Annotated in this window: 44 protein-coding genes and 2 pseudogenes; 15 read left to right on the top strand and 31 right to left on the bottom strand. The window is 72.2% G+C overall.

Features of this window, described 5'->3' with window-relative positions:
• Positions 1 to 72: 72 nt before the first annotated feature.
• Both AB0G13_RS07445 and AB0G13_RS07450 read right to left on the bottom strand, forming a co-directional pair.
• Positions 73 to 1,482: an endo-1,4-beta-xylanase gene (locus AB0G13_RS07445; protein ID WP_357870297.1), complete on the bottom strand. Its 1,410-nt coding sequence runs from the start codon at positions 1,480 to 1,482 to the stop codon at positions 73 to 75.
• A 288-nt stretch (positions 1,483 to 1,770) separates the two neighbouring features.
• Positions 1,771 to 2,619, bottom strand: coding sequence for an ATP-grasp domain-containing protein (locus AB0G13_RS07450; RefSeq protein ID WP_357870299.1), 849 nt, complete (start codon positions 2,617 to 2,619; stop codon positions 1,771 to 1,773).
• Between the two features lie 162 nt (positions 2,620 to 2,781).
• On the opposite strand from AB0G13_RS07450, the gene AB0G13_RS07455 reads away from it, so the two are divergent.
• The 3 genes from AB0G13_RS07455 (at position 2,782) to AB0G13_RS07465 (ending at position 7,200) form a co-directional block, all read left to right on the top strand.
• Positions 2,782 to 3,069: a DUF1905 domain-containing protein gene (locus tag AB0G13_RS07455; RefSeq protein ID WP_357870302.1), complete on the top strand. Its 288-nt coding sequence runs from the start codon at positions 2,782 to 2,784 to the stop codon at positions 3,067 to 3,069.
• 92 nt (positions 3,070 to 3,161) lie between these two features.
• Entirely contained in the window at positions 3,162 to 5,027 is a 1,866-nt protein-coding gene (locus tag AB0G13_RS07460) for a hypothetical protein (RefSeq protein ID WP_357870304.1), read from the top strand.
• Between the two features lie 298 nt (positions 5,028 to 5,325).
• Positions 5,326 to 7,200 carry an adenylyl cyclase gene (locus AB0G13_RS07465; RefSeq protein WP_357870306.1) on the top strand — a complete coding sequence of 625 codons (1,875 nt, stop codon included), beginning with the start codon at positions 5,326 to 5,328 and terminating at the stop codon, positions 7,198 to 7,200.
• A 58-nt stretch (positions 7,201 to 7,258) separates the two neighbouring features.
• On the opposite strand, the gene AB0G13_RS07470 is transcribed toward AB0G13_RS07465, so the two are convergent.
• Positions 7,259 to 7,618: a hypothetical protein gene (locus AB0G13_RS07470; protein ID WP_357870308.1), complete on the bottom strand. Its 360-nt coding sequence runs from the start codon at positions 7,616 to 7,618 to the stop codon at positions 7,259 to 7,261.
• Positions 7,619 to 7,887: 269 nt separating this feature from the next.
• Between AB0G13_RS07470 and AB0G13_RS07475 the strand changes: the two genes are divergently transcribed.
• Complete coding sequence (locus AB0G13_RS07475) at positions 7,888 to 9,240, top strand: glycosyl hydrolase family 18 protein (RefSeq protein ID WP_357870310.1); 1,353 nt, start codon at positions 7,888 to 7,890, stop codon at positions 9,238 to 9,240.
• A gap of 107 nt (positions 9,241 to 9,347) precedes the next feature.
• Here the strand turns inward: AB0G13_RS07475 and AB0G13_RS07480 are convergent, their stop codons facing one another.
• The 8 genes from AB0G13_RS07480 to AB0G13_RS07515 all read right to left on the bottom strand — a co-directional run bounded on the left by AB0G13_RS07480 (position 9,348) and on the right by AB0G13_RS07515 (position 20,777).
• Complete coding sequence (locus tag AB0G13_RS07480) at positions 9,348 to 10,031, bottom strand: response regulator (protein WP_357870312.1); 684 nt, start codon at positions 10,029 to 10,031, stop codon at positions 9,348 to 9,350.
• The gene (locus tag AB0G13_RS07485; protein ID WP_357870315.1) at positions 10,028 to 12,580 is read right to left on the bottom strand and encodes a DUF4118 domain-containing protein; all 2,553 of its coding nucleotides are present in this window, start codon (positions 12,578 to 12,580) and stop codon (positions 10,028 to 10,030) included. The genes AB0G13_RS07480 and AB0G13_RS07485 overlap by 4 nt, the downstream gene beginning before the upstream one ends.
• A gap of 92 nt (positions 12,581 to 12,672) precedes the next feature.
• Positions 12,673 to 13,554 carry a potassium-transporting ATPase subunit C gene (locus AB0G13_RS07490; RefSeq protein WP_357870317.1) on the bottom strand — a complete coding sequence of 294 codons (882 nt, stop codon included), beginning with the start codon at positions 13,552 to 13,554 and terminating at the stop codon, positions 12,673 to 12,675.
• On the bottom strand, positions 13,554 to 15,740 hold the full coding sequence (gene kdpB, locus AB0G13_RS07495; RefSeq protein WP_357870319.1) for a potassium-transporting ATPase subunit KdpB: 2,187 nt from the start codon (positions 15,738 to 15,740) through the stop codon (positions 13,554 to 13,556). Before kdpB ends, AB0G13_RS07490 begins: the two co-directional genes overlap by 1 nt.
• 19 nt (positions 15,741 to 15,759) lie before the next feature.
• On the bottom strand, positions 15,760 to 17,415 hold the full coding sequence (gene kdpA, locus AB0G13_RS07500) for a potassium-transporting ATPase subunit KdpA (protein WP_357870321.1): 1,656 nt from the start codon (positions 17,413 to 17,415) through the stop codon (positions 15,760 to 15,762).
• The gene (gene kdpF / locus AB0G13_RS07505; protein WP_151452733.1) at positions 17,415 to 17,504 is read right to left on the bottom strand and encodes a K(+)-transporting ATPase subunit F; all 90 of its coding nucleotides are present in this window, start codon (positions 17,502 to 17,504) and stop codon (positions 17,415 to 17,417) included. The genes kdpA and kdpF overlap by 1 nt, the downstream gene beginning before the upstream one ends.
• Before the next feature lie 348 nt (positions 17,505 to 17,852).
• Entirely contained in the window at positions 17,853 to 18,989 is a 1,137-nt protein-coding gene (locus AB0G13_RS07510) for a CoA transferase (RefSeq protein WP_357870324.1), read from the bottom strand.
• A 189-nt stretch (positions 18,990 to 19,178) separates the two neighbouring features.
• On the bottom strand, positions 19,179 to 20,777 hold the full coding sequence (locus AB0G13_RS07515) for a beta-1,3-glucanase family protein (RefSeq protein ID WP_357870424.1): 1,599 nt from the start codon (positions 20,775 to 20,777) through the stop codon (positions 19,179 to 19,181).
• Between the two features lie 225 nt (positions 20,778 to 21,002).
• Here AB0G13_RS07515 and AB0G13_RS07520 point away from each other — a divergent pair, with 225 nt between their 5' ends.
• A complete protein-coding gene (locus AB0G13_RS07520) occupies positions 21,003 to 21,461 on the top strand; it encodes an HAD hydrolase-like protein (RefSeq protein WP_357870326.1) in 459 nt (152 codons plus the stop codon).
• Here the strand turns inward: AB0G13_RS07520 and AB0G13_RS07525 are convergent.
• On the bottom strand, positions 21,427 to 21,819 hold the full coding sequence (locus AB0G13_RS07525) for a hypothetical protein (protein WP_357870329.1): 393 nt from the start codon (positions 21,817 to 21,819) through the stop codon (positions 21,427 to 21,429). The genes AB0G13_RS07520 and AB0G13_RS07525 overlap by 35 nt on opposite strands.
• Positions 21,820 to 21,928: 109 nt before the next feature.
• Positions 21,929 to 22,453: an HAD domain-containing protein gene (locus AB0G13_RS07530; protein ID WP_357870427.1), complete on the bottom strand. Its 525-nt coding sequence runs from the start codon at positions 22,451 to 22,453 to the stop codon at positions 21,929 to 21,931.
• 76 nt (positions 22,454 to 22,529) lie between these two features.
• On the opposite strand from AB0G13_RS07530, the gene AB0G13_RS07535 reads away from it, so the two are divergent.
• The gene (locus AB0G13_RS07535; RefSeq protein ID WP_357870333.1) at positions 22,530 to 23,009 is read left to right on the top strand and encodes a barstar family protein; all 480 of its coding nucleotides are present in this window, start codon (positions 22,530 to 22,532) and stop codon (positions 23,007 to 23,009) included.
• Positions 23,010 to 23,272: 263 nt separating this feature from the next.
• On the opposite strand, the gene AB0G13_RS07540 is transcribed toward AB0G13_RS07535, so the two are convergent.
• The 6 genes and pseudogenes from AB0G13_RS07540 to AB0G13_RS07565 form a co-directional block, all read right to left on the bottom strand.
• Positions 23,273 to 23,848 carry a hypothetical protein gene (locus AB0G13_RS07540; RefSeq protein ID WP_357870336.1) on the bottom strand — a complete coding sequence of 192 codons (576 nt, stop codon included), beginning with the start codon at positions 23,846 to 23,848 and terminating at the stop codon, positions 23,273 to 23,275.
• Between the two features lie 163 nt (positions 23,849 to 24,011).
• Complete coding sequence (locus tag AB0G13_RS07545) at positions 24,012 to 24,509, bottom strand: DinB family protein (protein WP_357870338.1); 498 nt, start codon at positions 24,507 to 24,509, stop codon at positions 24,012 to 24,014.
• Positions 24,510 to 24,625: 116 nt separating this feature from the next.
• Complete coding sequence (locus tag AB0G13_RS07550; RefSeq protein WP_357870340.1) at positions 24,626 to 24,859, bottom strand: hypothetical protein; 234 nt, start codon at positions 24,857 to 24,859, stop codon at positions 24,626 to 24,628.
• A gap of 643 nt (positions 24,860 to 25,502) precedes the next feature.
• Positions 25,503 to 25,628, bottom strand: a pseudogene (locus AB0G13_RS07555) (YdeI/OmpD-associated family protein); the annotation flags it as partial.
• A gap of 112 nt (positions 25,629 to 25,740) precedes the next feature.
• A complete protein-coding gene (locus AB0G13_RS07560) occupies positions 25,741 to 27,288 on the bottom strand; it encodes a hypothetical protein (protein ID WP_357870343.1) in 1,548 nt (515 codons plus the stop codon).
• 203 nt (positions 27,289 to 27,491) lie between these two features.
• Positions 27,492 to 28,190 (bottom strand): TetR/AcrR family transcriptional regulator, encoded by a 699-nt coding sequence (locus tag AB0G13_RS07565; protein WP_357870345.1) that lies wholly within the window; start codon positions 28,188 to 28,190, stop codon positions 27,492 to 27,494.
• A gap of 51 nt (positions 28,191 to 28,241) precedes the next feature.
• Between AB0G13_RS07565 and AB0G13_RS07570 the strand changes: the two genes are divergently transcribed.
• Positions 28,242 to 29,372, top strand: coding sequence for an FAD-dependent monooxygenase (locus tag AB0G13_RS07570; protein WP_357870348.1), 1,131 nt, complete (start codon positions 28,242 to 28,244; stop codon positions 29,370 to 29,372).
• A gap of 255 nt (positions 29,373 to 29,627) precedes the next feature.
• On the opposite strand, the gene AB0G13_RS07575 is transcribed toward AB0G13_RS07570, so the two are convergent.
• Positions 29,628 to 30,062, bottom strand: coding sequence for a VOC family protein (locus tag AB0G13_RS07575; protein ID WP_357870351.1), 435 nt, complete (start codon positions 30,060 to 30,062; stop codon positions 29,628 to 29,630).
• A gap of 253 nt (positions 30,063 to 30,315) precedes the next feature.
• Here AB0G13_RS07575 and AB0G13_RS07580 point away from each other — a divergent pair, with 253 nt between their 5' ends.
• Positions 30,316 to 31,266: a tetratricopeptide repeat protein gene (locus AB0G13_RS07580; RefSeq protein WP_357870354.1), complete on the top strand. Its 951-nt coding sequence runs from the start codon at positions 30,316 to 30,318 to the stop codon at positions 31,264 to 31,266.
• A gap of 47 nt (positions 31,267 to 31,313) precedes the next feature.
• On the opposite strand, the gene AB0G13_RS07585 is transcribed toward AB0G13_RS07580, so the two are convergent.
• Together AB0G13_RS07585 and AB0G13_RS07590 are read right to left on the bottom strand one after the other, a co-directional pair.
• A complete protein-coding gene (locus AB0G13_RS07585; protein ID WP_357870357.1) occupies positions 31,314 to 32,093 on the bottom strand; it encodes an NAD-dependent deacylase in 780 nt (259 codons plus the stop codon).
• Positions 32,094 to 32,232: 139 nt separating this feature from the next.
• A pseudogene (locus AB0G13_RS07590) lies at positions 32,233 to 32,640 on the bottom strand (alpha/beta fold hydrolase); the annotation flags it as partial.
• Positions 32,641 to 33,052: 412 nt separating this feature from the next.
• On the opposite strand from AB0G13_RS07590, the gene AB0G13_RS07595 reads away from it, so the two are divergent.
• The gene (locus tag AB0G13_RS07595; RefSeq protein ID WP_357870360.1) at positions 33,053 to 33,787 is read left to right on the top strand and encodes a DUF899 domain-containing protein; all 735 of its coding nucleotides are present in this window, start codon (positions 33,053 to 33,055) and stop codon (positions 33,785 to 33,787) included.
• 27 nt (positions 33,788 to 33,814) lie between these two features.
• On the opposite strand, the gene AB0G13_RS07600 is transcribed toward AB0G13_RS07595, so the two are convergent.
• Positions 33,815 to 34,483, bottom strand: coding sequence for a M23 family metallopeptidase (locus AB0G13_RS07600; RefSeq protein WP_357870363.1), 669 nt, complete (start codon positions 34,481 to 34,483; stop codon positions 33,815 to 33,817).
• Positions 34,484 to 34,634: 151 nt separating this feature from the next.
• Here AB0G13_RS07600 and AB0G13_RS07605 point away from each other — a divergent pair, with 151 nt between their 5' ends.
• From AB0G13_RS07605 to AB0G13_RS07615, 3 genes are all read left to right on the top strand, one after another.
• The gene (locus AB0G13_RS07605) at positions 34,635 to 37,058 is read left to right on the top strand and encodes a low temperature requirement protein A (protein WP_357870430.1); all 2,424 of its coding nucleotides are present in this window, start codon (positions 34,635 to 34,637) and stop codon (positions 37,056 to 37,058) included.
• Between the two features lie 57 nt (positions 37,059 to 37,115).
• Positions 37,116 to 40,466 carry a hypothetical protein gene (locus tag AB0G13_RS07610; RefSeq protein ID WP_357870366.1) on the top strand — a complete coding sequence of 1,117 codons (3,351 nt, stop codon included), beginning with the start codon at positions 37,116 to 37,118 and terminating at the stop codon, positions 40,464 to 40,466.
• Between the two features lie 121 nt (positions 40,467 to 40,587).
• Positions 40,588 to 41,061, top strand: a complete 474-nt coding sequence (locus AB0G13_RS07615; protein WP_357870369.1) for a hypothetical protein — start codon at positions 40,588 to 40,590, stop codon at positions 41,059 to 41,061.
• Positions 41,062 to 41,195: 134 nt separating this feature from the next.
• Here AB0G13_RS07615 and AB0G13_RS07620 read toward each other — a convergent pair whose 3' ends face one another.
• Positions 41,196 to 42,260 (bottom strand): N-acetylmuramoyl-L-alanine amidase, encoded by a 1,065-nt coding sequence (locus AB0G13_RS07620; protein ID WP_357870372.1) that lies wholly within the window; start codon positions 42,258 to 42,260, stop codon positions 41,196 to 41,198.
• A 345-nt stretch (positions 42,261 to 42,605) separates the two neighbouring features.
• On the opposite strand from AB0G13_RS07620, the gene AB0G13_RS07625 reads away from it, so the two are divergent.
• Entirely contained in the window at positions 42,606 to 43,040 is a 435-nt protein-coding gene (locus AB0G13_RS07625) for a GNAT family N-acetyltransferase (RefSeq protein ID WP_357870374.1), read from the top strand.
• A gap of 260 nt (positions 43,041 to 43,300) precedes the next feature.
• On the opposite strand, the gene AB0G13_RS07630 is transcribed toward AB0G13_RS07625, so the two are convergent.
• Genes AB0G13_RS07630 through AB0G13_RS07655 form a run of 6 tightly spaced genes read right to left on the bottom strand, consistent with a single transcriptional unit; the run spans position 43,301 to position 49,313 of the window.
• Positions 43,301 to 44,050, bottom strand: coding sequence for an SIS domain-containing protein (locus AB0G13_RS07630; RefSeq protein WP_357870377.1), 750 nt, complete (start codon positions 44,048 to 44,050; stop codon positions 43,301 to 43,303).
• Positions 44,043 to 45,287 carry a hypothetical protein gene (locus AB0G13_RS07635; protein ID WP_357870380.1) on the bottom strand — a complete coding sequence of 415 codons (1,245 nt, stop codon included), beginning with the start codon at positions 45,285 to 45,287 and terminating at the stop codon, positions 44,043 to 44,045. The genes AB0G13_RS07630 and AB0G13_RS07635 overlap by 8 nt, the downstream gene beginning before the upstream one ends.
• Entirely contained in the window at positions 45,284 to 46,213 is a 930-nt protein-coding gene (locus AB0G13_RS07640; protein WP_357870382.1) for a BadF/BadG/BcrA/BcrD ATPase family protein, read from the bottom strand. The genes AB0G13_RS07635 and AB0G13_RS07640 overlap by 4 nt, the downstream gene beginning before the upstream one ends.
• A gap of 2 nt (positions 46,214 to 46,215) precedes the next feature.
• A complete protein-coding gene (locus tag AB0G13_RS07645; RefSeq protein ID WP_357870385.1) occupies positions 46,216 to 47,112 on the bottom strand; it encodes a carbohydrate ABC transporter permease in 897 nt (298 codons plus the stop codon).
• The gene (locus tag AB0G13_RS07650; protein WP_357870387.1) at positions 47,113 to 48,063 is read right to left on the bottom strand and encodes a sugar ABC transporter permease; all 951 of its coding nucleotides are present in this window, start codon (positions 48,061 to 48,063) and stop codon (positions 47,113 to 47,115) included.
• Positions 48,042 to 49,313 carry an extracellular solute-binding protein gene (locus AB0G13_RS07655; RefSeq protein WP_357870390.1) on the bottom strand — a complete coding sequence of 424 codons (1,272 nt, stop codon included), beginning with the start codon at positions 49,311 to 49,313 and terminating at the stop codon, positions 48,042 to 48,044. The genes AB0G13_RS07650 and AB0G13_RS07655 overlap by 22 nt, the downstream gene beginning before the upstream one ends.
• A 158-nt stretch (positions 49,314 to 49,471) precedes the next feature.
• On the opposite strand from AB0G13_RS07655, the gene AB0G13_RS07660 reads away from it, so the two are divergent.
• Positions 49,472 to 50,245, top strand: coding sequence for a GntR family transcriptional regulator (locus AB0G13_RS07660; protein ID WP_357870393.1), 774 nt, complete (start codon positions 49,472 to 49,474; stop codon positions 50,243 to 50,245).
• 19 nt (positions 50,246 to 50,264) lie between these two features.
• Here the strand turns inward: AB0G13_RS07660 and AB0G13_RS07665 are convergent, their stop codons facing one another.
• A complete protein-coding gene (locus AB0G13_RS07665; RefSeq protein ID WP_357870396.1) occupies positions 50,265 to 53,459 on the bottom strand; it encodes a beta-N-acetylglucosaminidase domain-containing protein in 3,195 nt (1,064 codons plus the stop codon).
• Positions 53,460 to 54,008: 549 nt separating this feature from the next.
• Between AB0G13_RS07665 and AB0G13_RS07670 the strand changes: the two genes are divergently transcribed.
• On the top strand, positions 54,009 to 55,424 hold a 1,416-nt coding region (locus AB0G13_RS07670), incomplete at its 3' end, for a family 43 glycosylhydrolase (protein ID WP_357870399.1).

The following is a 55,424-nucleotide window of genomic DNA, read 5'->3' on the forward strand; positions in this document are numbered from 1 at the left end:
GGGTGTGGGGGGTTCCCGGCCCGGGGCGGGGGGGGGGGGGGGGCCCCCCCCCCCCCCCCCCCGCCGGACAGGTCAGCTCGCGGTGCAGGTGGGCGTGCCGGTCGGGCCGGTTCCGGTGCCCTGGAAGCCGAACTCGGTGACGGCGCCGGCGGAGAGCCGGCCGTTGTAGTCGACGTTGCGGAACGTCACGGCACCGCTGGCGCCGCTGGCGACGCTGCCGCGCGCGTTCCACGTGTTGGTGACCGTCGTGCCGCCTGGCAGGGTGATGGCGACCGCCCAGCCGTCGATCGCCGCGGCTCCGGCGGTGACGCGTACCGTCGCGACGAAGCCGCCGGTCCACGAGTTCAGCGACACCGCCGCGGCGCAGTCGCCGGACGGCGGCGGGGTGGTGGGCGGCGGGGTCGTCGGGGGCGCGGTGGTCGGGGGCGGCGTGGTGGTGCCGCTGTTGAGGGCGTCGAGCGTGGCGGTGTACGCCGGCTTCTTGTTGCCGCTTCCGTCGAAGAGCAGCGGGGTGCCGCTGGCCCGCCAGGAGTCGGTGTCCCGGATGCCCCACACGGTGATGCCCGTGCAGCGGGTCACGGCGAGGCAGGCGCGCACCACCCGGCCGTAGTTGTCGGCCTGCGTCTGACCCGAGCCCTCGATGTCCAGCTCGGTGATCTGCACGTCCACCCCGAGGTTGGCGAAGCGTTGCAGGTTGGCCTGGTAGTCGGCGGGCACCGGCGAGGCGCTGTTGAAGTGCGACTGGAAGCCGACGCAGTCGAGGGGCACGCCCCGGGCCTTGAAGTCCTGCACCATGGCGTACACCGCGTTGCTCTTGGCGTTCTGCCCGTCGGTGTTGTAGTCGTTGTAGCACAGCTTCGCGGTCGGGTCGGCGGCGCGCGCGGCGCGGAACGCCACCTCGATCCAGTCGTCGCCGGTGCGTTGCAGGTTCGAGTCGCGGCGGGTTCCGCTGCCGCCGTCGGCGAACGCCTCGTTCACCACGTCCCAGGAGTGGATCTTGCCGCGGTAGTAGGCCGCCACCTGCGTGACGTGGTTGACCATCGCCTGGCGCAGTGCGCTGCCGTTGAGGTTCTGCACCCACCCCGGCTGCTGGGAGTGCCAGGCCAGGGCGTGCCCGCGCACCTGCATCCCGTTGGCTCGGGCATGGTTGACGATCCGGTCGGCGTTGGCGAACGTGAACTGGCCCTGGGACGGCTCGGTCGCGTCCCACTTCATCTCGTTCTCCGGGGTGACCGAGGTGAACTCCCGGTTGAGGATCCCGACGTACGTGGTGTCGGAGAGCTTGTTGGCGGCCACCGCGGCGCCGAAGTAGCGCCCCTTCTCGGCGGCGGACGCCCCCAGGGTCGTCCCGGCGTTGGCGCCGGACGCCATCGCCATCGTCGCGGCGGCGACGGAGAGACCGACCACGACCGACGCCAGCGCGACGCGCGGCCGCCGGCGGGCCACCGGGCGTCCGCTGGCACGGGCGAGCATGTTGTCCATGGCAGAGCCTTTCGATGAGCCGAATGGATGAGGAAGGCCGCCTCGACAACCGCCCGCCACGGCGTGGGGCCGGTGGAGTGGTCGCCCGGAGACCACGCCGCCGTCAGCACTCGACACCGTGAGTTGATCGAAGCCCTTCCATCGGACCGTATCGGAACATGTCCGGAAGCTCAACGCCCGATTATCGGATTCTTTCGATGTCCTGGCTTCGTACCGCCCCCTCAGTCGCGGAACCCACCTGCCCGCCGGCCAGCCAGACACCAACCACGGGATCGGAAGTTTCGGAACTCAAGCCCCGCCGAACAGGGCATCGACCAGAGCGGTCGGTTCGATGGTGGACGGCCGGTCGCTGACCTGCCCGTCACCGAGCTCGACGATCCGCCAGACGCCGTCGGCGCGCAGCGCCAGGTCCACGGTCACGAACGGCAGCCCCAGCGCCGCCACCGACCCACTCACCGGACGCGGGTCGAACGCCTCGGGCGGCGCGTCGTGCGGGCTGTCGGGATGCGCGCCGACCAGGACGCAGACGCCGTCGACCCACCACGTGCGGACCTCGGCGCCGGTGAACCGCTCGAACCGGCGCAGGACCAGGCCGCCGACGAGGTCGTCCCCGCGCAGCTCGAGGAAGCGGCTCGCGACCCGCCAGGCAGCCTCGCCGTCATCGAGATCCGGAATGAACGCCGCCTCGTGCCAGTGGTGCTTCATCGACTTGGCGAAGTCGCGCAGCACCGCCGCCCCACCGCCGAGCGCACGCCTCGCCCGGTCGAAGTCGGCGCGCCGCGTACCGGCCGTCCACGCCGAGCCCGGCGTCAGCTCGGCCAGGTCCGGATACCAGCCCGGCAGCTCGTGGGCGCGCCGGTACTGCTCGCCGCTCGTACGCAGGGTGACACCCCGGCGGGCCAGCGCCTCCGCGAAGGCGGCGTACCGCTCGCTGCGCAGCATCCAGCCGCGGTAGACCGCCACGCCCTCGACCGCCACCCGCGCCACCGCCCGTGGCAGGTCGTCGCCACGGACCAACTCGTCGTGGTCGACGACGGCGACGTCGACGCCGACGTCCTGGGCGGCGCGCGCCTCCGGCGCGAAGTGGGCATCCGGGCGACGCGGTCGCAACGGGTCCGCGGGAACGATCAACAGCACGGGTGAATGCTCCCCCATGGGTGCTGACGCCGCGAGTGCCGCCGGCCCGACGCGGGCGCGGGCCACCGCGAACCCGGTCTCCGGCTGCCCGGCCAGGTCGCCGGCGTCGCGGGCGGCGCCTCACCCGTCCGAAGAGTCGGTCCCCGTTCCTATGCTGGGCCGATGGACCTGGAGTTGAGCGGCGAGCTGTGGTTCTGGCGAGGCCCCGCGCCATGGCACTTCGTCACCGTCCCGGAAGAGGGCTGCCAGGAGTTGGCCGCGAGGTCCGCGGGGGTGAGCTACGGCTGGGGCATGATCCCCGTCGCGGCGCGGATCGGGAAGACCGGCTGGAGCACGTCACTGTTTCCCAAGGACGGGCGATACATCGTGCCGGTGAAGGCGGCCGTGCGACGGGCCGAAGGGCTGGCGGTGGGCGACACCGTGACGGTCCGCCTGGTCGTCGACGGGTGAGCGGCCGGTTCCGCTACCCGACCGGATCACGGACGCGACAGAACGTCGGAGGCGGTCGGTAGCGTGCCGAAGCGCGACGGGGAGGAATGACAGTGGCACTGTTACGGGCCTTCGAGGACCGCGAATACTGGCCGGAGTACCGCACGTTCCTGCTGCGCGAGGCGGACCCGTGGGGTCCCGCGCGGGTGCGGGTCGACGAGCTGCTGCGCGAGTACGCGGTGAAGACGCAGCCGTGCGGCTCGATCGCCCGCGCCGGGGACGGCTGGGTCGACGGCCGCGCGTCGGACCGCTACCACGAGGTGCGGCTCGAAAGCCACGACGCCCCTCCGCCCGAGGACGACGACTGGGCCGACGTGATCGAGACGCCCTTCGCCACCGGCGGGACGGTCGGCCTGGCGATGGTGACCGGCGGGTCCCCCCGCGACTCGTTCCGCCTGGGGGAACCGGGCCTGTACCGGTTGCGGTTCTGCCGGCGCCCGGCCGACGAGGGCGACAGCTACCTGCTGCGGTTCTGGCCCGTGTCCGCCAGCCCGGAGCCACCTCGGTGGATCGTGCGCAGCAGCCCGCTGCTCAGCGAGGACGACCTCGCCCAGCCGGCCCTGCGCACCCGCGGCGGCGGTCCCTCCGCACACGTCCGGTACGCCACCTCCGACCTGCTGTCGTTGCTGCTGTGGGCGCGCGAGGGCGCGGCGACCGTCACCGTCGACTGGCTCGCCGACCGGCTGCTCAGCACACCGGACGCCGTCCGGGCGATCCTGCGCCACGCCGTCGACGACGGGCTGCTCGCCCCCTTCGACAGCACCGACGGGCCGTTGGCACTGGTCGTCCAGCCGACCCCGCGCGCGCCCCGGCAACCACCGCCGCAGCCGGCGGGACGACCGGCCGGCCCCGGGCGGCTACTCGGCACCGTCGCCGTCGCCCCGAGTGCCGCCGGGGCCGGCCCGCACGCCGGCCCCGGCGGCACTGTCCGGCCACCCCAGGCCGGCGGTCCGACCATGGCGTGGGTGGGGACGGAGATCCGACAGCCACTGGACCGGGAAAGCCGGTCGTCGGTGCCGCCCTCCGGTCCGCCGCCCCGCGCCGGATTCGTCGGCTCCGGCGGCGAGCTGGTCGTGTGGCGCGACGACACCCCGGTGGTGCTGGCGCGCTGGCCGGGGGCCCAGGTGGCGCAGGCCATGCAGAGCCGACACGGCACCGTGCTGCTCGCCAGCACCCAGACCGCGCTGGTGCGCCCCGACGGCGAGTTCGTGCTGCTCGGCACGAGCATGGGCTGGCGGGCCGTCCTGGACGCGGCCGGCGAGCGGCTGGCCGTCGTGGAGTTCCACGTCGGCCGACGCTCCCGGAACCGGCTGCACCTCGTCGACCTCGCCGACGGTTCCCGGCAGAGCATGCCGTGGGACGAGGCCGACAACGTTTCCGCCGTCGGGATCCACGACGGGGCCGTGTACGCCAGCGTCGACGGCGGCGTGGCCTCGGTGCGCTGGGTGCCGGGCGAGGAGCCGGAGCCGCTGCCGCACGCGCTGCGCCAGGTCGACCCGTACAGCGGGGTCGCGCTGGCCCGGGACCGGAGCCACCCGGTGCTGCTCATCCGGCCCGACGGCGAGGTCGTCCCGCTGCCCGTGGACCCGGCCGCCGCGCTCGTGCCCGGCGGCCGGCAGTTGTACTCCTGGGTGTACGCGCCGCCGAGCCTGCGTCTGTACGACCCGGCGCACCCCGACCGGCCCCGGGTGCTGCCGCTGCCCGGTGGCAGCACGACCAGCCCGGTCCCGGGCGGGCCGGTCTGGGAGAGCCCGGAGCACGTGCTCGTCCCGGCCGACCACGGACGCAACGAGTTCGGTCTGCCCCTGGTCCGGCTGCACCTCCGCAGCGGCCTGGTGGAGGGCGTGGCGTTGCCGCCCGAGGCCGGGTACCGACCGGTCCTCGTGCGGCCGCTCCACCGGCCGGCCGGGAACGGCTAGCCCGCCACCGGCCTGTCGGCTCCGCGCCGCGACGGGCGTGGGATCCGTCAGGGCGCAGCGGTAGCGCCGGGCCGGTTCACAGGGTAAAAACATGCCAACCCTTCTTTCACGGCGTAATGCAAGTCGCGGCGACGAGAGAGCGCTCTCACGGGTGCGCTGTCCCCCACCGCCGCCCCACGAGGCAGGTCGACGACGACCGCAAGCCGGCACCGGCGCACCCACCCGTGCCCGCCCCGGACCGCCTCCCCACCGCGTCGCCGTGCCCGGCGCCTGTTCCGGCCGGCGGAGAGGAAGAACGATGAGAGAGCAGTCCCCCGACACGCGACGGCGACTCCGCCGGACGCTCGCGCTCGGCCTGGTGCTCACGGCGGTCGCCAGCACGACCGGCACCGCCGCCACCGCCGGGCCGGCCCGGCACGGCGGCCCGGACTTCGGGCCCAACGTGACGATCTTCGACCCCGACACACCGGTCGCCGAGATCCAGGCGACCCTCGACGCGGCGCACGCCCGGCAGGTCGACGCCGAGATGGGCACCGCGCGGCACGCGTACCTCTTCAAGCCCGGCAGCTACGGCACGGCCGCGCAGCCCCTTCAGGTGAAGGTCGGCTACTACACCGAGGTCTCCGGCCTGGGCGCCTCCCCCACCGACGTCACCGTCAACGGCAAGATCGAGACCTACAACCGCTGCCTCGAAGGCGGCGGGACCGGCAACTGCATCGCCCTGGTCAACTTCTGGCGCACCCTGTCCAACCTGTCACTGTCCATCAACGCCACCGGCCAGGACGGCTGCCGCTCCTCGGCGAACTTCTGGGCGGTGTCCCAGGCGGTGTCGATGCGCCGCCTCGACATCAGCGGCGGCGGGCTGTCGCTGATGGACTACTGCACCGCCGGCCCGCAGTACGCCAGCGGCGGCTTCATCGCCGACTCCCGGCTGCCCGCCACCACCAACGGCTCCCAGCAGCAGTGGCTGACGCGCAACAGCGAGGTCGAAAGCTGGTCCAACGCCGTGTGGAACCAGGTCTTCGCGGGCACCGTGGGCGCCCCCGACGACGCCGGCTTCCCCGACCCGCCGTACACCACGCTGGACACCACGCCGGTGAGCAGGGAGAAGCCGTACCTGTTCGTCGACGGCCGTGGCCGCTACCACGTCCGCGTCCCCGCCGCCCGGCGCGACAGCCGGGGCATCTCCTGGGGCGACGGCATGACGCCGGGGCGGACCATCGACATCCGGGACTTCTTCATCGCCAAGCCGTCCGACCCGGTGCACGTCATCAACAGCCAGCTCGCCCGCGGCAAGCACCTGCTGCTCACCCCCGGCGCGTACGACATCGCGCGCAGCATCGAGGTCAAGCGGCCCGACACCGTGGTCCTCGGCATCGGCCACGCCACGCTGACCGCCGTCGACGGCGCCGTCCCGCTCGACGTCGCCGGCGTGCCCGGCGTGGTCGTCGCCGGGGTCACCGTCGACGCCGGCCTCACCGAGTCGCCCGTGCTGCTGCGGGTCGGCCGCGAGCACGGCCGCAACGCCAGCACCCCGCACAACCCGATCACGCTCTCCGACGTGTACTTCCGCGTCGGCGGCCCGCACATCGGCAGGACGCACACCGCGCTGGAGGTCAACGCCGACCACGTCCTGATCGACCACACCTGGGTGTGGCGCGGGGACCACGGCGTCGAGGGCTTCACCGAGGGCGTGAACGGCGACACCGACCGCTGGCGGACCAACACCGGTCGCTACGGCGCCGTCATCAACGGCGACCACGTGACGGCCACCGGCCTATTCGTCGAGCACTTCCAGCGGTACAACACGGTCTGGAACGGCGAGCACGGCACGACGATCCTCTACCAGAACGAGCTGCCGTACGACCCGCCGACGCAGGCCGACTGGATGAACGGCGACGTCGAGGGCTGGGCCGGGTACAAGGTCGGCGACCGGGTGCGGCACCACACGCTGCACGGCGGCGGGGTGTACGTGTTCAACCAGAACAACCCGTCGATCCACACCGAGAACGGCTTCGAGGTCCCCGTCACCCCGGGCGTCCGGCTGCACCACATCATGACCGTCAACCTGAGCGCCGGCACGATCGACCACGTGGTCAACGGCGTCGGCGAGGCGGCCGACGCGACGCGGGTCGGCGCGCCCGTCTACGTCACGCGCTACCCCGCCCCGTAACTCCTGCGGGAAAACCGAGCCGGACGGGGCGCGCACCCCGCCCCGTCCGGCTCGGTCGTCAGCCGGCGCAGTTGTTGTTGTGCGCGGGCTGGGTCAGCTTCTCCTGCGTGCCGAACTTCGCGTAAACCCGCAGGTAACACGGCAGCTCAACGTCGCCGTAGTAGCTCTGCACCTCGTTGTCGTAGTGCGTGGTGCCGCTCTGCGCGACCTGCCAGCCGCCGGCGTCGCCCGACTGGATCTCCCAGTAGACGTCGCCGGAGCAGCCCTGCAGGCCCTGCGACCAGGCGATGATGTTGGCCCCGTTGTAGATCTCGGACTGCACGAGCGTGCAGCTCGCGGCCTGCGCCGGGCTGGCGCCCACCAGCAGCCCCACAGTCAGCATCGCTCCGGCTCCGATCGCCGACATCAGTTTCCGCATGCTCGATCTCCTCCACGATGGACGGCAGGTGGGTCCACAGGAGGGTATCCAATTCCGGAGATTAGCTCCACGATCACGGTCGATGTCGGCGAAAAGTTTTACCGGATTCCCTCGCCCGTCGACCACCCGGCGCCGCCGATCCCCGACCGACGCCGCCGCCCGCACTTCGCCCGACACCCCGGCCCGGTGGACTCCGCATCGGCTCGCCCCGCAGCTTACGCTTAACAAAGTTAACTGATAGCCTCCCGCCATCGACGAGGAGGAATGTCATGCGACTTCGACGTACGATGCCCGCGCTCCTGGCCGGCGCGGCGCTGACCGCCGCCCTGGCCGTACCCGCCGTGGACGGCCGCGCCGCCGCGCAGACCGGCGCCCCCGACGTCGCCCTCGCGGCCTGCGCCGCGCCGGCCTGGGCCGAAGGCACCACCTACCCCGCCGGCAGCCGGGTCAGCTACGCCGGACGGTCCTACCAGGCGCTGGTGACGCACACACCCCCGCCCGGCGCCGGCTGGAACCCCGCCGCGACGCCCTCCCTCTGGACCGACCTTGGCGCCTGCGACGGCGGCGGCACGCCGTCCCCCACCCCGACCGCCACGTCGGGGCCCTCCCCCACCCCGACGCCGACACCGCCCGCGACGCCCACGCCCACCACGACGCCCGGCCCGGACACCTGCGCCGGCAAGCCGAAGCCGGCCGGCAAGGTGCTCCAGGGCTACTGGGAGAACTGGGACGGCGCGGCGAACGGCGTCCACCCGCCGCTGGGATGGATCCCGATCACCGACCCCCGGATCCCCGCGCACGGGTACAACGTGATCAACACGGCGTTCCCGGTCATCCGCGCCGACGGCACCGTGCTCTGGGAGGACGGCATGGACACCACCGTCAGGGTGCCCACCCCCGCCGAGATGTGCCGCGCCAAGGCCGCCGGCCTGACCATCCTCATGTCCATCGGTGGCGCGGCCGCCGGGATCGACCTCAGCTCGGCCGCGGTCGCCGACCGGTTCGTCGCGACCGTCGTACCGATCCTCAAGCGGTACAACTTCGACGGCATCGACATCGACATCGAGACCGGGCTCACCGGCAGCGGGAACATCTCCCAGCTCTCCCCGTCGCAGGCGAACCTCATCCGCATCATCGACGGGGTGCTCGCGCAGATGCCGGCGGGCTTCGGCCTCACCATGGCACCGGAGACCGCGTACGTCACCGGCGGCAGCGTCACCTACGGCTCCATCTGGGGCGCGTACCTGCCGATCATCAAGCGGTACGCCGACAACGGCCGGCTCTGGTGGCTGAACATGCAGTACTACAACGGCAGCATGTACGGCTGCTCCGGCGACTCCTACCCGGCCGGAACCGTGCAGGGCTTCACCGCCCAGACCGACTGCCTCAACGCCGGGCTGGTCGTGCAGGGCACCACCATCCGGGTCCCGTACGACAAGCAGGTCCCCGGACTGCCGGCGCAGCCCGGCGCCGGGGGCGGGCACCTGGCCCCGGCGACGGTCGCCCAGACGTGGAACGCCTACCGTGGCGACCTGAAGGGCCTGATGACCTGGTCGCTGAACTGGGACGGGTCGAAAGGCTGGACCTTCGGCGACAACGTCAGGGCCCTCCAGGGCCGCTGAGCCCACAGGACATCGCGGGCGCCGGCCGCGCGGTCGCACCCTCCCGGCGGGGACGGCCACGCGGCCGGCGGCGGGCGCCCGGAGCGCGCGCGGTGCCTCCGCCGCGTTCAGGGCCGGAACCGGTAGCCCATGCCGGGCTCGGTGATGAGGTGGCGCGGGCGGGCCGGATCGTCCTCCAGTTTGCGGCGCAGCTGGGCCATGTACTGACGCAGGTAGTTGGTCTCGTTCTGGTACTCGGGCCCCCAGACGTCGTGCAGGAGTTGACGCTGGCTGACGAGCTTCCCCGGGTGACGCAGCAGCTGTTCGAGCACCCCCCACTGGGTGGGGGTGAGCCGGACGTCGGCGCCGTCGTCGCCGGTGACCGTACGGGCGGCGAGGTCGACGGTGTACCGGCCGACCCGCAGCGTGGCGGTGGTCGCGTCGGCGCTGACGTGCAGTCGCCGGGTCACGGCACGGATGCGGGCGAGGAGCTCGTCGATACCGAAGGGCTTGGTGACGTAGTCGTCGGCGCCGGCGTCCAGGGCCGCGACCTTGTCCTGACTACCGGCCCGGCCGGAGAGCACGATGATCGGCACGTGCGTCCAACCCCGCAGGCCCCGGATGACCTCGACCCCGTCGATGTCGGGCAGGCCAAGGTCGAGCACCACCAGGTCGGGCGGGTCGCTGGCGGCGGCCTTGAGCGCCGCCGTGCCGGTCGCGACGGCCTGCACGTCGTAGCCCCGGACCCGCAGGTTGATCCGCAGGGCGCGGACGATCTGCGGCTCGTCGTCGACGACCAGGATGCGGGTCATTCCTGCTGCCCCTCCGCGGCGCTCGAGGTGGCGGCGGGCAACCGCAGCACCATGGTGAGACCGCCCCCGGGTGTGGTCTCGGGAGTGATGCTGCCACCCATGGCCTCGGCGAGCCCGCGGGACAGGGCCAGCCCCAGACCGACGCCGGTGGCGTTGTCCCGGTCGCCCAGCCGCTGGAACGGCAGGAAGACGTGCTCCCACTGGTCCTCCGGGATGCCGGGGCCGGTGTCGATGACCCGCAGCTCCACCTGCCCGGCGTGGGCGCTGGCGGTGATGGCCGGGGGCCGCCCAGGCGGGCTGTGCCGCAGCGCGTTTGCGACGATGTTGACCAGCACCCGTTCCAGCAGCCCCGGGTCGGCGGTGGCGGCCGGCAGGTCGGCGGGGATGTCGGTGCTGACGTCGGCGGCCACCGGACCCAGCTCGTCCAGGGCCCGCGGCACCGCGTCCTCCAGCCCGATCGGCACGCGGGTCACGCCGAGGACGCCGGCCTGCAAACGGCTCATGTCCAGCAGGTTCGCCACGAGCCGCCCGAGCCGGTCCAGGGACTCGTCGGCGGTGGCCAGCAGCTCGTCGCGATCGTCCGCGTCGAACTCGATGTCGTGGCTGCGCAGGCTGCTCACCGCGGCCTTGGCCGAGGCCAGGGGCGTACGCAGGTCGTGGCTGACCGCGGCGAGCAGCGCCGTACGCATCCGGTCGGCCTCGGCGAGCGGCCGGGCGCTGGCCGCCTCCTCGGCGAGGCGTTCCTGCCGCAGCGCGACGGCGGCCTGGGCGGCGAACGCCTCGACGACGCGCCGGTCCGCGGCTTCCAGCCGCCGGCCGGAGAGCACCACGGTGAGCCGGTCATCCACCGGCACGGCGGTCTCGCCCGCGCCCGGATTGCCCGCCGGGTCCTCGCCGACGCTGGCGACGATCCGCCACGCCCCGTCCTCGCTGGCCCGCCCGGGCCGGCCCCCGGCGTCGGCGACGAGTTCGAGGACGCTGACCGCGCGCAGCCCGAACGTCTCGCGTAGCCGGTCCAGCAGCGCGGGCAGCGGCCGCTCGCCACGCAGGACGCCACCGGCCACCGTGGCCAGGGTCTGCGCGTCGGCGGAGGCGCGCGCGGCCTCCCTGGTGCGCCGCGCCGCGACGTCGACGACCCCGCTGACGGCCACGGCGACGGCGACGAAGACGCCCAGGGCGAGCAGGTTGTCGGCCTCGGCGATGGTCAGCGTCCGGAACGGGGGCGTAAAGAACCAGTTGAGCAGCAGGGAACCGCCGAGCGCGGCGACCAGCGCCGGCCACAGCCCACCGACCAGCGCGACCCCGACGACGCCGGTGAGGAAGAGCAGGATGTCGTTGGTGAGGCTGAGGTCCGGCAGCGCCCGCAGCAGCACCGTCAGCAGCGGCATGCCGAGCCCGGCGAGGCCGAAGCCGAGCAGCCGGCGCCGCCGCGACAGCGCGGCCGGCACGCCCGCGCCGCGCCGCCCCCGGCCCATCTCCGAATGGGTGACCAGGTGCACGTCGATCGGCCCGGACAGCGCCGTGGTGGTCACCCCGACGCCGCGGGAGAAGAGCTGCGCAAACCGCCCGCGCCGGCTCGCGCCGAGCACCAGCTGGGTGGCGTTGACGCCCCGGGCGAAGTCGAGCAGCGCCGCCGGGATGTCGGTGCCGAGCACCTGGTGGTACGTGCCGCCGAGGCTCTCCACCAGGACGCGCTGCCGGGCGAGCTGCGCCGGGTCGGCGCCGGCCAGCCCGTCGCTGCGGGCGACGTGCACGGCGAGCAGGTCCGCGCCCTTGCTCCGGGCCGCGACCCGCGCGGCGCGGCGCACCAGCGTCGCGCCCTCCGGCCCGCCCGTGAGCGCCACCACCACCCGCTCGCGGGCCTCCCAGGTCTCGGAGATGCCCTGCTGGGCGCGGTAGGCGCCGAGCTGCTCGTCGACCTTGTCGGCCAGCCACAGCAGGGCCAGCTCTCGCAGGGCCGTGAGGTTGCCGATCCGGAAGTAGTTGCCGAGGGCCGCGTCGATCCGGTCGGGCCGGTAGATGTTGCCGTGGGCCATCCGGCGGCGCAGCGCCTCCGGGGTCATGTCGACCAGCTCGACCTGCTCGGCGGCGCGGACCACCGCGTCGGGCACCGTCTCCCGCTGGGTGGTGCCGGTGATGCGCGCGACGACGTCGTTGACCGATTCGAGGTGCTGGACGTTGACGGTCGACAGGACGGTGATGCCGGCGTCGAGGAGTTCCTGGACGTCCTGCCAGCGCTTCTCGTGACGCGAGCCGGGCACGTTGGTGTGGGCCAACTCGTCGACCACGGCAACCTCGGGCCGACGGGCCAGCACCGCGTCGAGGTCCATCTCGGTGAACGCGGCGCCTCGGTAGGTCACCACCCGACGCGGCAGCACCTCCAGGTCACCGACCATCGCGGCGGTCTGGGCGCGGCCGTGGGTCTCGACCAGGCCGACCACCACGTCGGTGCCGCGCTCGGCGCGCCGCCGGGCCTCCTCCAGCATCGCGTACGTCTTGCCGACGCCGGGCGCGGCCCCGAGGTAGATGCGCAGTTCTCCCCTGGGCACGCAGACATCCTCCCTGATCACCGGCACGGCCCGTCGTCGGAGCACGGACCACGGGTGGGGCGGGGCGACCTGGCGCCGCCCCACCCCGACGCTCACGCGACGGGCAGCGCCTCGTCGAGGGCGAGGTTGAGTGCGAGCACGTCGACGGCGGGGGCGCCCATGAAGCCGAGCGCCCGCCCACGGGTGTGCTCGGCGACGAGGCGCCGGACCGCCGCCGGGTCCGCGCCACGCTCCCGGGCCACCCGGGCCACCTGGATGTCGGCGTACGCCGGACTGATGTGCGGGTCGAGGCCGCTGCCGCTAGCGGTGACCGCGTCGGCGGGCACGGCGGGGGTCTCCGGGGCGTCGCCGCGGACCGGCACGATCAGGCCCCCGGCGGCCACGAGGTCCTCGCCGGGCCGGGCCAGCTCCACGGCCACCCCCTGGTACGTGGCGAGGAACGGGATGGCCGGCGCACTCTGGTTGACGCTGACGACCCGGATGACGGGGCCGGTCAGCCCGCCGGCGCGGAACACCGCCAACACCGCTCCCACGCCGTCGGCGGTGCAGTAGGGACGCCGGCCGTCGACGCCGTCGAGTTCACCGACGGCGCGGCTGCGGGCGCAGACCTGGCTGAGCAGGCTCCGGCTCGACTCGCGCGGGTCCGCGGCGAGCGTGTCGACCACGCTCTCCGGGCCGAGGTTGGACGCCGCCGTGAAGGTCGGGTCATAGCCGTCGCCGGCGGCCGACGGCCGGGACTGGAAGTACCGGGGCAGGGGTTCACCGTCGGCGTCGGTGAACGCCTGGCCGATCAGCGCGCTGCCGACCGTCCGGCCGTCGGCGGTGAGCAGGGACCCGTCCGCCCTGTCGCGCAGGCCGGGCAGCCGGCCGGCGCCGACCAGGGCGAGCGGGTAGGCCAGGCCGAGCAGCACCGTGAAGACCAGCAGCGCGCGCAGCGCGGCCACGTGTGCGGAGAGCCAGGTGGGCAGGCGCATCAGGAGACCCCCGGGACGAGTTGCAGGAGCATGTCGACGAGCTTGATGCCGAGGAACGGCACGACGATGCCGCCGAGGCCGTACACCAGCAGGTTGCGGCGCAGCAGCCGCGACGCCGACGCCGGCCGGTAGCGCACGCCGCGCAGGGCCAGCGGGATCAGGGCGACGATGACCACGGCGTTGAAGACGACGGCGGCGAGGATGGCCGATTCGGGGCTCGCCAGCCGCATGACGTTCAACGTGTCGAGGCCCGGGTGGATGCCGGCGAACATCGCGGGGATGATCGCGAAGTACTTCGCCACATCGTTGGCGATGGAGAACGTGGTCAGCGCACCCCGGGTGATCAGCAGTTGCTTGCCGATCTCCACGATCTCGATCAGCTTGGTCGGGTCGGAGTCGAGGTCGACCATGTTGCCGGCCTCCTTCGCGGCCGACGTGCCGGTGTTCATCGCGACGCCGACGTCGGCCTGGGCGAGGGCGGGGGCGTCGTTGGTGCCGTCCCCGGTCATCGCGACCAGCCGGCCGCCCTGCTGTTCGCGCCTGATCAGGGCGAGCTTGTCCTCGGGGGTGGCCTCGGCGAGGAAGTCGTCGACGCCCGCCTCGGCGGCGATCGCCGCGGCCGTACGCGGGTTGTCGCCGGTGACCATCACGGTGCGGATGCCCATCCGGCGCATCTCGTCGAACCGCTCCCGCATGCCGGCCTTGACCACGTCCTTGAGGTGGATCACCCCCAGGGCGCGGGCCGGCTCGCCGGTGACGTGCTCGGCGACCACCAGGGGTGTACCGCCTGCGCCGCTGATCTCGTCGACGATCCGCCCGAGCTGCGCGGTCGGGTCGCCACCGTACTCGCGGACCCACGCCGTGATGGCGGAGGCGGCGCCCTTGCGGACCCGCCGGGCCGGCCAGGACTCGCTCCCGTCGGGGTCGAGGTCGACGCCGCTCATCCGGGTCTGCGCGGTGAACGGCACGAACGTGGCGTGCGGGATCAGGCCCGGCTCGCGCTCCCGCAGCCCGAACTCCTCCTTGGCCAGTACGACCACCGAGCGGCCCTCGGGGGTCTCGTCGGCGAGGCTGGCCAACTGCGCCGCGTCGGCGACCAGGCTCGCGTCGACGCCGTCGACGGGCAGGAACCCGGCAGCCTGCCGGTTGCCGAGGGTGATGGTGCCGGTCTTGTCCAGCAGCAGGGTGTCGACGTCACCGGCGGCCTCCACGGCGCGGCCGCTCATGGCCAGGACGTTGCGCTGGACCAGGCGGTCCATGCCGGCGATGCCGATGGCCGACAGGAGCGCGCCGATGGTGGTGGGGATGAGGCAGACCAGCAGCGACACCAGCACCACGCCGGTCACGCCGGCGTCGGTGATCGCGCCGTTGTCGGGGGCCGCCGCCTGGTAGCCCTTGGCGAAGACGGCCAGCGGCTGGAGGGTGGCCACCACCAGCAGGAAGACGATGGTGAGCGCGGCGAGCAGGACATTCAGCGCGATCTCGTTCGGCGTCTTCTGCCGGTTGGCACCCTCGACCAGTGCGATCATCCGGTCGACGAAGCTCTCCCCCGGCCGCTGGGTGATCCGCACGACGATCCGGTCGGAGAGCACCCGGGTGCCGCCGGTGACCGCGCTGCGGTCGCCGCCGGACTCCCTGATCACCGGGGCGGACTCGCCGGTGATGGCCGACTCGTCGACGCTGGCGATGCCCTCCACCACGTCGCCGTCGCCCGGGATCAGCTGCCCGGCCTCCACCAGGACGATGTCGCCCTGCGCGAGTTCCGGGGCGGGCACCGCCTCGTCGCGGTAGGTGCCGGTCGCGACGCCCGGCGTCCAGCCGCGCAGGCGGGTGGCGACGGTGTCCTTCCTCGCGTGGCGCAGGCTGGCAGCCTGGGCCTTGCCGCGCCCCTCAGCCACGGCCTCGGCGAGGTTGGCGAAGATCACGGTCAGCCACAGCCAGGTCGTGACGGCGAACGCGAACGCCGACGGGTCGGCCAGCGCGAGGACGGTGGTGCAGGCCGCGCCGATCTCGACGATCAGCATCACGGGGTTGCGCCACAGGGTGCGCGGATCGAGCTTGCGCAGCGCGTCGGGCAGCGACCGCAGCAGCTGCCGTGCGTCCAGCAGGCCGCCACCCCGGCCGCCGCGTACGGCGGCGGTGCCCGCGTCGGCCCGGTCCTCGGCTGCCCGCGTAACGACGGTCATGGTCTCTTTCCTCATCGGGTCACAGCCCTTCGGCCAGCGGGCCGAGCGCGAGCGCGGGCAGGAAGGTCAGCGCCACGAGGATCACCGTGACGCCGGCGACCATCGCGACGAACAGGGGCCGGTCGGTCGGCAGGGTGCCCGCGGAGGCGGGCACGGGTCGCTGGCGGGCCAGCGAGCCGGCCAGGGCGAGCACGAAGATGATCGGCAGGAACCGGCCGAGCAGCATGCACAGGCCCAGCGTCGTGTTCCACCACGGCGTGCTCACCGTGATGCCGGCGAAGGCAGAGCCGTTGTTGTTGCTGGCGGAGGTGAACGCGTAGAGCACCTCGGTGAGGCCGTGCGGGCCGACGTTCAGCGCGGTCGCGTCGTTGCCGGTGGCGAAGGCGGTGGCGGTGCCGACCAGCACGAGGGTCGGGGTGACCAGGAAGTACAGGGAGGCGAACCGGATCTCGCGGGAGCCGATCTTCTTGCCCACGTACTCGGGGCTGCGGCCGACCATCAGCCCGGCCACGAACACCGTGATCACGGCGAGCACCAACATCCCGTACAGGCCGGCGCCGACCCCGCCCGGCGCGACCTCGCCGAGCATCATGTTGCCCAGCGTCATCATGCCGCCGAGCGCCGTGTACGAGTCGTGGAACGAGTTCACCGCCCCGGTCGAGGTGAGCGTCGTCGCGGCGGCGAAGGTGGCCGAGTTCGACACGTCGAAGCGGACCTCCTTGCCCTCCATGGCGGCGCCGACGGCCTGCGGGACGGTGCCGCCGGCGGCGAGCTCGAAGGCGTTGGTCAGCGTGACGCTCGCGATCGCGAGGACTGCCATGACCGCGACGATCGCGTTGCCCTGCCGGGTCTGGCCGACCATCCGGCCGAAGACGCGCGGCAGGCTGAACGGGATCAGCAGGATCAGGAAGATCTCGATCCAGTTCGTCCAGGGGGTCGGGTTCTCGAAGGGGTGCGCGCTGTTGGCGTTGTAGAAGCCGCCACCGTTGGTGCCGAGTTCCTTGATCACTTCCTGGCTGGCCACGGGTCCGCCGGTGACGGTCTGGGTGCCACCGGTCAGGGTGGCGACGTCGGTGCCGCCGGAGAGGTTCTGCACCACCCCGCCGGCCATCAGCGCCAGCGCCCCGAGGACCGCGACGGGCAGCAGGATCCGCAGCGTGATCCGGGTCAGGTCGACCCAGAAGTTGCCCAGCTCACCGGTGCGGCTGCGGGCGAGGCCGCGGACCAGGGCAACCGCCACGGCGATCCCGACGGCGGCGGAGACGAAGTTCTGCACCGCCAGGCCGGCCATCTGCACCAGGTGGCCCATCGTCGACTCGCCCGAGTACCACTGCCAGTTCGTGTTGGTCACGAACGACACCGCGGTGTTCCAGGCGCCGTGGGCGACGACCGGGTCGCGGCCGAGCGACAGCCACAGGTGGTCCTGCCACCGCTGGAACGCGTACAGGAACAGGATCGACACGGCGGAGAAGGCCAGTACGCCGCGGGCGTACACGCCCCAGGTCTGCTCGGCGGCCGGATCGACCCCGACCAGGCGGTAGATCCCGCGCTCGACGCGCGAGTGCCGGGTTCCGGCGACCGCCCGGTACACGTGGTCGCCGAACGGACGGTGGACGGCGGTCAGGGCCACCACCAGGGACAGGACGAAGAGGGCGCCGGCTGTCGTCGTGGACATCAGAAGCGCTCCGGGAACAGCAACGCGACCACCATGAACACACCCAGGCCCAGCGCCAGCACCAGGCCGACGGCATCGACGACGTTCACAGCTTCTCCACGCCCCTCACCACGAGGGCGAGTGCGGCGAACAGCCCCACCGTCACCAGGACGAACACCACGTCGGACACACTGACTCCTCTTACCGGAACCGCCTGTCACGACCGCCTTCCGGCCGTGCCGGGCAATCGAAACTCGGTGGCTCCGTGAGGGACAGAGGTCATCACGCGATCATGACGGCGGTGACGCGTTTCTTGACGCCTTCTTCACGCGACCGGGCTCCGGCGTGACGCCGCTCACCGGCGTCCTCCGACCGGGTCACAGCCCGACCGGCGCGGGCGGCAAGCGCGGCGCAGGCGGGCAGGCAGGCGCGGCGGGAGGGGCGGGAGGGGCGGGCTGTCAGTCGGCCAGCCAGCTCCGGATCTCGTCGCCGTGCTCGTCGAGCCCCGGCGGCGGCAGGTCGTAGCGTGGCGGGGTGGCGGTGAGGCCGATCGGGTTGCGGATGCCGGGCACACCGCCGGTGGTGACCACCGGGTCCAGCCCGAGTTCCCGCGCCAGGTCGACGCCTCCGGCGACCGTGTTGATCGGGGCGCACGCCACGCCCGCCGCGCGCAGGTCCCGGAACCACTCGTCGCGGGTCCGCTGGCGCAGTCGCGCGACCAGGAGGGGCCGCAGTGCCTCCCGGTTGACCGTGCGGTCCTGGTTGCGGGCGAACCGGGGGTCGTCGGGCAGTTCGGGCAGGCCGAGCACCTGGCACAGCTTGCGGAACTGGCCGTCGTTGCCGGCGATGACGACGAGGTCGCCGTCGGCGGTGGGCAGCGGTTCGTACGGGAACAGGCTCGGGTGCCCGTTGCCCATCCGGAACGGCGTCGCGCCGCCGGCGACGTGGCCGCTGGTCTGGTTGACCAGGCCGGACAGCGCGGAGGAGAGCAGGTCCACCTCGACGTGCTGGCCGGCGCCGGAGCGGTCGCGGTGGTGCAGGGCGGCGAGGATGCCGACGGCCGCGTGCAGGCCCGCGATCACGTCGAACACGGCGACCCCGGCCTTGTAGGGCGGGCCGTCCGGCTCGCCGGTGAGGCTCATCAGGCCGGAGGCGGCCTGGACCACCAGGTCGTAGCCGGGCAGGTTGGCACCGGCACCGCCGCCGAACCCGCTGATCGAGGCGTAGACGATCCGCGGGTTGACGGCGGCGACGCTGTCGTAGTCGAGGCCGAAGCGCCGCAGCCCGCCCGGCCGGAAGTTCTGGATCATGACGTCGGCGCGGCGGACGAGTCGCCGGGCGACGTCCAGGTCGTCGGGGTCGGCGAGGTCGAGGGCGACGGAGCGCTTGTTGCGGTTGACGCCGAGGTAGTAGGTGGAGGTCCCCTCCCGCACGGGCGGCAGCCAGGTCCGGGTGTCGTCCCCGCCGGGTCCTTCCACCTTGATCACCTCGGCGCCGAGGTCGGCGAGGAGCATGGTCGCGTACGGTCCGGCGAGGATGCGTGAGAAGTCGGCGACGAGGACGCCGCCGAGCGGCCCGGACCGTTGCTCTCCCATCGCCCGCGTACCCCTTCTCCGTCGACGCCACGGCCGGCGCGGCGGCGTGGCGGCGCCTGCCGGGTGCCGGCGTCCGGCGCGTCCGGACGGCAGGACCACGATGGCACAGCGGGCGCGACGGACGCCGGTCACCCCGACGTGCGGGCCGGGGCGGATGGCGGCGGCCCGCCGCCATCCGCCGAAACGGGGTCAGCCCTTGCGCCACTTCTGGTTGGCGGTGCCCGCGCAGTCCCAGAGCTGGAGCTTCGCGCCGTCGGCGCTGTTCCAGTCCCGGATGTCGACGCACCTGCCGGCCTGGAGGTTGACCAGGTCGCCGGCGGCGTTCAGGGTGAACCGCTGCGCGCCCGTGCCGTTGCACGTGTAGAGCTGGACGACCGCGCCGTTGCCGGTGGCGCCGCCGTCGACGTCCATGCACTTGTTGTTCTGGCTGCGCAGGGTGTCGCCGGTGAACGTCCACTTCTGCGCGTCGGTGCCGTTGCAGTTCCACATCTGCAACTGCGCGCGGTCGACGAAGTTCGCGTTCGGCACGTCGATGCACTTGTTGTTCCAGTTGCTCAGCACGGGCACCGCGCCGCCGGGGTTCCCCGGTCCGCTGCCGCCCGCGCCGAAGGGGCTCAGGATGAGTCCGGCCGCGCGGGGGTCGCCGTCGTGGACCAGGGACTCGAACGCGCCGACGTCGTCGAAGGCGAAGGCGTACGCCTTGCCGTCGGTCATGTTGGCATGGATGACGCGGGCGTAGTGGTTCGTCGGGTTGTTGCGGTAGAACTCGGCGGCGTTGGTGCTGGGCTGGGTGTCGATGGTGCCGAGCGTGCCCCGGTTCAGCGCGGCGCAGAGCGTCCGGGAGATCGGGCCGACGACCGGGTCGTTGGGTGCGGGCAGGTCGCCGTCGCAGCCCCAGACGCTCGCCGACGAGGGCCGGTTGAAGGAGGCGACCACCTGGCCGGCGCTGTTGGTGAAGGTCATGACGTTGCCCGAGGTCCGCCCGAAGTAGCGGGTGTTCGGCTGGTCGGCGAACGGCACCACGGTCAGCGTCTTGGTCGTGTACGCGTTCCACGCCGACGCGATGTAGGAGTCCAGGTAGGTGGCGCTGAACAGGCCGGCGCCGGCCGCCTTGCCGGGCGCGAGCACGCGCAGCACCGTCCCGTCGGAGCGGGTGTGGACCGTGTTGGCCCAGCCCGGCTGAGACCGGATGCCCTCGATGATCGCGTTGCGGCCGCCCGCGACGACGTCACCGGTGCGCTTGGTGACGCCGGTGGCACCGGTCACCGTGACCGCGTGCGGCACCGCGAACATGTCGACCTGTGAGCTGTTGAGCCAGAGTCCGGCGTCGTTGTAGGTGAACTCGCTCCAGTCGAACAGGATGTCGCGGTTGGCGTCGCCGGCCGCCCACGGCGCGGGTTGGACCAGGCCGTCCGGGGTGAGGAAGAACTTGAGCTTCTCGCCGAAGGAGAAGTAGACGCGGCCGGAGAACCCGCGCGGGAACCGGATGGTCGTGCTGCCGCCGTTGCCGGGGCCCGGGATCGAGGCGTCCGGCGCGGGCGACGGCGGGAGCTGCCCGCCCGACCACGGAACGAAGGTGCCGCCCTGGTTGACGTAGCCGAGGCGGCCGCTGGAGAGCTGCACGCCGATCACGTACAGGTGGACGGCCTCGCCCCGGCCGGTGCTGTTGGTGACCGTGACGGGCAACAGCGCTGGGCCGACGGCCTGGGCAGGGGACGCGGCGACGGTCACCGGGACGGCGGCGACCAGCGCGGACACGGCGGCGAGCAGCCTTCTTCGGAACTTCACGAACTCCTCCTCGGGGATGGTGGACAAGCGAAGAGAGCGCTCTCTCAGCGTCGGCCCGAAGCGGCGCCCCTGTCAATAGACGTACGCAAATGGTCGTCGCCGACGCCGCGCGGAACCCGGCCCTCCGTCGCGCCGCCGTCAGGTCACTTGACCCTGCCTCCGGAAGCAGGGTGTCGCGGCGGTGTACCAGTCCGTCCTCACCGGCAACCTGTATCCGCTGGCGCTGTGGAAACTGCGCCTGTTCGGCCTCGAGACCACGTCGACACGCGGATCGGGGCGTACGGAGGCGACGCGTGGGACCGCAGGGACCTGCCGAATCACGCCTTCGCCCGGGCGGAACGACACCTCGGCCGGCGCTTCCACGGCTCGCAGACGGTCGTCCGCCGCGGCGTCGAAGCGGCACACGCGGTCGGTGCCAGGGCTGTCGCGGTGGCCACCGGCACGACCAGCGCCGCCCGGCTGGCGGCCGCAGGGGCCGACGTCGTGCTGCCCGACCTCACCGACACCTCCGCCGTCCTGCACGCGATCACCGCCCCCGATCCGGCAGCCCTGGGTGGCGGGGCGGGAACCGCGCACTCCGGTGGCGTCGGCCGGCTCGACGTAGCGGGCCCGCCGGGACGACGCGCCCTCCGCGGCGACGTGCGGGCGCTCACCGACCGGCGGTGGAGAGGTCCTCGCCGCTGATCACGCAGCACCCGAACAGGTCGCCGAGGACGGCTCGTTGATGCTCCGTGAGCGGGTTCACGAACACCGCAACACCGACCGCCGCGGCCCGGCACGCCTGCGCGATCTCGCGCGCCCTGCCCGGGCTGAGCAGTGTCCGCCGCGAGAACGGCAGAGCCATCTTGGCCGCACCGCCACACGAGACACCCCGCCGCTGGACGTGCCGGCTCACCACCCGCCCGCCACGGGCCTGCACGGAGGCCGCCAGCACGTCGAGCTTCGCGCTGAACTCCTTGTCCTTCGCCGAGAACAGACCCACAAGCGCCACGTCGGCGCCCGCCAGCACGAAGGTCGGTGGCTCGGTCGGGTATCGCCGCACCGGGCCATGGTGTCAGGCGCCGCCGGGCACCGCTCATCGGCACGACCGCGTGCTGGGCCCGTCGCTCCCGCCGCCACGCGCGCGGATCGCGCATGAGCGAGTCGGGTGGTCACGCGCCGCCGTCGTCCTGCGCGAGCCACTGACGGACGGCCGAGAAGTCGGCTTCGGTAAGGCCGACGTACGGGTCGACGCGGTGCAGCAGGGACCGCGCCGGGTAGTGAGCCGCGACCCACCGTCGGTCAGTGTCGGTCGTCTCGTCGTCAAGCCACACGAAGGGGCGGCCAGCTGCCCACCGGGCCAGAGGCACGGTCTTCCAGTGCAGGCCACACGTCGAATCGTCGTCGCCCTCCGGCCATTCGACCACGGGCAGGTCGGGCAGCCCGAGCAGTGGCGAGACGGTCTCGTTCGCTTCCGCCATCCACGTCGTCGCCCAGACCAACTGGCAGCCCAGGACTCGCAGCCGGCGACCATCGTTCGGATCGAGCCGATCGAGCAGGGGGCTACCGGGACCATCCAGCGGCGGCGTGACCGCACCGCCCCGGGGACGCCTGCGGTCAACCGGCCGGGCCCTGAACGGGATCAGCGTTCCGTCCACGTCGAGGAAGATCAAGGGACAGCTGGCAGGACCGGGCATCACGGATCGCACCGTATCGTGGGCAGATCCGAGCTGGGCGGGTGCCTGCCGACTACGTCGACCGTGGCGGGGATGGATGACAGACGACTGGTGGCACCGCTCCGCTGATCAGCTCGCGGTCTGCTCGCGCAGCGCCCTGGTGGAACTGACAGCGGTGCTGCCGGCAACCGGCAGATTCGTTGTCGCCCGTCTCGACGCGACGAGGATGAGCGATGCGGACCACGCCTTCTACGAAATCTCGGACGCGCTGCTCTTTCCTAGCTACTTCGGCTGGAACTGGGCAGCGTTGTCCGAATGCCTCCGCGATCTGAACTGGTTGCCTGCGGACGGTTATCTGATCGTCGTCGACAACGCTCCCCGGTTGCTATCGGGCGGTGCCGGGGATCGGCACACCCTGTTCCAGATCCTCTCTCAGACCGTCCACTACTGGGCCAGCCCGCTCGGCCGGCCCAACGGCAAGGGAGTCCCGTTCAAGGTGCTGCTGCTGTGTGACCTCGACGAGGAGGCAGCACTGCTGCGGCAGGAGATCGCTTCGGCGGTCCACAACGTGCGGTAATCGTCGAGGCCCGCAACCGCCGCCCGGGAGGTCGGGATCGATGTGCGCCGGTCGAAAAAGCGACCAGCGCTCTTGGCGGTATCAAGCGATGAACCATCACCGCAATCTTCTCGGCACGAAGGTACGCCGGGGAACGGTCGAGTCGAGTCACCCGAAGTCGACACCTTCGGAGCCGCCGAAGAGGTCTCGGAGCAGGTAGCGCTGGCCAGAGGGTTGCTGGTGGGATGTTCAAGGTCCTCTGCACGCGGGGGGGGTGCCAGGAATCAGCTGATAGCGAGATTTCGGCCCACCCATTGGTTCACCTGGCGACGGCCACGCAGTCGGACCACCGCAACCTCCTCGTCGCGCTGGTCAAGCAGCGCGGCGACCCGCTTGCCCGGGCCGCCGTACGTACGCCACGCCCATCGGATGACATGCTCGGGATCGGTGAACACCGTGCGAAGCGCTGGCTCGACGTTGCCGTTCCACAGATGCTCGCGTCGAACCCTACGGGCGACTGTACGCACGATGACCTGCCGCATCACCAGGCGGCGCGGATGGTCGAGCCAGAGGACCAGGTCGGCCTTGCTCTGGAGGATGTCCCCGAGTTTGGCGGTGTATTGCCACTCGGTCACCCACCGCGGCTGTGCCGCGAACTGTTCGACCTCGTGCCTGAACGTCGGGCGCGGCACCCAGTTCTCTCCGTGATGCAACGCGTCGAGCTCAACCCGGGGAAGCTGCCAGGACTGGGCGACCAGCGTGGCCAGGCTCGTCTTGCCCGCGCCGGATGTGCCTGCGACCAGGACGCGGCGCGGTCTCCAGGGCAGCGGGTCGTTCCAGCGCAGCAGCGGCGCGCGCACACAGTAGAACAGCCGCCGCGGGAGCTGGTCTTGTCGGCTGCACCGCACTCGTAGTCCGACCAACTCACCCGTCAGAGCAGGTCTCGGCCTGGTCCCACCGGCTGCATGACGGCCCGCCGCCTGTCGTCACACGCGATCGGCGGCAGGAGCGGACGTCCGCGCACTACTCGTTGACGAGCTGCTCTCGAAGAATGTCCGCGTGCCCACAGTGCTGGGCGAGCTCGCGCAGCACGTGGAGATACACCCACCGCAGCGGAAGCGGGCCCCGCCGGTGCCCGTGCAGGATGTCGTCCAGACCCAGGGATGACGTCGCTTGGCGTGACGCTTCACAGGCTTCGCGGTGCGCGCGCTGGACGGTGGCGATCGTGTCGTCGTCATCGAGGATGAACGACTCCTCCGACGACGCGGGGATGCCGATCTCCGCGCGCGACCGGCACGTGACGGCCTCGTCGAACCAGACCTTCTCGACGAAGGTCGCGTGCTTCACAAGACCCAGCAGCGTGGTCCGGGAGGCCACCAACGATCGGCGCGCCTGTTCCTCCGTCAGCCCGTCCAGGCAGCCGTTGAGCGCGCCGCGGTGCTCGTCGAGGAACGCCTCGAACTGGGCACGGGCTGGCTGTGCCACGACCTCATCGGCAAAGGTAGGCGGGTAGGAAGCCATGGACTTAGCATTCCAGACCGTCGCCCCGGAGCAACCAGCGGACATCGGCACGAGCGATCGGGTGGAGATCGGCGGGCGATTGGAGCTGGCGCGCTGAGCACAGCAGGCGTCACACGTCACCACCAGAGCCACTGGGCGCCGTGTCGGTGCTGCTGGATGGTCGGGATGGTGTCGACGATCCCGTCTCCGCGATGTTCCTTCGCGGCGTTACGGCAGACGGCCCTCGCGGCCTGACGCTGCCTGCTGGTCCAGACGGCGTTGATGAACCAGCGCGGCGGGCCTCCACCACCGACCAGCCAGCGCAGGCCGGTTCGCGGGTGATGCGGACCGTCTTTGTCCGTACGAGACATGGTTGCCCCCTCTCTCGGGGCCGCGGACGCGGCCACCTAGCGGGGGTGGAACGCGGCGCTGATCCTTGTGAGTGGGTCGACAACCATGACCGCAGGATAGGTCCGTTGCATTCGCGGCGCCGCGACAGGAGTTCGACGAGACGGTGGGCACCAGCGGCAGATGAGTGCGCGCGTCGCCGCACGACTGAACCAAGCGCCGAACCTCGATCCGGGCCCCGGGCGCTTCGTCGCTGCGGACAGTGCGCTTGGTCGCCTCGATACGATCAACGCGGTCGTCTGCCGCTTGCGCTGGCCCGCGCCATTCTCGGATCCCGGACATGCACTCCATCGCGTCCGACGTCGGCTTGATCAGGTTGTCGAGGTCCCACGCTTCGTTGGCGTTGCGCGCTTCAGGCGTACGAAACTCGACGAGAACCGAAGAACGCTCCGCCCACGGACCCAGGCCGGTCTCCGTGAAAGCCTCGCGGACAGCGGCCTTCCCCGCAGGCTCGGCTGCCGACGAGTAGCTCGCTGACTGGCCCACCACCTCCACGATGACGAGCGTCTCGAACCTCATGACAGACCATGATGGCCACCGCGGCCTCTGCAACGGAAGACTCCCGCCCTCGTCGCGGCAGATGAGCGTCCATGATCATGGTGCCGATTACGGCGAGTTCGAGGGCTTGGCCTTCTGCGGGTAGATCGTCTCGTGACGGGCCAGCATGGCGACGAACTCGGCGACCTTGCGCTCGCGGGTCTGCGCCCGTTTGACGGCATCGACGCGGTGGAGAGCCCGCAGGCATAGCTCCGTCATGCATTCGACCGGCGGCCATCGCCGATTCCACGCCCCACTTGGTGGAGACCTGTTCGGGTGCCTCTACTTGGTCTGCCGAATCGAAGGCTCAGCTCAGGGCGGCGTGGGTGTCGGTGAGGAAGCGGTCGCGGTCGTCGCCATGGGCGATCGCCGCGTTGTAGATGGCGTTGATTGCAGCAGCCAGCGGATCGTCGTTCGCCAGGGCAATCAGGGCGGGGAACGCAGCGGCCTGCTGGAGTGCCCCTGCGACGGTGCGGGTGCCGATCCCTGGCGTGTCCAGGCGGAGGGTGACGGTGGTGTGCGGAACCTCGGGATCGGACATGAGCCGGTTGAACGCGGCATTGCCGCTCTGCTCGGTGAAGGATCGGGGCAGTGGACGGTCGGCCTCGGCCGCGACGAGCGCGTCGGCGATCCACCCGATCTGCTCCAGCCCGGCCACTCGCATCGCATGGCGGGCCGCCCAGCATGCTGCCTCCCGCTGGCGGGTGGCGGGCAGCGCATCGATGCGGTCGAGCAGCCGGCGGTCGATCCGGGCCAGCGACCGCGCCTGGCCGAAGAGTCCGCGGACACGATCCGACGGCAGAGCGCCTCCCCACCGCTCGGCGTCGCGCTCGGCCTGCAGACGGCGGTACTTCTCGGCCAGCACGGTTGCCTCGGCGGCCTGCCCACGCAACGTCTGGATCCACGGATACGACCCGGCGGCGTCGAGCAGATGGTCCCAGATCAGGCTGAGGGCGAAGGCGTGCCGGCCCAACACTCCCTCGTGCCTCAGCGTGAAGCCGTCAGAACCGGACATCACCCGTACGGCAGTCGGCTCGTCATCCGGCAGCGTCGCCAGCGGATGAGGGAAGATCGGTTCAACGGCGGTGGCCCACGACCAGGTGAAGGTCTCGTCGTCGACCCGCTCCAGCCGGACCTCCAGGTCGCCGACGGGCAGCACCCCGGCCGGGACCTCGACCGGCGCGGGCCGATGACGGACCACCGCCACGCGGGACAGGCCGGCATCGTCCTCGTGGGGGTAACCTGCTGGCAACAGCGGCAGGATGCCCGGACGGGCGGACGGGCGAGGTACCAGCGACAGCATCGCCCACTCCGCGGCCTTCGCCGGCTTCTGCTCCCAGCCGCGACCTTTGGGGTCGGCCAGCACGGTGCGCCACGGCGCCTCCTCGGAAACTCCCCAGACGTGCAACTCGTGCCGCTCGGGCGGGTCGCCGTCGGTGCGTACCGTCTCGTGCAGTCGGTCGCGTGCGTGCACCCGCACCCTGACAAGCCCACGCGGGACGGCGACGTCGGTAAGAGCGTCCGCAGTGCCACCCATCAAGCCGATGACCGACAACCGACCGCTGGGACTCCAGAGGGTCACCTCACTGATCGCGTCCCAGCCGACGTCGGCCTCCGCCGCAGGCCCGGACAACACACGAACGCGTGCCTCGATCCACCCGGTGTGAATACCGCAGAAACCGGTGAACTGACTCGGTCCGCCGACGTGTAGCAGGTCGTCGCCGAGGATGTAGATCCCCATGCCGGACACACCCGGCGCTGTGGACACCTCGTACTGGCAATGGCTGACCGACAGCCGCGCCCAGTCGGTCATGAACGCCGAAGGTCGATGATCCGCGCTGGGGGCGTCATTCACTCCCGGATCCTACGGCCGCCGTCATCGGACCAATGACCCAAGGGATCGACGAAAGCTCCTGCCGACGTTGTCCGACCACGCGGCCGGCCGCCCGGAGAGGACGGATCGCCGCCGTCACACAACGTAAAGGACGATCTGCGGCAGCTCCGGATGCCTGGTCGAGGCGGGTCGGTGTTCAGCCGTACTGGCCTGCGAACAGCAGGTCACGTGCGGGGATGGTTGGTGATGCCGTCCAGGATCGTGACCAGGGTGTGGTGGAAGGTTTCCTCGGCGTCGAGGTGGGCGCCGTCGACGACGAGCCGGGCGACGGTGGGGTAGCGGCCTGTTTCGAGCATGCGTGTCAGGTAGGGCCCGAGGGCGGCCTGCCAGGCGGGCACGTCGGTGCCGGTGGAACGGGCGGTACGTCGCTCGGTGATCTCCCTGCGGAGCGCTCCGACGACGAACGCGTTGAGGGCGTCCACAGCCCGCTGTAGATCGTCGATACCGCGTACGCCGGGGGCCTGGCTGAGCGCCGCCGCGGTCGCTTCGCCCACGGCGAGCGCGTGAGGTCCTAGGTGTGGCCTTGCGCCGAGCAGGTCGGCGAACCACTCGTGGTCGAGGGCGGCTTCGCGAGTCGCGTGGGCGAGGGCCAGCACCGTGGCGCGCCACTCGGAGTGCTGGTCGGCCTCGGCGATCTGGGCGTACACGGTGTCGACCATCAGATCGAGCAGTTCGGACCTGTTGATCACGTAGTCGTAGAGCCGCATCGGACCGACGCCGAGCTCCTTGGCGATCTTGCGTACCGAGAGCCCGTCTAGGCCGTGTGCGTCGGCGAGCCGGACAGCCGTGGCGGCGATCCTCGCGCGGCTCAGCGCCACCGGCGCCGCCCGGGGCTGGGGCTCGGGCCGTTCCCAGATGGGCAAGGGTGCGTTACCGTACGGCGTATCCACAAGATACAGCGTACGGTAACGGAGATGATGATGCGAATCGCGATCGCCGGCGGTGGCCTCGGCGGCCTGGCCCTGGCCCGGATCCTGCACCGGCACGGCATCGGCGCGGTGGTGTACGAACGCGAGGCAAGCCGATCCGCGCGATCGCAGGGCGGCTCGCTCGACCTGCACCCGGAGTCCGGGCAACAGGCCCTGGCCGCGGCGGGTCTCGCCGGCCGGTTCCGGTCCGAGGCCCGGCCGGAGGGCGAGGAACATCGCATCCTCGATCCGGCCGGACGCACCCTCGTGCACCACAGGCCGCAACCCGGCGCATTCTCCGGACGCCCGGAGATCGACCGCAGCGCACTGCGTGATCTTCTGCTCGATTCGCTGCCCGCCGACACTGTCAGGTGGCAGCACCGGCTCGTCGCGGCGACGCCACGACCCGACGGAGGCTTCGGGCTGACGTTCGACGGCGGCCACCGCGCCGACTGCGACGTGCTCATCGGCGCGGACGGCGCACGCTCGGTCGTCCGGTCGCTGCTGACCGACGCGACGCTGTCCCCCGTGGCCACCTTGGTAGAGCTGAGCGTCAGCGACGCCGACCGGCGCCACCCGGACCTCGCCGAGCTGGTCGGCCCCGGAAACCTCTGGTGCATCGGCGTGAACCAGATCCTGGCAGCGCAACGCCTCGGCGACGGCAGCATCCGAGTCGGCATCTCCCTACGCGCGGACGACCGCCACCTGGACACCTACCGCAGCAAGCGCGCTCTGCTGGACATCTTCGATGGCTGGGACCCCAGCCTCACCGCACTCATCGAAGCCGGCGACGGCCCGCCGACCCCACGCAGGATCGAGGCGATGCCCACCGGCACACGCTGGGCCCACCAACCGGGCATCACCCTCATCGGTGACGCCGCGCACCTCATGCCGCCGGTCGGCGAGGGCGCCAACCAGGCCATGCTCGACGCCGCCGAACTCGCCGCCGAACTCGCCGCCAACCCCGCCGACCCCAATTCGGCGATCCGGACGTACGAGGAGGCGATGTTCACCAGGATCCACCCGATCGCCGAAATGTCCGCACGGGTCCAGGCCATGATGCTCTCCCCCACCGCAGCCGAGGACATCATCCGCTTCTTCGCGCCGCGGCCCACCGAGCCGGCACCCGCAGATTGACGACGCGCGACGCAGCGCGGCCTCGCCCTTGTGGACGCTCCTGCCCCGGTGGATCGGATGTCCGGTCGTCGGCAGATCCGCGTGCTGGGCGCCGCCGGCCGACTCGCAGCGTTGGGGGGTGCCCTCCGGGGTCGCGGTAAGTACGCCGGCGTTGGCCATGAGGAACATCAGCATGTCCTCGGTGACGAAGTCGGCGCGCAGCTCTGAGCCAGTGAACATCACCGTCTTCGGCACCACCGGCCGGTTCGCGGACACTCAGTCGAGACAGAACTCGTTGCCCTCGACGTCCTGCATCACGAGGCACGACTCGTTGACGCCATCGGCACGCAGCAGCCGCACGCGTGCCGCGCCGAGCGCGATCAGGCGTGCGCATTCGGCCTCAAGTGCGGCCAGGCGCTCCTCGCCCACGAGACCGGTACCGACCCGCACGTCAAGATGCACCCGGTTCTTGACGACCTTGCCTTCGGGAACGCGCTGGAAGTACAGTCGCGGGCCCACGCCCGAGGGATCGACGCAGGCGAACGCCGAACCCTGACGCTCGGGCGGCAGCGCGCGGTCGAAGTCGCCCCAGGTGGCGAACCCCTCCGGTGGCGGCGGTACGACGTACCCCAACACCTCGCACCAGAAACGAGCGACGCGCTCAGGTTGCGCGCAGTCGAAGGTGACCTGGAACTGCTTGACCGACGCCATCGCTCCACCATAGAGCCCGGGCCTCGCGTCGTCTCCCACGGGCCCGCCCCCGGCCAGGTCGTGGCGCATGCGGCCGGCTCCTGAGCATGAGTGGGACCTCGGCCCGTGGACGATCGACGAGGTTTAGCCCCGCCGTCGGGCACCGGCACGTGGACCGGGCGAACTCGCCTCCCTCGGCGGGATCGTGGCTGGTCACGCCCGTCCGAGCGCGTACCGCGAACGGGTGGCGGGACGACGACAGTAGGGTGGCGGCGTGACCTTGACTCCTGCCACCGCCCCGTCCGCCCCCGGCAACACGTTGCTCGCCGAGACCGAGCGGGTGACGGCCGCCGAGCCGCTCGACGCCGCGTACCTCGAAGGACTGTGCCGTGAGATCGACGGCCGGATCGTGCGCGGGGACGTGATGATCGGGATCCTGCCGATCCGCGCGTACGAGGTGCTGCTGCGCGGCTACCTGACCGCGGCGCGGGCCGGCCGCACCGACGTGTGGGTGCCCCTGGGACGCCGGCTGCTCGACCTGCCGGTCACGCAGCCGCCGGCGTGGCCGTCCCCGCACCCGTTCCCCACCAGCGGGAACGACGTCCTGGACGCGGCCCTGCGCTGCTTCGCCGAGGCCGCCCGGCACGGCAACCGCCAGGGCGCGTACCTGTTCGCGGCCGTCGGCCGGGAGGCCGTGGACCGGGTCGGGCGGTACGCGCTGACGCTGCTGGAGCCGCTGCGCGCCGACGACCCGACCGGGGAGGCACGCTACTGGTCCGGCATCGTGCACTACCTGCTGGGCGAGGGCGAGGCCGCGGTCGCGTACCACCAGCAGGCCGCCGGGGCCGGCAGCGCCGACGCGATGTTCGAGCTGCACGTCCTGTACGACACCGGGGACATGGTGCCGCGCGACGAGGCGGTGGCGCGGCAGTGGCTGCTGCGCGCGGCCGACCGGGACCACCCCCGCGCCCTGTACAACGTCGCGGCCGGGCACGCCAGCGGGCGGGGCTTCCCCCGGGACGAGGCCGTCGCCGCAAGCTGGTACGAGCGGGCGGCGAACGCCGGGAATCCCCGCGCCGCGGCCACCCTCGGGGTGATGTACCTGCTCGGCTCCGGCCTGCCCACCGACCCGGCCCGCGCCGCCGAGTGGCTCGACCGGGCCGAGGGGCAGGGCTTCGACGTCGACGGCTGGCTGGACCAGCTCGGCATGCGCCGACCCTCCTGACCCGGGGCGCCCCGGCCGCCCGTTCCCGCGCCGTTGGCCCCCGGCCGTCACACCTGGTCGGCACCGCCCCAGGCGGCCTGCACGAGGGCCGGCAGCACCTGGGCGGCCGGGCCGCGCAGGTTCACGTCGGACACGGCGTCCAGGGGTGTCTCCTGCGGGTTGACCTGCAGCACCGTGGCGCCGAGGCGGGCAGCCACCTGGGGAATCTCGGCGGCGGGATACACCAGGCCCGAGGTGCCCACGGTCACCAGCAGGTCGCAGTCGGAGGCCGCCTCGACGGCGGCCTCCAACGCCGCGGCCGGCAACGCCTCACCGAACCACACCACCCCGGGGCGGACGGGGCCCGCGCAGCTCGCGCATCGGGGCGGGGCCACGCGCCGGCCGTCGCCCGGCTCCGCCGGCGGCTCGTCGGGCACCGGCGCCGGGCGGGCGCAGGCCGCGCAGCGCGGCGCGAAGAGGCTGCCGTGCAGGTGGATCGGCGCGACCGAGCCGGCGCGCTCGTGCAGGTCGTCGACGTTCTGCGTGACGACGACCGTGCCGGGGACGCGTGCCTCGATCGCGGCCACGGCCACGTGACCCGCGTTCGGGCGCGCCCGCCGCACGGCGTCGCGTCGCCACTCGTACCAGCCCCAGACCAGCGCGGGATCGTCGCGGAACGCCTCCGGCGTGGCGAGCCGCTGCGCGTCGAAGCTTCGCCACAGGCCGGTGAGGGCGTCGCGGAAGGTCGGCACACCGCTCTCCGCGGAGACACCCGCGCCGGTGAAGATCACGACGCGCCGGGCCTGCGCCAACAGCGCCGCGGCCTCCCGCACCGACCGCTCCCCCATCTGGCCTGCTCCCTTCGACCCGGACCCGCCGGGCAAGACTAGGCCAGATCCGGCCGTACTCGTGCAACACCGTCAGCCGCTCAAGGACCTGGCACCGTCGGCCACGCCGCCCATGTCCGTCGACGCTAGCCCAGCCCCCCGACCCCACCCGTACCCTGAGCTGGGCGCGGATGGCGTTGACGGCGGCGAAGTCGAACGGCGTGGGCGTGTCCGGCGGTGGCAGGGGCGGCCGCCGGAGAGCGCCCGGCCGGGGTGCCGCCACGTCCTCCAGGATCAGGTGGGTGAGCCGGTGCGGGGCGGCTTCGGCGAGCAGGATCGCCACGGCTCCACCCATGGAGTGCCCGATCACCACGCACCGCTCGACGTCGACGGCGTCGAGGAACCCGACGAGGTCGTCGCGCATCGCCTCGAACGCGTACCGGCCGGGGTGGTCGCTGCGGCCGTGGCCGCGCAGGTCCAGCGCGTACACGCGGTGCCTGACGGCGAGCGCGGCCAGCACGGTGTGCCAGTCGCGTTCGTCCTCGCCGAGGCCGTGCAGCAGCACCATGGGTGGGTTGGTCGGGTCGCCGGCGACCCGGTAGGCCAGGGCCACTCCGTCGACCGTGACGGCCCGCAACGCCCCGACGTTCGACTCGGTCACGCGCCACACCGTCTCGCCGGGGCGACGGGTCGTCGCCCCGACCGCTGGTGGCCTGCGTCGGGCCTGGGCGCCGAGGACGGCACGGCCTTATTCGATAATGCGCACTTGGCCGGCGTACGCCGGTTCCCTTTTCCCGGCACGCGGGCCGGCCGGCGTCGAGGGCGGACCGGTCCACCTGCCCATTTTCTCCAGGCTGCCGGCGAAATCGCCGGAACGGGAACCAAAAATGGGAATCCCACGACACCGGACGAAGGCTGGTGTGATCGCGTGTCGCCCGATAAGAATGGTCCAGGCGCTCCAGCGGAAAGGCGTGTCGTCCATGATTGCACCGAAGGTCGTGTCCCGGGACGAGTGGGTCGACGCCCGCAAGGAACTGCTCGACCACGAGAAGGAGCTCACCCGCCTGCGGGACAGGGCCACCGCAATGCGGCGCGAACTGCCGGCGGTCGCCATCGAGAAGGACTACTCCTTCACCGGACCCGCGGGCACCGTCGGGCTGGCGGACATGTTCGAGGGTCGACGACAGTTGATCGTCTACCATTTCATGTTCGACCCGGAATGGACCGAGGGGTGCCCGGCCTGCTCCCTGCTGGTCGACAACTTCGGGCACCTCGCGCATCTGCACGCCAGCGACACGACCCTCGCCGTGGTCTCCCGCGCGCCGTTCCCGTCCCTCGCGTCCTTCAAGAACCGGATGGGCTGGCGCTTTCCCTGGTACTCCTCCCACGGCAGCGACTTCAACTACGACTTCCACGTCACCATGGACCCGGCCGTCGCGCCCGTGGAATACAACTACAAGGACGCCGAGACCCTGGCGGCGGAGGGCCTCACCCACCACCTGCAGGGCGAATCGCACGGCCTGAGCGTCTTCGTCCGCGACGGCGACCGGATCCTGCACACCTACTCCGTGTACGGCCGCGGCCTCGACCCGCTGCTGAACACGTACAACTACCTGGACCTCACCCCGCTGGGCCGGCAGCGCTACGTCAACGAGTTCCCCCTGCACGACACCTACGGCACGGACGCGACCGACAGCCACTGCGACTGCCACTGACCTCCGCCCGGCGGCCCGCGGCGGCGCTCACCCGGGAACGCAGTTGTTGCTCTTGCGTCTGACCGTGTACTCGGTGTCGTCGTGGGTGATGCCCGACGGCACGCCGTCGAAGTATGCCTCGACCTTCTCCCAGCCCCGGCGCTGCTCGTAGTGCAGGTGCGGAGCCCCGGAGTTGCCGGTGCTGCCCAGACGCCCGATCTGCTCACCCTGGGCGACCCGCTGGCCGACCCGGACCAGCGGCGGTTCGAGCAGGTGGAGATACTGCGTCTCCCACTTGCCGCCGTGGTCGATCTTCACCCAGTAGCCGCCGCCGCGGCCACGCGGCCCGTCCGGGTTGTCGGGCGTACGGCCACCCAGCGACCCGTTGATCCCCGCCACGGTGACCTCCCCGGCGTACGACGCGAGCACCGGGCGTCCCCACGCCTCGCCCTCGGTGGGGAACAGGTCGACGTCGTAGTCGTCGTGACCGGGGTAGGTGCCCAACTGCCACGTCTCGCCGCACGCGACGGGAAGCTGGAAGAGCGGGCGCGGGCCCGCCGGCCGCACCAGCGGCACGACCACCGCGACGACGAAGACGGCGGCGGCGAGGAGCACCACGACGGCACCGGAAGCGAGCACGACCCGGATGCGGCGGCTGCGCCTGCGACGATGGGTGCGGGGACTGGTGGGGTGGCCGGTCGTCACCGGCCCGAGCATGGCAGACGCCGGCAAGGCACCCAGCACCGGCGGTCGGCGGCACCCGCGGGGTCGTCGGCGGGGACGCTTCTCGACCCGCGCCGCCCCACGCGCCGGCTTCGGCGATCCCACGTTGCGCCCGCCCGCCTGTTGGGAGAGTGGTCGGGTGGCGATGAGCGCGTCGGGGGCCGGGCGGATCCACGCCGCGGTGGCCGGGCGGATCCAGTTCGGCCCGGGCGGGGTGACGCGCCTGGAGCTGTTCCTCGATCTGGTCTTCGTCTACGCGTTCTTCAACGTCACCGCGCTGATGTCGGCGAACTTCCACCCCGTCGGGCTGTTCCAGGGCTTCCTCGTGGTCGCGCTGCTGTGGCGGTGCTGGGCGTCGTACGCCTGGTTCGGAAACACGGTGCGCTTCGACCGGGGCGCCATGCCGTTGGTCGTCTTCGCGGCGGCGGCCGGCATCTTCGTGGTCGGTGTCGCCCTGCCGGTGGCGTTCGTGGACCGGCCGGGTGGCCTGTGGGGCCCCCTCGTCTTCGCCGTCGCATTCGTCCTGGTGCGCCTCGGGCCGTTGGCGGTCACCACCCTCGCCGGACTGAACACCGGTGACCGGCCCCTGTTCGGGCTCCGCGCGTGGTTGCCGCTGTGCGTCACCACGCTGCTGCTGCTGGCTGCCGCGTCCCTGCCGGCGCTGCTGCCGACCTGGCCGCCGGTGCACCTCGCGCAGGTGGTGCTGTTCACCGCGGCCACCGGCGTCGACTACGCCGGCCTGGCGGCGCTGGGCACGGGCGACTGGCAGCTCGGGTCCGTCAGCCACTGGGCGGAACGGCACAGCCTGATCGTGCTCGTCGCCCTGGGCGAGACGATCATCTCGATCGGCACCAGTAAAGGGCTGGTCGGCGACCCACCGATCATCTGGCCGGTGATCGCCGGTTCGGCCCTCGGCGTCGTGGTGGTGCTCGTGCTGTGGTGGACCTACTTCGACCTCGCCAGGTTCGCCGCCGAGCAGTCGCTGCGACGTCTGCCCTGCGGCGTCACGTCGCTGGTGGGCCGCGACGCCTACGCGCTGCTGCACCTGCCGATGGTCGGCGGCCTCATCCTGCTCGCCCTCGGCCTCAAACACGCCCTGGGCGCGACGAACATGAACACCGCCGACCCGTGGAGCACGGGCGGCGCGCTCGCCCTGCACGGCGGGGCGCTGCTCTACCTGCTCGGGCTGCTGGCCTTCGAGAGGCGCGGCTTCGGCCTGCTGGGGCGCAGCGTGGCACTCGGCATCGTGCTGCTCCTCGCCACCGCACCGGTGGTCCTCAACGTGCCGGCGCTCGGATCGCTGGCGATACTCGTCGCCTGCCTGGGCACCGTCGTGGCCGCCGACCGTACCGTCTTCGGCCACCGGCACCGCCGGCTGCACGACGCGGTCGCCGGCACGGTGGAGCGGGTGACGGTGGTCCGCCCGCACCAGCTCTTCCTCGACCTGATCGTCGTGTACGCGTTCATCCAGATCACCGTCCTGGTGAACCGCCAGCCGTCCCCGGCGGGAGTGGCGCAGGGTCTCGGCGCCCTGGTCCTGCTGTGGTGGTCGTGGTGCCTGTACGCCTGGTTGGAGAGCGTGGTGCCCCGCGTCACCACCCTGGTGCGGGTGACGGTGCTGGCGGCGGGCGCGTTGACCTTCGTGCTCGGCACCGCCATCCCGCAGGCCTTCAGCCACGTGCCCGGCGGGCTACCCGGTCCGCTGATCGTGATGGCCTGCTACGTGGCGGTCCGGGTGCTGCACCTCGCCTCGTTCTGGTGGATCGCGCGACCCGACCCGGCGCTGCGGGCCCAGGCGGCCCGGGCTGCCCTGCCCACCGCGGCGGCGCTGACGCTCCTGGTGGGCGCGACGCTGACCTTTCCTTCGACCGGGGAGGCCATCTCGCCGGTCAGCGCGGCGTGCTGGACGGCCGCGCTGGTGCTGGACCTGGGGGGCGGCTACCTGACCGGTGCCCGCAACTGGCGGATCCGCTCGCTCGAGTACTGGACGCACCGGTACAACCTGATCGTGCTCGTCGCCTTCGGGGAGGGCTTCATCTCCACCGGCATCGCGCTGGCCGACACGTCGATCTCAGTGGCGGCCCTGTTCACCGTCGCGTTGATCGTCACCCTGCTCGCCGCCCTGTGGTGGACGTACGTCGGCACCGACCGCGTCCTCGACCGGCGGCTGTCGCAGGTGTCGACCAGCCCGCGCGGGGCGGCCCTGGCCCGCGACGCCTACACCTACCTGCACCTGCTGATCGTCGCCGGGCTGATCCTGGTCGCCCTCGGCCTGACGACGACGCTGGCGCAGGTGGCGCAGCGGCCGGCCACGCCGTTGCAGTCGCTGGGACACGCCGCCCTCCACGGCGGCGTGGTCCTCTTCCTCGCCGGCGACCAGCTGATCTGGCGACGCGCGGTGGGCCGGTTCTGCCGGCGACGGGTGCTCGGGTTGCTGGTGGTGGCGCTCGCCGCTCCGGCGACCGCCGCGCTACCCAGCCTCGCGACGCTGGTGCTGCTCGCGGCGGTCGGCGTCACGGTCGCCACCACCACCTCGCTGCGCGCCGCCACGCCACCCGACGGTCGCTGAGCACCAGGCAGTTCCCGGGGTGCCCCTTGTCGTGCCCGCGACCACCCGACCGACACAATGAGCGGCGTGCGGAGATCGACACGACGGCTGCTCGGCGAACTGGACGCGCTGGCCCACCGGGAGCGGATGTCGACGCTCGCGCGCCGGGCCCGCCAGCTCGCCGCCACGGGCGAGCTGCCGGAGATCCTGGCGGACCTGCGCGGCGGGGAGTCGTACCACCGGTTCCTGGCCGTCACCGCCGCCGAGATCGTCGGCGACCGCGCGGCGGCGCGGGCGGCGCTGAGCGACCCGCACGGCACGATCCGGGCGGTCGCGGTCAAGGTGGGCCTGCGCGCCGGCTGGCTCGCCGGCGACGACCTGCGCGCATTCGTCCGGGACGCGCCGGCCGACCTGCGCCACCTCGTCTACCGGTCGCTGCGGCACCTGCGCCGGCCGGCGGTCGCCGACGACCTGATCGACGGTGTGCTGGGGCGCTTCGGCGCCGTCGAGGCGGTGGCCCTGCTGCCCGCCTGCGGGGCGGACACCGTCCGCCGGCTGCTGCCGGTCGTCGAGCACGCGTTGCCAGACTCGGTCCGTCTGGCCCGGCGCCACGGCGACGTGGTGCTCGACCACGCGGAGTCGACCCTGCCCCACCTCCACGCCGCCGAACGGGACCGCTGGTGGACGGCGCACGGCAAGCGGGTCCTGGTCGCCGGCCGGCGCCGACCGGAGCGGGCGCTGACGCTGCTCGAACGGTACGCGCCCACCGGGTACCTCCCCGGCGACCTGGCGGACTACGGTGCGCTCGCCGCGTGCGCGCCGGGACGGGTGCTGGCCCTGCTGACCGAGGTGTCCCGAGTGGATCGGCTGCGTTACGAGGGGCTGCCCTCGGCGCTGCTGCGTCAGCTCGTACGACTGCCGCAGGCGGACCTGCTCGCCCTGGGCCGGCGGGTACGCGACCACGACGACCTGCTGAGGCGGCTACTCGCGGCGCTACCCCCGGCGCGGCGGGGCGGCCTGTACGACGCCGTGTTCGCCGACGTCGAGACGGCCTCCCGGATCCCCGACGCGGCGCTGCTGGAGGTGCTGCCGCACGTCTGGCGGGAGCGGGAGGCGCGCCGGGTGCTCGCCCTGGACGAGGTCCGCCACGACGAGGCGCAGGTGCGGTCGTGGAGCGCCCTGCTGCCGTGGCCGGCGGCGTCGGCGGCGCTGGCTCCCGCCCTGCGCGCCGCCGACGCGCACGACCGGGCCGTCGCGTACCAGCTGCTCCTGGCCGCCGCGCGACGCAGCCGTGACCCCGCCGCGGCGGTCGAGGCCCTGGCCAGGCTGGACCGGCTGCGCAACGAGCAGGACCCGGTCCGGGCCGTGGCGCTGGCGGAGCTGACGAACCTGGCTCCCCTGCTGCGCGCGGACGCCGTCGAGGTGCTGACCCGGATCACCGTCGACGCCACGGCCACCCGCGACGCCTCGACGCGCACCCTCGCCGCGCTCGGCAGCCTCGCCGCCCGGGTGCTGGGCCGGCACGTCGACGAACCGGCCCTGCTGCGGTGGGCGCTGGACACCCTCAATCGGCTCTTCGGCGGGCACCGGCTACCGCCGCTCGGACGGTTCGACCAGACGCTGCGCCGCGGCCAGGAGGAGCTGGTCTTCGCGCGGCTGCGGGGATGGGTGGAGGCGGGCATGGCCCGGGGCCAGTTCGCCGCGTTGTTCGCGGTGACCCGGGCCCTGGGGCGGCGGGCCTGGCAGCTGCCCGAGCTCCAGGAGCTGCTGCGCCGGGCGACGGCCCCCGGCACCGTCGCCGCCGTCGTGCGGGAGGCCGTCGAGCTGTGGCTGGCCGACCCGAGGACCCGGGCGCAGCGGGTGGCGTACGTGCTGCGCTCCGACGCCTCGACGATCACCCTGCCCACGGTGTGGCGGGCCGTCAGCGCCCGCCGCACCGACCTGCTCGACGGGGTGCTGCGCCACCCGCCGAAGGGGGCGTTCCTCACCGCCGGCACCCGCTGGATCCCGGGCCGACCCGTGCACGCCGAGCGGTGGCTGCCCCGCCAGCAGCAGGCGTTCGTGCGCCTGCAGGCGCGCCTCGCCGCCGACGCCGGCACCCCGCTGCACCACCGGGCCGCCGCCGTCCGGGCCGCCGCGCCCGTGCCCGACGCCGGGCGCGAGCTGGTGCTGCGCTACGTCGACTCGCCGAACGTCACCCTGGCCGAGGCGGCCCTGGAGGCGCTGCCGTGGACCGACCGGCCCGCCGAGGCGCTGCCGCTGCTGCTGTCCCACGCCGACGACGAGCGGGCCAGGGCCGCCCTGTACGCCGCCACCCGCGCCGTCCGCTGCACCCGCCCGGCCGACCTGGTGGGCCCGCTGGCCGGCGTCGCCCTGGGGCGGGGCAAGGTGACCAGCCGCAAGCAGGCGGTCCGGCTGCTCGGCCGCTTCGGTCCCCCGGAGGCGATGGCGGTGCTGGCGTCGGCGTGGCAGCAGCCCGACCAGCACCGCGACGTCCGGGCGGCCGTCGTCGCCGCCGCCCGGCAGCAGCTGCACGCGCCGGAGAGCTGGCCGATCCTCGAACAGGCGATCGTCGGGAGTCGGGAGGAGTCGCTGACCGTGCTGGCGACCCCGCCCGACGAGGTCGCCAGCACCGAGCGCCCCCGCTACGCCGCCCTCGTCGCCCGGGCCTGCGCGAGCCCCGACCGGGAGGTCGGCCGGCTCGCCTGGCCCCGGCTCGTGCACTGGCTGCCCTGGGCACCCGATCTCACCGGCCTGATCACGGCGGCGCTCACCGACCTGGGCGGGCGCCACGACTGGCAGTCGGTGCGTCCGGTGGTGGACGCGGTGCTGCGCCACCCGCACCGCCCCGAACGGGAGGTGCCCGTCGCCGCGCTGCGCGCCCTCGTACGCACCGACGACGCCGACCCGGACCTCGGCGGCCCCGCAGGGGACCGTCCGGCCCGGCGGCGCATCGACGCCATCGTGGCCACGATGTGCGGGGCGCTCGAGCCGCGGACCGACCCGGCGCCGGTCCGGCGGGCGGCCGACGAACTGGGCCGGCACCCCGCGTACGTGGCCGGGGCGGGCATCCTGCTGACCAGGCTGCTGCCGCTCGACGGCACGACGTCGGAGCGGCTCACCACCGACATCGTGGAAATCGCGGAACTGGTCGCGGGGCGGCCGGCACTCGCCGCCCGGCTCGCCCACCTCCTCGGCCAGCGCACCGCGCCCCCGGCGGCCCTCGACGCCGAGTTGGTACTCGGCACGGCCCGCGTTCTCGCCGCGCGGGGCGAGGCCGGCACCGGCCTCTTCGCGGTGGCACTGGCCGGGGCCGGCAGGGCGTTCGGCTGGTCCGCCCCCTGGCGGAACCTGCTCCACCTGCTGCGCGAACACCCGGTCGCCGACGTCCGCGACGCCGCCTTCGACATCAGGATGGAGGCGACGTGATGCCTCTGCGGCTCGCCGGGACGGCGGCCGTCGACCGGAGGCGCCCACCCGGCATGCCGCCCGCCGCCGACCGGATGGACGGCGCCCGCCTGCGCCGTCCCTTCCCGGTACAGTTGCGGTCGTGGACACCAGTGGCGGGACCGCCGGCGGGGACGACGTCGCCGTCACGCACCGTGGCATCGACTGGCCCGAGCACGGCGGCAATCCCTTCGACGGCGCGCTGCCCTGGCCCGGCCTGCTGTACTGGGCGCACGAGCAGCCGTCGCGGGTGTTCCCGGCCGATCGCGTACCGTCCCGCGACGAGCTCTTCCGCGCGATCCCGATGGGCTACACCACCCTGAGCCTGCTGGCCCGGATCGCGCTCTACCACGGCGGGCGGCAGCTAGGGCTGTGGCCGGAGGACAATCGGCGGACCCCGGCCGGGCCGCTACAGCCGTACCAGTTGCTCCTGCCTGCCACGGAGAAGGGACGCCACCTGCGGCTCGGCGCGAGCTGGCCGGTCCGGTTCGCGCTGCGCGACGCCGAGGAACTGTCGGCCCGCACCGGCGGGGCCGTCCTGGTCTGCCAGGTGCTGGAGTTCCACAACTGGCACTGACGACGCCCTGGCGCCTCGACCGGCTCCCTCCTCGGCCTCGGCGACCGACCTGGCGAGCACGACCGGCGGCCTTTCAACGGCGGGCGGATCGGGATCGGGTCGACCCGGTCCCGATCCGCCCCTGGCCGGTACGGCTAGATCCGGGTGACCCGGACGGCGTCGGCCACCACGTAGCCGGGGGTGCTGGTCCATCGGCTCACCGCGACCAGGTTGCGGTCACCGGCGGCCAGCCCGAAGGTGCCCAGCGAGCGCCAGACGCCGCCGTTGGCGCGCTGGTCCACGTTGACCGTGCGGTTGCCCGAGGCGGTGACGACGACGTGCGGGGCCGAACTGTTGTAACCGGGGTCGGCCGGGTGCCGTACCTCGATCCGGTAGTCGCCGGCCGCCGGAATGTTCACCTTGAACCAGGCGGCGTCGCTGGCCGGCGTGGGGTTGGCGAAGCGGTAGTCGGCCCCGTAGCGCTGGGCCGAGTACGAGGAGGTGCCCCAGTTGGTGCTCGCCGTGAACCGCCCCGCCGTGGCGTTGTCCACAATCGTGCCGCCCGTGGGCGGGTTGGGGGCGCCCAGGCCGAGGTAGGCCGCGATGCCCTCCGCGTGCCCCCGGGCGACGGCGGTGATGAAGTCCGTCCGCTTGAGCAGGTTCGAGTCGGCGACGCTGTCGATGAAGAGGTTCTCGGTCAGCACCGCGGGCATGGCCGCCTCGCGCAGCATGTGGAAGTTCGCGGTCTTCAACCCTCGGTCGGTGACCCCACCGATCGTCCGCATCGCGCCGAGCACCCTCGGGTGCACCGCGTTGTGCAGGTTGACGGTGGCCGCGCTCGCCGTCGGGTACCGGTAGCTCTCGAAGCCGGTGCCGCCGCCGGAGTTGATGTGCACGCTCACGAGCAGGTTCGCGCCCCACGCGTTGGCGTCGTCGGTGCGATACGCCAGGCTGCGGGTGATGTCGCTAGTCCGGGACATGCGGACGTCGACGCCCCAGTTGGCCAGCAGGATGTTGCGCAGTTGCAGGGAGATGTCGAGCGTCAGGGCCTTCTCCTGCAGCCCGTTGCCGACCGCACCGGGGTCGGTGCCGCCGTGCCCCGGGTCGATGTAGACCTTGGGCAACGCGGCGTGCGCGGGGCCTGCGACGATGGGGACGGCCGCGGCACCGGCGATGGCCGCCAACAGGGTACGCCGCCGGAGCGTCGGGTTATCGAGCATATGCACCTCGTCATGAAGGACCGAAGAGATCGACACTGCTCGGCAATATAGCGGGACATCGATACAACATGAAAGATGTCTACGTCCCTTGATCTGACATTTGAAGGTTTCCTCCCGGGCCGTCGACCGCCGCCGGGCCACCGCCTGTCCGGCAGGTGCCAGCCAGCTCGGGCGCTGGGCTGCGCCAACACTGGTGTGGCGGGGCTAAGATTCCTCGACGTCGTTGCCTCCGACAGCGTACGAGTCTGTTGCCACGCAGGTGGTGGTGTGTCGGGGTGGTGGTGCCGGGAGGTGGCGCGGTTGACACGGGTCACACCTGCGCGTTCCGCGACGAGGAAGGAACCGATGGTCAGCGTTGGCATGCTTCAGTCAGACGACCGCCCCGGGTGGGAGGAGCTGTTTTGCGGCTACAACGCCTTCTACGGCCGCACCTGGCCCGCAGACCGGTACGACCGGGCCTGGCAGGAGTTCCAGCGCGGCGACAGGGTGCGTGCGCTTGGGGCACGGTTGGACGGTCGGCTGGTCGGCATCGCCCACTTCCTGGTCCACGCCAGCACGACGTCGCCCGATGTCTGTTATCTGCAGGACCTGTTCACGGCTCCCGAGGCGCGCGGCAGGGGTGTCGCTCGTGCGCTGATCAGGGCCGTCGGAGCGTGGGCGAGCGACCAGGGCTGTGATCGGCTGTACTGGCTAACGAGGGAGGACAACCACACAGCCCGGCGGCTCTACGATCAGGTCGCCGAGAACCGAGGTTTCATCCAGTACGTGGTCTCCCTCTAGCCTCGGCTGGCGCGGCTGGCCCTGATGAGGCTCTGGTCGGCCGTCTTCGTCCACGCGAACGGCCGGCAGGTTGGCCACGCCTTGACGTCGGGTGGTTGCGCGTGGGGTGCGGTCGCGACGGCCGTCGTACCGCGACCGCACCCCACGCCCGGGCCAGCACCTGCTCACACCGATCCGCCGGCTCACCGGGTCGAGCGACGACACGCTGAAGGGCCGACTCGACCGGAAGGTTCACGCCCGGGAGCCTTCGTCCCGGCCGGTCAGGGTTCGATCGGGCGGACCTGATCGCGGTACCGCTCATAGAGGACGCGGTTGTGCGCGTCGCCCTGAGCCAGATTCGCGGACACGTGCACGGGCGGGTCGATGCCACGGCCCAGCAGCCGGCGGCAGACCAGTTCGGTGAGTAGCTGCGCGATGAGGACTCCGGTGAACGACGAGACCGCCCCTATCCGAACTCCCGGGGTGATCTCCAGTGCCGCGTCCCCCGCCGGCGCCTGGTTGTCGATCACCACATCCGCCAGGTCGGCGAGATGCGGTCCCTGGGTCGCACGGGCACCGGCCGAGCGGGTGTGTGCCAGTGAGGTGACCGCCACGATCGGGTGGGAGCGCTCGCGGGCCAGCACCGCCATCTCGGTGACGGCGGCGTTGATTCCGGAGTTCGAGACGATCAGGAAGGCATCGTGCGGGGAGGGTGCGGCGAGCTGGTAGATCCGCTCGGCGAGGCCGGGCTCGCGCTCGTACGTCGGATCCAGGATCGGCCCCGGCTCGGCGCCACCGAACATCACGAGATCCTTGACCGCCAGCATGCTGACGGCGGCGAGCCCGCCGGCACGCCCCGCGAGTTCGAGGGTGACGATCCGCGAGTGGCCGGTCCCGAACGCCTGCAGGACACCACCGGCGGCGATGGCGTCGGCGACGAGCCCGGCCGCTGCCTCGATGGCGTCGAGCTGCGTTGACAGGACCTGTTCGAGTGCGGTCCGGGCGATGTTGGCGTAGGCAGGCTCAGGCATTGATCCTCCTGGAGTGGTCCCGGTTGCCGACGGCCTCCGCGGCGGCCGCCACGGCGGCCTCGACGACGATCTCGCCGCTGCCCGAGGTGACCGGACTGGCATAGGTTTCGTAGCAGGGTTGCGTGTCACGGGTGGGTAGGTAGCCGAGGTAGCCGTTCGCGTAGCCGAGGACCACGATGTCCCGTGCCTGGTCCGGCGCCGCGGCACGGATCGTCTCGCCCAGTTCCAGGAACAGTTCGCCGGGAACGGCCACGACCGTGACCCCGTCGAGGTCCACCGCCTCCACGTCGATCACGTACGGTTCCGTGCGCTGCCGGGCGGCCTGTTCCGCCGCGATCCGCAGCCCCTGCTGCATGACCCGGTGGATGCGGTCGTTTCCGCCCCCCGGCGGCGGGGTCTGACGCACGGCGACGTCGAGTTCCGCCGGCTGCTTCGGCGCGAGCGTCACCGTCCGCACAACCGGCGGGCGTACCGGCGACGCGGCACCCTCGCCGACGCGCGGCGACACCGGCTCGACCCGGTCGGCCAGCCAGGCGCCGAGCCGGTCCGCCTCGTCGAGCCCCCGCCCCTGACGGGTGTGCCGGGTGCTGATGTCGCCGGCCGCACCGGTGGCGACGACCACCCACCGGTCCGGCGTGGCCAGCGCCCGGCGGATGCCGCCGTTGAGGTCCGCGCTCACATGGTTGTTGTCGGCGGGAAGGATGGTCGGATGGACCGGTGAGACCACGACCAGCCCCACCACCTCGGTACCCGCGGTGACCACGATCGTGTCGACGGGAATGTCCAGGGGAGCCGGATCAGCGACGTTACGGTGACCGGCCAGTTGGGGAACCAGCGTACGGGCGGAGCCGAGTCGGGCGGCACGCTCGGACGCCACGGCAGACCGCGCGGCCACGAGGGACGCGGCTTCGAGCCGGTCGGCGACGTGCCGTGGCGTGGCGTCGCCGCCGGGGCTGCAGCCCGCCTCGGGGCTCGCGTGGGTGTGGGTGGCGGCGACCCAGCAGGACTGCACACCGACGTCTCGCATGGCGGCCCGGATCCGGTCGACGACGTCGACGTTGACGCAGACCAGGTCCGCGACCACCAGGGCGAACCGGTGGCCCTCGTCGGCGAAGGTCACGACATGGACCTCCAGCGGGTCGAGCACGTTCCGCACGCCGTCCGAGCGGTCGGCGTACCCACCCATGGGTTCCCCGGGCACGACCTCGAGTCGCGCCACCCCGTGCCCGGCCCTCACGCGTCGCCACCCTGGCACGCCAGCAGGCGCGCGTAGGGGGCGGCACCGCTCAGCAGCGCCGGACCGCCGTCGAGCGGCTCCGCTCTGGGTGTCACCAGGGGCAGCCCTCTGGCCTCGAGTTCGGCCGACAGCGCCTGGTGAAGAGGGTTTCCCGGGGTCAGCAGCCGTCCGCTGAAGGACACCCGGCGGGCTGCCCCGCCGAGACCGAGCCGGTCGGTCGCCGCCTGTGCCGCGTCGGCGAGGTCGGCCGCGGCCCCGGCGCAGATCCGGCCCGCCACCGGGTCGGCCCCGGCGGCCGCGTCGAGCACCTCGCGGGCGAAGGCCGCCGTACGCGAGATCATGGCCGGGTCCCGGTAGTACCGCTGGAGCGAGGCCAGGTCGACGCCGCCGAGCGCCGCGACGAGGCGGTCGACCAGCACGGTTGCCGGCCCGACCCGGTCGTACGACGCGGTCGCGGCGCGCATCCCGGCCAGCCCGATGGCGTGCGCGCTGCCCCGGTCACCGAGGTGGGGACCCCACCCGTCGAGCCGGGCGTGATCGCCGTCGGCGTCCACGGCGAGCACGGTCGTCCCGGTCCCGACACACAGCAGTACGCCGGGGCCGCCGAGAGCGCCGGCGTGCGCGAGGATACTGTCCTCCACGACCACGACCACGGCCGGACCGCCGAACTGCCGTTCGAGGGCGAGGGCGAGGCGCCGGCGTTCCGCGGGCTCCCCCGGTACGCCGGTCAGGCCGGCCACCACGCCCGCCACCTGTTCGGGAAGGGAGATCGTCGCCGCGGCGCCACGAACCGCGGCCAGGATCCGGTCGACGCCGTCCTCGTGGGGCTGGTAGGAGAAGCCCGGGCCGACGCCGAGCTGACGGCCCGCCGCGGCACGTAGCAGCAGCCGGAGTTCCGACTTGCCGCCGTCGATGGTGATCGTCATTGTCAACGTGACATCCCTGCGGTCAGGCCCGCGACGATCTGCTTGGTCGCGAGTGCGAACACCACGGCCAGCGGCACCAGGGCGATCACGAGTCCGGCGAAGAGGGTGCCGCGATCGGCGGCGAACTCGCCGAAGAACCGGGTCAGCCCGACCGGGACGGTGTACTTGTCCCCGCTGCGCAGCAGCACCAACGGATAGAAGAAGTCGTTCCAGGTCGGTGCGAACTGGAAGACCGTGGCGACCGCGAGCGCCGGCCGCATCAGGGGCAGGACGACCGACACGAACAGCCGGCCCTCGTGTGCCCCGTCGATGCGCGCGGCCTCCTCCAGTTCACCGGGTAGTCCCCGCATGAAGCCCATGATCACGAAGATCGAGAACGGGATTCCGCTCGCCGCGTAGAGCAGCACCAACCCGATCCGGCTGTCGATCAGACCCATCGACTGGAACATGTAGAACACCGGCAGCAGGCCGAGCTTCGCGGGGATCATCAACCCGGACAGGAAGAACGCCGCCAGCAGGGCGCGGCCCCGGAACTTCCACCTGGACAGGGCGTAGGCGGCCATCGCCGACACGCTGACGCACAGCGCCACCGAGGCGCAGGTGACGGTCAGGGAGTTGACGAAGTACGTCGAGATCGACGCGGTCTGCCACGCCCGGGTGTAGTTGCTCAGGTCGAACGAGCTGGGCAGCCCGACCGGTGCCTGGAGGATCTCCGCGTTGCTCCGCAGCGATCCGACCAGCACCAGCAGCAGCGGGCCGAAGGCGATCGCGGCGTAGGCCCACAGGACGAACTGGCCGCCGGCGGTGCGCAGCAGCGAACGCTGGCGGGTGCCGCGCGGAGGTTCAAGCTCGCCCCTGGCTTGTGGTGCCGTGCGGGGGGCGGCGCGCAGGGTGGTCATCTAGTGGACCTCCCGGCGGCGCAGCACCCGCTCCAGGGCCAGGGAGACCCCGAAGATGAACACGAAGATGAGCATGGCCAACGCCGAAGACTCTCCGATCGCGTTGCTGCCGCCCTGGAAGGCGGTCCGGTAGTAGAGCAGGCCCAGTACGTCCATCGCGCCGCCGGGTCCGCCGTCGGAGCCGCCCAGCGCGTAGACGAGGTCGAAGATGTTGAAGCATCCGATGAACGTCAGCACGGTGATCACGCCGACCGCCGGCATCAGGAGCGGGAACCGGATGCTCCAGAACGCCCGGGTCGCGGACGCGCCGTCCATCGCGGCCGCCTCCTCCAGCTCCTGGGGGATGCCGCCCAGGGCGGCGCCGAAGATGAGCATCGGTCCGCCGATCCACTGCCAGGCGTTGACCAGGATCAGTACGGGCAGGGCGAGGTCCGGCTCACCGAGCCACGGGCGCGCCCACGCGTCCAGGCCGACCGCGCGGAGCGCGAAGTTGATCGGGCCGAAGGTGGGGCTCAGCAGGAGCGACCAGATGTACCCGACGATCAGCGGGCTGATCAGGTAGGGAAGCGAGAAGAGCGTCTGGAACAGCCGCTTGCCCCAGGGATTGCGGTGCAGGAGCACCGCCAGGCCCAGTCCGACGGTGTTCTGGATCGCCATGGTGCCGACGAAGAAGAGGACGTTGTGCCCCAGCGCGGCGGGGATCTCGTCGCGTAACGGATAGCGGGCGAGAACCTCCTGGTAGTTGCCGATTCCGACGAACTCCCCCTGCCGGGTGCCGTCCCAGTGGAACAGCCCGTAGTAGAAGGCGGTGACGAGCGGCACCACGACGAAGAGGCCGTAGAGCGCGAGGGCCGGCAGGCAGAAGGTCGTGATCCACCCTGCCGAGACCCGTCCTGCCCGGCGGCGTGACCGCCGGGCAGGACGGACCGTCAGTTCTTGGGCCGGAACCACTGATCGACCCCTCGTTGGACGTGGGCGGCCGTGTCAGCGGCGTTGCGTCGACCGAGGACGTAGTCGGAGAACGCCTCGGAGGCGAGGTCCCAGGCGGTGGGTGTGCCGCCGGAGAAGTACGCGTAGGTAACGTACGGGCTCGGGTTCGCCTGGTACTCCCTGAGTGCCTGGGCCAGCAGTTCGTCCTGCGGCTGGACGCCCGGCACCGCGGAGATCTGGCGGAGCTCGGTGGCCAGGGCGCGGCCGAACTCCTCGGTCGCCATCCACCGCACGAGTTCCAGAGCCGCGTCCCGCTGGGGCGACTTCGCCGAGACGCCGAACGACCCGTCGACGTAGCCGGGGACCAGCGTCTTGTCGACCGCCGCGCCGGGCGCGGGCGGCACGTTGAAGATGCCCAGGTCCAGCTGCGGGTTGGCCTTCTTGAACCCGGCGATCTCCCACACGCCGCCGGGGAACGCGGCGGCCCGGCCGGAGGTGAAGAGTGCCTGCGCGTCCGCGTAGCTCACCCCGGACGCCTGCGCCGGCCAGTACTTCTGGGTGCTCTTCCACGCCTCGAGGGAGTTCACCCAGGGCGTGCCGGTGAACTTCGCCGAGCCGTCGAGCATCCTGGTCAGGTAGTCGGGGCCGCCGTACGTCGTGGCGCCGAAGATCTCCTGCTCGATCGGGAGCATCCACTTGTCGGTGACGGTGTTCGCCAGCGGGGTGACGCCGGCCTTGCTGAGCTTGTCGAAGCCCGCGATCATGTCCGCCCACGTGGTGGGGGCGGCGATGCCGTTGTCGGCGAAGATCTTCTTGTTGTAGATGACGTGCAGGGTCTGGAGCGCGAACGGAACGCCGTAGACGCGCCCGTCCTTCTCGCCCTTCGCGCCGTCGAGGACCGGCTTCGGGAAGCCGCTGAGCTTGTCGACCTGGTCGTCGAGGGGCACCAGGCTGCCGGCGGCGACCAGCGGCTGGAGCAGCCCGTAGGAGCGCAGCTGCGCGACGTCGGGGCCGCTGGAGTCGGTGAGGCCGGTCTTGAGGATCGTGTCGTACTCGGTGTTCTTGTAGGGCAGGTACTCCACCGTCACGCCCGGGTGGGCCTTCTCGTAGATCTGGAAGATCTTGTTGTATGCCGCGACATCCTCCTGCCGCCAGCCCCAGACCTTCAGGTTGACGGCGTCGTCGCCGCCGCCCCCGCTGCCTGGCGCGCACGCAGTAAGGGTGATGGCGAGCAGCGCTGCCGCCCCCAGCACACCGCGTCTTCTGGGCATCGCATCTCCGATCGTCGTGGCCGCCACCCCGCTGGACGTGGCGGACCAGCCGAGGCTAATACTGGTATAGACCGGAGGTCAACGGTTACGCCGACCTCACCAGCCGTCGGGGCAGTTGCCCGTACGATGGTTGAATTCGTAGGAAGGAGAGCTGGTTCGTGCCAAGGACCCGACATGAGCCGAGCGACGGGGCGCTTGAGTCCCTGCCGGCGGAGCGCAACGGCGGCAAGGGCGAGCACATCAGGGACGTCCTCACCGCCATGGTCCTGAACTCGCGGGACGGTGCGCTGCTCCCCTCGGAGCGGGTCCTCGCCGAACGGTTCGGAGTCGCCCGGATGACCGTCCGGGGCTCCATCGACGCGCTGGAGTCGAAGGGAATGGTCCGGCGGGTGCCCGGGCGTGGGACCTTCGTGCAGCATCCCACGCTGACCCACTCGGAGATCTTCCGCTCGTTCAGCGAGGACATGCGGATGCGCGGCATGACACCGGGTGCCAAGTCGTACCGCGCCCGCACCCGTCCGGCCGCCCGCCTGGTCGCCGCCAGCCTCGACATCGCCCCGGGCGACCCGACCCACTACATCGAGCGGATCCGCACGGCGGACGGCATCCCGATGGCGCTGGAGCGGACGAACCTCGCCGCCGCGCGGTTCCCCAGCCTGCTGAAGGTGATGGAGCGCGACGACTCGCTGTACGAGGTTCTCAGCCGCGTCTTCGGGGTGCGGCTCGAATCGGCGCGGCAGACCGTCACCATCGCCCGGCTGACCGGCACCGAGGCGGAACGGCTCGAAGTCGCCGAGGACACCCCGGCGTTCCTGATAGAGCGCATCTCGGTCGACAACATGGGCAAGGTCGTGGAGTACGGCCGCTCGCTCTACCGCGGTGACCGGTACGCCATCCAGATGCACGTCAGCCCCCCGTCCCAGGGCGGCTGACGCGCATCCGCAGGGCCGGTCAGCGCAGACCGGTGAGGTGGTGCGCCTCGATTTCGGCTGCGGTCAGGGCACGATCGTAGATCGCCGCCTCGTCGAGGTCACCCTGCAGCCGGTGATTCGCGTCGTCCCCGCGGCCACCGAGCTTGACGCTCGCCGTACCGCTGCCGGGCGGCACCGACGTCGCGACGCTGTTGTCCGCGACGCCGTCGAGGTACACGGTCAGTCGCGACCCGTCGAAGACGGCGGCGACGTGGTGCCACTCGTCGACCGTCAGCCGGGTACGGCCGGTCACGAGGCCGTGCCCCTTCCCGGCGGCGCCGAGCGACCACGCCTGCAGGACGCCGTCGGTCACCCGCAGGGCGTACCCGTTGACCGCCGGCCCGGAGTAGCTCTCGATGACCGCCTGCCCCGGCGCCGGGGCGAGCGTGTCCAGCTTCACCCACGCCTCCAACGTGAAGGCGCCCTGAAGGTCGGTCCGCGGGCCTCGCGGCGCCTCGATGTAGCCGGCGGAGAGGTCCGCCGCCCGGTCACCGGTGATCGCGCCCTCGGCGACCGGCTGGGCGCCGGCGAGGTAGGTCCCGTTCCGCCCGCTGGCGGAGCTGTCCACGGCGGTGCTGGAGCCGGCCGGGTCGCCGAGGCGCCAGTAGCCGGACGGGTCCGCCCCGGTCACGAGGTTCGGGTAGCTCTGCTGCCCGACCAGGATCGGCAGCGACACCTTCACCGTGGGCGCGCCGTCCTCGTTGAAGGCCACCGTGACCTGGTGGCGCCCCGGCTCCGCGCCGGCCGGGACGCTCACCTTCACCGGCACGCTCGCGACGATGGTCCGGCCATCCGGCCGGGCACGGAACACCTGCGTCGCCGGGTCGACGGTCCAGCCGTCCGGGCCGGTGGCGGTCACCCGTCCGCTGAGCCGGTGATCCGCGAACACCTCGACGGCGACCTGGAACCGCTTCGTCTCCCCAGGCGCGATCAGCGACCCGGGCGGATCGACCGAGACGGCACCGCTGAACACGTCGGAGTAGTGCGGGACGATCTCGTAGACGCGCGGAGCCGCGCTGCCCGACGCCCACCGGATCCGCACCGCGCCGGCCGGAAGGTCCGCCGCCGGCACCTTGGTGAACCCGTCAGCGAGCGGTCCGAGATCCACCCAGGCGCCGTCGACAAGCGCCTGGATCACGCCGTCGGCGGGAGCGGTCGCGTCCTGCACCACGGTCACCGCCGACAGCCGGTGCGGCTTGGTGATCGCAACCGTGATCGCGTCGCCGTCCTGCGGCTTGCCGGCCGCGACGTAGGCCGTGTCGTCGCGCCGGTCGGTCAGGTTGCCCAGCGCGGACCCCTGGGCGGCAGCCGGTAGGCCCGTGGGGGCCCCGAGGTCGCCGTACCAGCGGTCACCGATGTAGCCGTCGCTCTGCGCGGCCGCGAAGCTGAGCAGTTCGTCGACCGGGCCGGGGCTGATCTGGTGCGATGTCCTGTCGAGGATGCCGCGGGCACGCGCCTGCTCCCGCCGGGCCAGCCAGGCGGCTTCGCCGTTCCCCCGGTCCTGCGCCCGCAGGATCGCCAGCGCCGCCCGGCCCGCCTGGCCGGTCGTGCCGACCCGGTCCAGCCAGGGCTCGATCTGCTTGAGCAGCAGAGGGTTGTCGAGCTGCGCCCGCAGCGTGGTGGGAAGTTCCTCCAGACGGCGCAGCTCGCGGTCGAGCTGGTCGAGTTGGGCGTCCACCGCTCGGCCCGCCGAGTAGTCGGCGATGAGCCGGTTGACGAGCGCGGCGAACTGGGGCCGCGCGGTGTTGTCCAGGGCGCTGGCCTTGTTGTTCTCCGCGAAGAGCCGCAGCTGCTCGTACGCGTCGCCGCCGATGATCTCGAGAGTCCGCGTCCATGAGCGCTCGGCGTCGTAGGCCCCGGGGTTCCAGGCGTAGTCGGCCTGCGTGCCGAGTGGGATCTGCGAGGCCTCCTGATGCTGGACGAGTCCGTTGAACGAGATGCCCAGGACGTCGTCCGCCATGCCGGCGTCGCGGTTCACCAGTGGGCCCAGCAGGAGTCGGTTGGGGCTGTAGTCGTTGACCGGGTAGTTGTCCCAGATCATGATCCGGTGCCGCGGCCAGACGTCCTGAGCGGCCCGCAGGTCGTCCTCGGTGATGCGCGGCGAGACCACCTCCGAGCCCGTCCAGTAGAGGTCGACCTCGGTGCTGAGCAACTCGTCGAACCGGTTCTTGTACGGCGTGGGCGTCATGCCCCAGTACTCCGTCGGCACCGTCACCATGCGGCTGGCGCCGGGGCGCTTCTCGATGAACTCGCGTTGGACCAGGTTGGTGACCCCGGCCTGGGCCGCCGCGAGCGGCGACGGATCGCCCTGGTAGGCGTCCCGGTCCTCCTGGCACGCGAAGTTTCCGGACACGTCGTCCCAGGCGATGACGTAGCTGCGGACCCCGATCTCCCACAACTGCGCCAGGCGCGCCAGCAGCTTGGCCCGATCGGCGTCGCGTACGTGGCAGATCCCGCGGCCGGGCGCCAGGGGCGCCTCCGGCGAGATCCGGTACACGAAGTCGACATGACGGGACGTCGCCAGGTCGAGGATCTCCTTCAGCCGGCCCAGTTCCGCCTCGTCGTACAGGGAGTCCCAGTGCGATCCGGTACGCAGGTCGTCCGCCGGCCCGTAGAAGAACTGGTTCATCTTGTGCCGGGCCAGGAACTCGATCTGCGAGCGCCGGTCCTCCTGCGACCACACGGGCCCGTAGAACGACTCCATGCCCCCACGGATCCGGTAACCCGGCCAGTCGCGCACCGCCACACCGTCGACGGCCACCCGGGCGCCTCGCGACACGAGCAGCTGACGCAACGACTGAACCGCGTAGAAGGTGCCCGCGCCGTCCACACCCGCGAGGACGATCCGCGATCGCCCGAGCCGATCGTGCCCGGCCGCCAGCACGTACCCCTCACCGGGCAGCCCCGCTGGCCCCTGCACCCCGAGAGCACTCAGCGCGGCGACGCTCGCCGGCGTCTCGTTCGGGCCGCCGAGGACGATCACCGGACGCGATGTCGACATGTCCGCGCTTCCGACGACCCTGGCGGTGACCCCGCGCGCGCCGAGCACGTCCACGAGAGACTGCCGGGCCGCCGGATCCGCGGCCGCACCCGCGACGACGTCGACGTGGTCGGGCAGGACGACCGATCCCGCACGCGCCTCCACGCGCTGCGGCGTCGGAAGGACGCGCGCCACGCCCACCCGATCAGGAGCCTGGGCCTGCCCCCGAGCCGGCACGGGGTTCACCAGGCCAACGGCGAGCACGACCGATCCGGCCAACACGCCGGTGCGGCGACAGCCGCGAAACGAGCGCAACAGAAACATCGAACCTCCACTCATTCGATATGGGCCAGCCGTGGTTCCGTAAGGGTCCGGCGTGGCGTGCGGTGAGCGGGCCACCGCGAGGACCGACCGACATGACGTCTGCCGGTCCGGTCGAGTCAGCAGGGACGAGGCCGGCCGTCGGGGTCGGAGCCGACGGCCGCGAAGGGCTCCCGGAGGATCGTCCGGGCCGGGCTGGCATCCGCGCGTGCGATCGGTTGTGGCCGACCGGTCTATACCGATGACGAGGATCCATGCCACACCCGGCCACGTCAACCCCCTACCGGCGCACGACAGCGCTGGTCCGGGTCGCTGCGCGTAGCGATCCATTGACATCGACCTGACCGGGCTCCACGATACTGGCCTAGTCCGGTATCTGGTCGTGCCGCGGACATCGACGGCCGACCCCGAAGGGAGATCGCCATGCGTATCCCGCCCATCCGCCGCCGCCAGGCCCACGCGGCCATGCTCGCAGCGCTTGCCACCGTCGCTCTCGTCGTGCCGGCCGCGCCGGTCGCGGCGGGCCCGAGTGCCGTCACCGCCGTAGCCGAAGGCCCCAGAAAGCTCATCGCACAAGGGTTCGCAGACCCGGACGTGGTCCGCATCGGTCAGACCTGGTACGCCTACGCCACCAACGACTTCAGGCACCTCCCGGTGGCCAGCGCGCCCACCATCGACGGGCCGTGGCAGGTCCTCGGTGACGCGATGCCGGGCGGACCCGGTAGCTGGGCCGTCGCCGGCAGGACCTGGGCACCCGACGTGCACCCCAACCCTGACGGCAGTCTGACCCTCACCTACACGGCCCAGGACGCCGCCTCTGGCCGTCAGTGCATCGGCGTGGCGCTCGCGTCCTCGCCGCTCGGGGGGTTCGTGCCCTACGGATCGGGGCCGCTCATCTGTCCCCTCAGCCAGGGCGGCGCGATCGACGCGAACACCTTCGTCGCGCGGAACGGAACGCGCTACCTCACCTGGAAGAACGACGGCAACGCCATCAACCGGCCGTCCACGCTCTGGGTCAGCCAGGTCACCAACAACGGCACCACCCTGGTCGGTCCGACGACGGCGATGCTGACCGTCGCGGCGGGCCAGATCATCGAGGCGCCGGACCTGGTCCAGCGTGACGACAAGATGGTGCTGTTCTACTCCGGTGGGTCCTTCGCCAGCTGCGGCTACTACACGTCGTACGCCACGGCGCCGGCGGTCATCGGCCCCTGGACGCCGGCGTCGAACGCCTTCATGACCCAGGCCAACACGGGACTCTGCGGTCCGGGTGGCGCGGACGTCGTGACGGCCCAGGACGGGCTGGGCGGCGGCGACAAGGTCGTGATGCACGCGGCGGTCGCCGACGGCAGCAGGCACATGTACTCGATCAACCTCCGCTGGGTCAACGGCCTACCGGTGCAGGGCGGCAGCCGCAAGTCCTCGCTCGACGGCAACGGCCGCGCCGAGATCGCCCTGGTCCAGGCCGACGGGCAGATCAAGGCCTGGCACAACTACAAGGGCTTCGACGCCATGCCGTACGGCGCCGCCGCGGTCATCGGGACCTCCTTCACCGACCCGGCCCGGGTGCGCTTCGCCGACCTCGACGACGACGGGAGGTCCGAGCTGATCCAGATCCAGGCCGACGGCCAGATCAGGGCCTGGCACAACGACCTCGGCTTCGCCGCCTCGCCGTACGGGAACTCCGTCGTCATCGCGACCGGATTCACCGACCCGGCCCGGGTGCGCTTCGCCGACCTGGACAACGACGGGAGGTCCGAGCTGATCCAGATCCAGGCCGACGGCCAGATCAGGGCCTGGCACAACGACCTCGGCTTCGCCGCCTCGCCGTACGGGAAC

Source organism: Micromonospora sp. NPDC023633 (genome assembly GCF_040640035.1).
Taxonomy (GTDB): domain Bacteria; phylum Actinomycetota; class Actinomycetes; order Mycobacteriales; family Micromonosporaceae; genus Micromonospora.

Excerpts from the sequence above, each read along its gene's own strand:
- AB0G13_RS07445 (WP_357870297.1), bottom strand. The coding sequence starts at position 1,482 with ATGGACAACATGCTCGCCCGTGCCAGCGGACGCCCGGTGGCCCGCCGG.
- AB0G13_RS07455 (WP_357870302.1), top strand. The coding sequence starts at position 2,782 with ATGGACCTGGAGTTGAGCGGCGAGCTGTGGTTCTGGCGAGGCCCCGCG.
- AB0G13_RS07465 (WP_357870306.1), top strand. The coding sequence starts at position 5,326 with ATGAGAGAGCAGTCCCCCGACACGCGACGGCGACTCCGCCGGACGCTC.
- AB0G13_RS07470 (WP_357870308.1), bottom strand. The coding sequence starts at position 7,618 with ATGCGGAAACTGATGTCGGCGATCGGAGCCGGAGCGATGCTGACTGTG.
- AB0G13_RS07475 (WP_357870310.1), top strand. The coding sequence starts at position 7,888 with ATGCGACTTCGACGTACGATGCCCGCGCTCCTGGCCGGCGCGGCGCTG.
- AB0G13_RS07480 (WP_357870312.1), bottom strand. The coding sequence starts at position 10,031 with ATGACCCGCATCCTGGTCGTCGACGACGAGCCGCAGATCGTCCGCGCC.
- AB0G13_RS07490 (WP_357870317.1), bottom strand. The coding sequence starts at position 13,554 with ATGCGCCTGCCCACCTGGCTCTCCGCACACGTGGCCGCGCTGCGCGCG.
- kdpB (WP_357870319.1), bottom strand. The coding sequence starts at position 15,740 with ATGACCGTCGTTACGCGGGCAGCCGAGGACCGGGCCGACGCGGGCACC.
- kdpA (WP_357870321.1), bottom strand. The coding sequence starts at position 17,415 with ATGTCCACGACGACAGCCGGCGCCCTCTTCGTCCTGTCCCTGGTGGTG.
- AB0G13_RS07510 (WP_357870324.1), bottom strand. The coding sequence starts at position 18,989 with ATGGGAGAGCAACGGTCCGGGCCGCTCGGCGGCGTCCTCGTCGCCGAC.
- AB0G13_RS07530 (WP_357870427.1), bottom strand. The coding sequence starts at position 22,453 with ATGCCCGGTCCTGCCAGCTGTCCCTTGATCTTCCTCGACGTGGACGGA.
- AB0G13_RS07535 (WP_357870333.1), top strand. The coding sequence starts at position 22,530 with ATGACAGACGACTGGTGGCACCGCTCCGCTGATCAGCTCGCGGTCTGC.
- AB0G13_RS07545 (WP_357870338.1), bottom strand. The coding sequence starts at position 24,509 with ATGGCTTCCTACCCGCCTACCTTTGCCGATGAGGTCGTGGCACAGCCA.
- AB0G13_RS07550 (WP_357870340.1), bottom strand. The coding sequence starts at position 24,859 with ATGTCTCGTACGGACAAAGACGGTCCGCATCACCCGCGAACCGGCCTG.
- AB0G13_RS07570 (WP_357870348.1), top strand. The coding sequence starts at position 28,242 with ATGATGATGCGAATCGCGATCGCCGGCGGTGGCCTCGGCGGCCTGGCC.
- AB0G13_RS07575 (WP_357870351.1), bottom strand. The coding sequence starts at position 30,062 with ATGGCGTCGGTCAAGCAGTTCCAGGTCACCTTCGACTGCGCGCAACCT.
- AB0G13_RS07585 (WP_357870357.1), bottom strand. The coding sequence starts at position 32,093 with ATGGGGGAGCGGTCGGTGCGGGAGGCCGCGGCGCTGTTGGCGCAGGCC.
- AB0G13_RS07595 (WP_357870360.1), top strand. The coding sequence starts at position 33,053 with ATGATTGCACCGAAGGTCGTGTCCCGGGACGAGTGGGTCGACGCCCGC.
- AB0G13_RS07600 (WP_357870363.1), bottom strand. The coding sequence starts at position 34,483 with ATGCTCGGGCCGGTGACGACCGGCCACCCCACCAGTCCCCGCACCCAT.
- AB0G13_RS07605 (WP_357870430.1), top strand. The coding sequence starts at position 34,635 with ATGAGCGCGTCGGGGGCCGGGCGGATCCACGCCGCGGTGGCCGGGCGG.
- AB0G13_RS07610 (WP_357870366.1), top strand. The coding sequence starts at position 37,116 with ATGAGCGGCGTGCGGAGATCGACACGACGGCTGCTCGGCGAACTGGAC.
- AB0G13_RS07620 (WP_357870372.1), bottom strand. The coding sequence starts at position 42,260 with ATGCTCGATAACCCGACGCTCCGGCGGCGTACCCTGTTGGCGGCCATC.
- AB0G13_RS07625 (WP_357870374.1), top strand. The coding sequence starts at position 42,606 with ATGGTCAGCGTTGGCATGCTTCAGTCAGACGACCGCCCCGGGTGGGAG.
- AB0G13_RS07630 (WP_357870377.1), bottom strand. The coding sequence starts at position 44,050 with ATGCCTGAGCCTGCCTACGCCAACATCGCCCGGACCGCACTCGAACAG.
- AB0G13_RS07640 (WP_357870382.1), bottom strand. The coding sequence starts at position 46,213 with ATGACGATCACCATCGACGGCGGCAAGTCGGAACTCCGGCTGCTGCTA.
- AB0G13_RS07645 (WP_357870385.1), bottom strand. The coding sequence starts at position 47,112 with ATGACCACCCTGCGCGCCGCCCCCCGCACGGCACCACAAGCCAGGGGC.
- AB0G13_RS07655 (WP_357870390.1), bottom strand. The coding sequence starts at position 49,313 with ATGCCCAGAAGACGCGGTGTGCTGGGGGCGGCAGCGCTGCTCGCCATC.